Here is a 56,726-nt window from a genome sequence, read left to right as displayed (position 1 = left end):
CGTGAGGCTATTTCTGCCCATTCTTGTGACTTTCCTCGGCCTGAGCTTATTCCCCTTTTTTAGACCTGAATCCTTACTAATTTTTTTACCGGGTAAGTGCAATCATTTTTTAAATTTTTACAATGTATTGAGAGTCGCCAATGAGATTTTTCATAATCTCAAAGTGAATCTATTTTGAATAAAAATTACAAGTGATTTTCCTCCTTATGGAGGAATAGCCACAATTCAAGAGGGCAATTCTGGCAAAGTCCCTCTATATCGGGTGAAATTTGATGTCTATATGTATAAAATGCGCGTAGATATGGCTAATAACTATTTTGATAATTATTTGGGAACCGCCATTCTCTGGCGCTAAATCGGATGCGATAAGAGACGGGAGATGGGAGATGGGAGATTGACTCCGAAGATTAATCCTGGGCTAAAAACATTTATCTCTGGTGGAACGGGCAGGAGGCTTGCCCAAGGAGAACAGTGCCTGATGTCAGTTATAACTGAATCTCAGGCACTGTTCTCAATCAGACCCAATCAACCTGGTAACAGCGATGAAAAATCTCAGATATCAGGTCGATCGCGCAGCAAGAAACCAAGTGGAGGATGCCAAGAGTGTAAGATGTCAGTTATCACGAATACTTTCTGTTGGCGATTGCCCGACGGCACAGAAAATTGAAAATTATGACAGCCAATTGCTGATTCTGGTGGCTTCATGTTATAGTGGTTTTCCAAGAATTAAATTCGGTTGCGTAGTTTGTTGGTGTTTATTTACAAGCGTCTCTCCGAATCTAAGTCTCTGCACCCTAATGATTCTGGAGATTTTATGTCGATTTACGTGGGTAATCTTTCATATGAGGTAACATCAGACGACCTCAACGAAGTATTTGCCGAGTACGGTACTGTAAGCCGCGTCCAAGTGCCAGTGGACCGGGAAACAGGCAGGATGCGGGGTTTTGCTTTTGTGGAAATGGCAAGCGAGGCAGAAGAAGCAGCAGCCATCGCAGCTCTAGACGGTGCTGAATGGATGGGCCGCGACTTGAAAGTCAACAAAGCCAAACCTCGCGAAGACAACAAACGCTCATCGGGTGGCGGCGGCTGGGGCGACAAAGATCGCTCTTCACGCGGACGCTACTAAACTTTGAGACTGAAAATTTGAGTTGTGGTAGTTGACGGCAGGTGCGAATGCTGCTTCTTTTTCTGGTGGTTCGATCGACCCATCACATAAAACTCCCAAACCTCTAAATCAGTTTTGCCCCCTCCTTCGAGGGGGCTTTGTTTTTGGCGAAAAATCCCGCGAGGTACGTCGGCGGTGCAGTTCCCTGTCTCGTTCGTAATTCAGTACCCTCTTAACTGCTTTTTTAAGAGGCTGTCGGGATTTCGCGGCTCGACTCCTGTAAACTATCAAACTAGAATTAAGCAGCAAGAAAAGTTAGAATAACGGCAAAACTGAATATTGCCAAGAACAGCCAAACTATCTTTACCGAAGATTAGTCGAGAAAACCAGCCGAATATCAGCCAATATCTTGATTTTGCCTCAATAAAGATGTCCAAGGTCTACAGCACGGCGGAACTCATTAAAATCCTCGAAGAAGAGCGCCAAGCCTGCTTGCATGGGCGGCGTCTCAATTTGACTGAAACTCCTGCTACAGGCAACCCCGTGATTGACCGCTTTCTCAAATCTGAGGGAGTTCAGAAGTTCACTGCTTATCAAAATTTTAAGGCTGCCGTGCACGAATACCAGCGGGAACATCAAGTTTCTGGGATTGTCTGGCGGGAAATCGCGGTTAAAGGCAATACTCTACGCTATCCGGCAGTGGATGACGAATTAATAGCTCTACCGGTTGATTTGATCACGCTGAAGGCAGCTAAGATTTCTATGTTGGAATTCTGGCAGCAGGTAACTGCCGGGATGGATTTGTATTTAAGCATTAACAGCGGGAAGGATTTTCGATCAATCGAGCCGGTTGATGTAGAGGCTATAGCCCAGCGCACAGAATGGGCCAGTCTCTCGAAGTGGGAAAAGTTGGATTTTCTAGAAATTTTGTTGCAGTTGGGCTGGGGGAAGCCGGAGGAAGCTTATTATAAGCGGGGATGGCCGACCTCGGGCAGCGAGTACATTCACGCCGTAAAACCCGGACAGCGGCCGATTTGTTAATTGGTAATTAGTAATTTGTTTGTAGTCAGGACTTTATTCCTGATTTGACTTGTTAAACGTTAAACCCACAATCCGGCAGGGAATGAATTCCCTGCCTCAAAGCTAAAGTCCTCGCTATGAGGACTGAGATAGGACTTACGCATTAACAACGTAACTAAGTCCTTCTGAGTCCTGAGCATTGCGAAGGAACTGAAGAATCTCAAAGCCTTGCAACACCATCTAGAGTGCGTAATTCCTGTTAAACTCCTTAGTCCTCATAGCGAGGACTTTAGCTATTAGCCTGGGAATTCATTCCCAGGCGGAATTAACAACTGACATCTGACAAAGCATCAAGCCAAACCACTGATTTGGATCTGTCCAAACCTGCACTGGCCTTAAACCACGCTGCGAAAGTTCTTTTTTTACAGTATTGAGATTAAACTTGCGCGATATTTCGCTGCGGATAGTTTCTCCCGCTGCAAATTCAATTGTTAAATTGAGAGAACGCAACTGCACTGTTTGTACTTTTTTACTTTTTAAGTGCATTTCAATTTGACATTCCTCTTGATTGTAAAAAGCCCAATGCTCGAACTGCGCTAAATCAAAATTTCCCTCATATTTTCGATTTAAATGCCGCAGCATATTTAAGTTAAATGCTGCCGTTACTCCTTGACTGTCATCGTAGGCAGGCTCTAAAATATCCTTCGATTTGTCCAAATCAATTCCCAGCAAAAAATACTCTCCCGGCTGCAATGCACCGACAACTTGCGAGAAGAACAAATCGCATTCTTGAGCGTTGAGATTGCCGAGGGTACTGCCGAGAAAGCAAATCATTCGGGTTGGCAACGGTGACGGTGCAATTTTAGCTAAGGCTAATTCGTATGTGCTGACAAGTCCGTGAATCTGGAGCGACGGATAATCTGCCAACAGTTGACAAGCGCTGCTTTCTAGGATAGTAGGACTGATGTCGATCGGCAAATAGTGCAGGGGATATTCCAGTTGACTGTAAGCATCAAGGAGAATCCGAGTTTTGGTGGAACTACCGCTGCCGAGTTCGACGATTTCGCAGGGGCCAGTTAAATTGGCGATCGCCCCCGCGCACCCCTGCAAAATTGCCGTCTCAGTGCGCGTCAAGTAGTATTCCGGCAACTGGCAAATCAACTCGAACAGGTTTGAGCCGCGATCGTCGTAGAAATACTTGGGAGGCAGGGATTTGGGGGTTTGAGTCAACCCGCTAACTACATCGCTGCCAGCATTGATTTCTGCGGGTGTCAGTGCCGCAGCGCTCACCAGTCGCTCTAAGTGCAGTCGGTTTTCTTTCGTTGAGGCTGAGTTTGTCGTGTCGGACAGTCTTGGGGATTTCATAAAGTAATTTTTAGATGCACATATCGGTATAGCACGCAGTCGCGTTGCCAAATATCGCGCTCAAGTCAGATTTTTCATACCGATCTCGGTTCTGTATTTTCTCACCGGATGGCGATCGCATCCACAATTAAAACTTAAAATTTATCCACAAAAATTATTGAATACTTAACCAAACTTGTTTTCTTTGAGCTTGTTACATGGAAAAAAGTTGGGCATTTCGCAAACAAATTTTTTCCCAATTTCCTCTCCAGTCATTTATCTGATGTTCGTCAAATAAGCTTTGTAATGCAATTATTAAGGAATTTGTTCATCGGAAAAGTCGGATGACTAAATTCCTTAATACGAACAAATTTGATAGTAGTTATAATTACCTAGCAAACTACTTAGCGCAGCGAAAACCAGCAATAATTTGCCGCACGCCCGGATAATACCAATTCCGAAATGTCGAGCGCAGTGCCTGCGGAAAAGTCGCCCAACTACCCCCTTTCAAAACCCGGTGTTCTCCATCAAAATAAACTTGAGAATATCCCCTGTAAGGGTAACTTTCAAATCCCGGATAGGCGTCAAAGGTTGAAGCAGTCCACTCCCAAACATTCCCTAACATATCATAGCAGCCGATCGCGCTTGCTCCTTTGGGAAAGGCATCAACTGGCGAGGTATTGGCAATATTATTGCCGTGATTGCACAGGCTGCCATTTGGCGGTTCTTCTCCCCAAGGATAGATGCGATATGTTTGATTTTTGGCATCCCAACTCGCAGCTTTTTCCCATTCTGCTTCCGATGGCAAACGCTTGCCAACAAAGTTGCAGTAAGCTTCGGCTTCGTACCAACTCACGCCGCAGACTGGATGGTTGTTGAAAGCTGGATTTTCTGACCAGTAAAGCGGTTGAAAGACGGCTTCGCCTTGCAGCCATTTCCAGCCGTCCGCTGACCACCAATCAGGGTTTTGATACCCGCCGGATTCCATGAAATCTCGGTATTGACGGCAAGTGACGGGATAGCGATCGATCGAGTATTCTTCTAAATAACACAGGTGGCGCGATCGCTCGTTATCCAAAGCCTCCGCAGCATCGCTTCCCATGTAAAATTCTCCGCCCGGAATTTCAATCGCCGGGGAATCGGTAATTGGTAATTGGTAATCGGCAATTAATCTTTCCCCTTTCTTATTCCTTCTATCCGTTACGTCCCGAAAATCCGTTAAATCCGTTGCCGAACTTCCTTCTTCCTTCTTCCTGTGCATTTGCAACACGAAAGCAACAGTTTCGCAGTGCTGGCTTTCGTGCTGAATAATAAACCGCCAGAGACGTTCTTGCTTGTCGATCGGCGCTACTTCCAAATAATCTAACACCTTTTTTCTCACCGCGTCCAGATATAATTCAACTTCAGGTAACGTCGGCAGAAAAACCCGTTGTTTTTTCGGCAAAATATCAGCAGCAAACAGTTGGTGATACTGAGGCAAGACAGGTTCCAAGCCAGCACATCGCTGCAACAGCCACAAATCTTCAGTATAAGCAATATGACCTAAGTGCCAGCCAACAGGACTGAAATCAGGATGAGCTTGGCGGCAAAAAGTATCGTAGTCGATGTCTGTAAATAGCTTGAAAGTGCCGCGGCGACACTGCTGCAAATCGCGATAAATTGCCTCTCTACAAGATTGGATAGATTTGGATATCACGATCTACTCCGGTACTGATAATGCTCTGGACTGGACACGAGTGCCAATTGCCAGCAAATAAAGGTTCAGAAGCAATGATTACAGAATTTGGGAAATTTAAATCGTCTCGCAGCCAATAGAGGGAAGGAGGGGTTTTTTGGGAAGCAAAGCGAGAGGCAACGAGCTGGTGTCCGTCGCTGATAATTATATTAGCTGAAAATTCTACTTGGTGAAAGTTTGCTAGCTCTGCCAAAGTTTTCAGCGAGTTTCGCAAAGCAGCTTCTAGAGTTAGATTGGCTGCTGTCAATTCATTGACAAACAAGCCGAAGATATGCTCTGAATCTGTAGTACCGTTAATTGATTGATAAATGGTATCGGTGAGCCGATCGCGAATTGGTCTGTAAAGAGTTTGCCGAAAATTCTTCACGAAGCCGTTGTGTACGAACAGCAGGCGATCGTTCTGAAACGGCTGACAGTTGCTCAAATCTACAGCTTGTCCTGAAGTTGCACTGCGAACATATCCGATCGCGCATCCAGATTCAACGTATCGACTGATACTCGGAAGGTTAACGTCGCTCCAAATTGGCTGTACATTTTTATAAGTAAACGGGTCAGTATCTAAGTGCGGGTGATACCAACCAATACCAAAACCGTCAGCATTGAGTAGACCCGAAGTCATTTCGCGGGGATCGTAACTCTGCACAATTAGGGAATGTTCCGGCTTGTACAGAATAGCATCGAGTAAAATCGGCTCCCCGAGGTAGCCAAGCAAACGGCACATAAAATTTTTGCAGCAATGTGATTAGCATTGTAAGTCAATAGCCGAAAAATTGCCCGATCGCCCATCTTCAGCGCTGGAAGGTTTTTTGTAGCCCGCTGCCAGCATCGCAGTACAAACGATACAGTTAAGGTAGAACCCCTGCAACACAAGGAGACTCTTGAATGTTCATCGACGAACTCATCCCAATGGCGAAAGAATTGATCGAACAGCCGATCGCCTTCGCGGGCGGATTTTTATCTGGCCTGCTTCGACTCAACCTTCACGAAGATCCCGTTAAAAGCTGGATCGACGAGCAAGCTGGTTCAACTTCCTACACTACTCCCCCAGCCGAACCCACCAACGGTAAAAGCACGGGGCCTCAGTCAATCTCGATCGACTAAGGAAAAGCAGTAACATCCTCCCAACGCCAAACTGATTACAGTTATGGCGTGGGCTTCCAAACTTCACAGTTTGGCTTTTCGCGTTTTTCCCTCACGGGATTTCCACACTTGGCGAGACTGAATTTCTCAGTGCCCGCTAGAAAGTCTGCACAGACACTTTCGATTCCCGTATAGCCTTTCTCAGATAGATGAAGTACAATAACAGCAGTCTGTCAACCAGTTCCAAATATCTTGCTTAGAAAGTTTACGGAATGCAAACTCTATCGCCTTTCCTAATTATTGATAATTTGTTGTGTCGATCACACTGAAAATATTTTTAAGTTTTGACCATAAATTCTCACGCTTATGATAAATCGGGCGAAGGGGGCGACAAGTATATTACTTTCGCCCTTTTTCTTGATTACTTTCTTTACTTATTTTGCCGATTTTTAGGGACATTCTCCATCACTAACACAGCATTTATCCATATTTTAGGTACGGGAGCATAAAAGCCTCAAATATAATTGTATCATTTTCCTTCTTAAATTAACTTGTATTATAAGTTTGTTGACCGTTATATATAGTTTTTGGGACATTTTTTTACAAATTTGTTCTTTTTTTACTCGCAAGTTAACTGTATGGATATAGTTAAGAAAGAAGTTATTCAATAGCTAAATTATTTTTATTTTCAATCGGCGCTAAAATCATCAGTTCTTCTGCCTTAATTTTGCAGAGTCGCCTAAATTAGCTCGCCGATCAATAGTTGTGGTTTCAGGAGCCTGTTTCAGGGATTTTTTTTGACAAAAGTGAAAACTCCCAAAAAACAGTCAGCTATGGATTTTTATGAGATTGCTTCGGGAATAATCAACCTCCATCATTTCTGGTCTAAAATCAAGATAATAAGCTTTCAGTGCTAATAATGTATGATGTTTTCGATGCTTGGTGAACAAAAGTGATGTCAATGGATGTGGGTTCCCCTCCACTTCTGGTGAGGCTGTGACTCTTGAGCGAATTATAGTTCATTTATCTTATATTGTATATTTTACCGTTATGAATACCTCAGCAATATGATACCTCATCTGTGTGACAAAGCCTATATCTGTGCACTCCGAAATTAATTAAAATCCTACCACTTTTTATAGTTGGCGTGGGCCGGCCTGGTTTGTGTAACGCCAGGTTTTAACCTGTAGAATAAAGGGGTTTATAAAAATGAATTCAGGGTGATGACAACCAAAAAGCTACCGTAACTGCCTCGTCACCCAAAATCGATAGCGACTTTCAGGCTCAGGATTTACTCATAAATTAATTGCTAATTTTAAAAGGTAAAATCTCAAATGTCAAATTTTAATAGGTACTTGAACTACCTGAGAAAAGCTATAATATACAATATCTGTTCATGAGTGCAGCGAGGATAACTGTAGGAGAAGGAAACCGAAATAGTATGTTGAGAAAAATGAATTTACAAACCAGACTTATCAGTGCATTTCTGATGATGGGAGTGTTAGTATTTTGCGTTGCCTGGGTAGGATGGAACTCAACATCTAATCTCAGTCAACACATAGAAACTCTCGGTAAAAATAACTTACCGAGTATTGAAGCATTATTGAAAATTAACGAGGGACAAACCCAAATTGAGTCATCCGAGAGAGCGCTAATTAATCCGGCGCTCAGTCAAGCAGAAAGGCAAGAGGCATTAAATAGAATGGACAAGGCTTGGCAGCAGATTAAAGATGGGTTTAAAGCATACGAAGTCATTCCACGTATCTCAGAGGAAGATGCACTCTATCAACAAATGCTTAAGTATTGGCAGGAGTGGCAGCAGGAAGATCAAGAACTGCTGCGAATCAATCAAGAATTTGAGAAACTGGGAATTTTGAATCCTTTGGGTTTGCAGCTAACCCTAATTAATCAGGGTAAAAGTAAGTCGCCCGAAATGGCAAGAGCCAAGACAGCTAGTAACCTCTTGAATAAACTTAGTCAGCAATCTAAGGTAATTCGCCTTAAATTTATAATTTCAGAAAAAGCCACTTTAGCAGTAGTTGACTCCAATAGAAAGCAAGCAGATAAAGCTTATGACACCGCCCAAAATGATAGTAGGAATACTCAAGTAGCTGTATTTTTGGGGATGACAGTTGGACCGCTAACAGCGATTGGTTTAGGAATAGCTTTAAGCATAGCGATCGCCAAACCTTTAGATAAAGCGCTGAAAGGTATTATTAATATGATTGTCAGTTCTTCTACCGAGATCGCTGCTACAATTGAGCAACAAGAAAGTATTGCTGTACAACAAGCTGCTTCTGTTAATCAAACAACTACCACAATGGATGAATTGGGCGCATCATCGAGGCAATCAGCTATGCAAGCCGAATCAGCCCTTGAAAATGCCAGTAATGTCTTAAATATGGCAGCAGAAGGCAGTAAAGTAGTGCATAAAACCCAGCAGGGAATGTTGAGTTTGACTGAAAAAGTCGGAGCGATCGCCGATCAAGTTTTACATTTGAGCCAGCAAACCAATCAGATTGCTAATATTACCAATTTAGTCAGCGATTTGGCTAATCAAACTAATATGCTGGCAATTAACGCTACAGTGGAAGCAGTACGCAGCGGAGAACAAGGAAAGGGGTTTGGGGTGGTGGCGACGGAAATTCGCCGACTCGCAGATCAAAGCAAAAAATCGTCGGATCAGATTAATGATTTGATAAACAGTATTAAGAATTCCATTAATAAAACAGTGATGGTAACAGATGAGGGCAAAAAAACTTTAGATAATAGCCTAAAATTGACTGAAGGTACGGCGGATAATTTTAACAATGTTGCCAATGCTATTAACAGTGTAGTTGTGAGCAGTCAGCAAATTTATCTGAATACCAAACAGCAGGCGATCGCTATTGAGCAAGTGGTAGATGCGATGAATGTTCTGAATAAAGGAGCAACGGAAACAGCCAGCGGTATTACCCAAAGTCGAATTGGCACTCAAACACTTAACAAAGCTGCTTTAAATCTCACATCCTTAGTTTAAGTGAGAAAAGTAATATCCTAAACCGGGGATTAAAGAGATGGAGAGAAAATTAGTCCCATTCCTCATTTCCAATTTGCAATTCCAAATTTTGCCCAAGGATTGAAGGTGACATCTCCCTGTTTAGGAAAGGGCTGGGGAGAGGTGAAGTAGGTTTCCTCAAAGGGCTGTCTAGATGTGTATAGCCATTCTCAAGTGAATGAGGTACAGATTTAAATTGTAGATTAAAGAATGGAAGAAGTGGGGAATTGGTAATTAACTGCCAACTACCTCACGAAAGTTGAGAACCGGTATATCAACGCTCGCGCTCCAAAGCAACCTAATATATTAGACTTTGTTAGTCGCTTTGTTTCGGAAGATGCTTGGTGATTCGTCGCCCACCCATCAGTGATCTGATTAAAATCAAATATTGTTCAGGGGTAGGAGTCCTCGCCGCCCCAAAACTCATATTCTCACTCATCCGCAGGGCGAGTGAGAATATGAGTTTTGATTAAGCTAACTATTGCAGCCAGTACCAAGGGTTGGTCAGTGCGGCAAACCCTTTTAGTCATAGTCGATCGCCCAGTTGTATGCCAGATAGCACTTGACAGTTAAATTAAAAGGTTATTATGTATAGCACAACAAGTTCAGTTCGATCGACATGACTATCTACATTGGAAATCTGTCTTACCGCGCCACCGAAGAAGACCTGAAAGCAGTATTTGCAGAATACGGCACAGTCAAGCGAGTTGTCTTGCCTACCGACAGGGAAACCGGTCGGATGCGCGGTTTTGCATTTGTTGAGATGATGGAGGATGCCCAAGAAGACGCTGCAATTGCCGAATTAGACGGTGCAGAGTGGATGGGGCGCCCCTTGCGAGTGAACAAAGCTAAACCGAAAGAAGAGGCAAATCGAGGCGCAGGTTTCAAGAGAAACGACGGATATTAGTCGGCGATGCGGCGGTTGACATCCTCTCGAAACCCACCTGATGCACCAGTGCGCCACTAGCGCCGAATTGCTAGCAGCAGTTGATTTTGGGGATGCAATGTCAAATCCGCTGCACAAAAACATCGATTCTTTGTGGGCTGCACTTGATCCATAATTTTTTGAGAAAGACAGAATTTATGCACGCTAATCTAGAAACCCGATTTCTTCCGCGATACCTTGCTGCTAAAAGCAAAATTTATCAGGAGAAACCGGGTTGATGAGCGTTAGTCTTAGAAAGAGTAAACTCGCCCTTTTTCATCAATATAAACTGACCGGTCTTGCCTAGTGCGGGGGTCTGATCTGGTGATGCGAACCGTCACAATGTTTGTCTGCGAGTCAACGTTATAGTCGTATTTCAAAGTTGTGCTTCCTCCTGTGGCATTAATGGGAATATTGGCAATATCGCCGGTGCGATTGCTAATACGAACAATGATGTTTTTGCTGGTTCCGACGGGCAAGGATGACAAGTTGGCACCTGATTGACCGTATTCTAGGTTTAATCCTGTTTCATTTAACAGTCTGAGGGTTATGTTGCGAGTATTGTCAACCTGCGCTTGAGGTTGCCAGAATCCGGGTTTTTTGCCACCGTCAGCTGCAGGTTGAGATAATGCTGGGTGAGGATGCAGAAAGGCCAGGGCGGCAAGTATTGCTGCGGTTGCAATAATTTTTGATTTCACGGTTTGTACCTCCGGGTCAAGAGTTGGTGATATTTCTATCCTAGCTTTAAAATCGGATGTTAGTGGAAGGAAGTTCGGCAACGGATTATTTAACGGATGTAACGGATGTAAAGGATGTAAAGGATAGAAGGAAGAAGGAAGTTCGGCAACGGATTATTTAACGGATGTAACGGAGGTAACGGATGTAAAGGATAGAAGGAAGAAGGAAGAAGCAGTAAAAGCAATAAAAGCAAGAACTTCACCAATTAAAAACGTCCTCACTATCTGGGCGGTTGCTATATAATTAGAAACCGGGTTTCTGTAGTTGTTAATATTCCTGGACGCACGGGTTGTCTAGAAATCCGATTTCTGAGCGGGTGGCTGCTTGCCAAAGCTATGATTTAGAGTAGAAACCGGATTTCTGGGGTCAAGGGAGTCGGGAAGTGGTTAATTGTTAATTATCGATCGAGCGGCTTCTAGCAGGAGGCGCTGTTCGGCGCGGACGATCGCCCTGGAAGTTTGTTCTGCAGCATCGACATTGACCGAAATAGACGAAATTCCCCACCGCACGAAGGATTCAACTGTATCGGGATACAATGCGGGAGCGTCGCCGCAGATTGAGCAAGGAATGCCGGCGGCCCGGGCCTGTTTGATTAATTGTTCGATCGCCCTCATCACTGCTCGATCGCGCCCGTTGAAAGCACCTGCTACCTGGTCGGAGTGGCGGTGAATGCCTAACAGCAATTGGGTTAAATCGTTGGTGCCGATGGAAATTCCTTGAACTCCTGCTTTTACATAATCGGGCAATAAAAATAACACCGAAGGAACTTCCGCCATAATCCACAGTTGAAAGTCGTCTGAGCGGTTTTTCCAAACTGTTTCTAAGCGCTGGCGGCAGTAGATAAACTCGTCAACTGAGCGCACGAAAGGCAAAATTAAATTAACATTTGTATGGCCTGACTCGCAGACTTTTTGAAGTACGCCGAGTTCCCAATCAAATAATTCCGGTTCAAAGGTATAACTGAAACTGCCGTGGGCGCCTGACTCGCGCAAATCGAGAGAACGATAAAATATTGGCCGCGGCGAAACGGCAGCAGCAAATAAGCTGAGGCAATCCGCCATGCGATCGACAAATTCCGATTGGCGGCCGTCTTGTAGCCAAACTTTGGGGTTTTGACAGTCCAAAGCTTCTAATGCCATTAATTCCGATCGCAGCAATCCAATGCCGTCTATTGGCAGATTTTTGAGGCGGTCGATCGAACTTGTTTGGCTGACATTAACTAGCAGTTGAGTCGCCGTTGGTGGGCCCCAAACATATTGAGTAGACTCAGATTGTCGAGATTTAGGCGCCCAATTGGACGATCGATCGGAGGTAGAAGATTGGTGCTTGGCTATTGACATTTTGGCTGCTGTACTGTATATTGCTTGATTTTTTGCTGTGTCCCGAAGTCGGCCGCTGTCTCCTGTCTCGATCGCATCGTGTTGGGCGAGGGCAAAAACTTCTCCGCTATCGCCGTCTACCAAAACCGAATCGCCCGAGGCGATCGCCCGAGTGGCTCCGGCCACTCCCACAACGGCGGGAATCCCCAATTCTCTCGCTAAAATGGCGCCGTGGCCTGTCATACCTCCTTGTTCCGCCACCACCCCAGCAGCAACCTTCAGCCAAGGCAGCCAATTCGGCTCGATTGTCCGGGCTACTAAAATGCCTCCGGCTAAGAATTCCGCGTTTTCTGGGTGGGAATTAGTCATAACTTGGGCAATTGCTTCGGCTTTTCCTGATGCTGCTGCCACACCTCTGAGTATGACAGGAGTTCGGGCTGGGGCGATCGAGTTTGGCTGCGGGAGGGCGATCGAATTTTCCTTTATCGCCGCGACTTTTTCCGCTTTCACAAGACGAACTTGAGTGAAATAAAACTGCTGTTCGCTGCTGTTTGCTGTCTGGCTTAGCGTCCACTCTAAAATTAAATCGGAGTCAAATTCTGCGATCGCTTTTTTACTCAATTCAATGATTTCTTGCAGTTGCGATTCCTCTAAAACATATTCTGTTTGTGCTTCCTCTCCCAGCGCTAAAACTTGCACGCAACAATCAGCAAAATCAGGAATTATAAATGGAGAATCTGAAATTGGGAAAGCAGCAAACTTGCCCAGCAGCAGTTTTTTTTTCGGTTCACCATCGCCGATTTTGAGATTGTAGGCTAATGTTTTGTAACCGATCCGCTGGAATTTAACCGCGCTTGTTTCCGGCTGCACTTGATAGTAATCGGGGATGGTTTCTCCCCTCGCGAGGGACAATCCCAAACCGCTGGTGGCTTGGATTTCCCACTGTGCACCCGCCTTTGTTTTCACCTCGCCTGCGGCGATCGCTTCTTGAAGTGGCTGCACCAAAACTGCGGGATTGATTTGCTGTACCCGCAGGCCGCACCGCTGCCAGTAAAATAGACTTCGGGCTCTGAACATTTCTGCCCAAGCTCGTTTGAGTCCGTCCCCAATGGCTTCGGCTTCTGCCCGTACTGCCTGAGATTCCAGAATGCCGACTGTTTTCGGGTTCCAGGAAGTCAGGGAAGGGCGAAAAATTAAGGCTGTGGAGTTTAAGTTTGACTGTGAGTTGAGTTGACTAACAGCAGACTCTAGGGTGGAGAGCAGTGAATCTGGCAGTTTGCCGGCGAGGATTTGGTGGCGGATGCTGCGGGCGATCGATTGCAGTTGTCTGGGTTCATCGACATTCAAGTGCAGGGAAGAGTGTGGCCAGTCAGCAAACAGCGGTTCTAGGCACTCGATCGACTCTAAAAACTGCCAGAATGTGGTAGCTGGCACGACAAAACCCGGTACAACGGGATGATTTTTCTGGAGCAAACAGCTCAAGTAAAATGCTTTTTCTCCCACTGCATCTCTGTCTGAAGGTTGAATTTTGTCTAACCAGTAGAGGTTTTTCACGCTGCGAGCCTGTCGGTGGAAACTGATTGAAGTTGAAAGTTTTTCCCATTAATCACTTACGACAATTTTAGGATGAACAAGCGACAATGGACGGGATTGGTCAAATCTTTTCTCAATCTATTTCTTAAGTCTAACTGTCCTCTTTGTCAGCGACCGGCCGCCGGAGAGTTTTGTTTGTACTGTCACAAGCAACTTCAGCGATGTCAGTTAAGCGATTCCGGTCGATTTTGGAATTCTGAGCAGCGTGTTTTTGTGTGGGGTGAGTATGGCGGGGCTCTCAAACGCGCGATCGCAGCTTTGAAATATGACGGCAATCCGCAATTAGCCAAACCTCTAGGCGGCTGGCTGGCAGAAGCTTGGCTGAGTTTTCCGGAATTAGCTATAGACAATCTAACAGTTGTACCGATTCCCATGCACAAAGAAAAGGTCAAGGAGCGCGGTTTTAACCAAGCGGAACTGTTGGCTGAAAGTTTTTGCGAGCTGACTGGTTTGCCTTTGCAGCGACACGGTTTGGAGCGGGTGAAAAATACTCAGGCTTTATTCGCTCTGACGCCACAGCAGCGCCAAGCAGAAATGAAAAATGCTTTAAGTTTGGGGAAAGATTTTCGTCGTCGCCTCCCGCGCGATCGAGTGCTGTTAGTTGATGATATTTACACTAGCGGTACTACGGTTAAGTCGGCAATTAAAATATTGGAACAGTCGGGAATTTCTGTTTACGGAACTGTGGCAATTGCAACTCCGAATAAGAGCGATCGGTAGGCTATTTTGTCTTTAATTTTAAACAGGTTTGTAGTGAGGAAATGTTATTTCTCAGGATTTGCTAATAAGATTTTTTTGGGAAAACGAACCGCGAAGACGCGAAGTCCGCGAAGGAAGAGAAAGAAGAGAGAGAGTTTAGGCGGAAAGGGGGAATTGGTTGCTGATGTTCCACCGGCTGCCGTCGTGAAGCAGCAAAGTTAATGCCGAAGCGGTAAACTCAAAGTGGAGCGATCGCCCGGAGAATTCCAACCAAGCCGTTTGAAAATTCTCTTTAGTTAAATCGCGAAAGGCTACTGTCATGTGTGGTACAAATGGGCGAGTCTGAGAAACTCGATCAACTATTCCCAAATTTGCCTCCAAATAACTCATCAAATCTTTGTGAATTTCCAGCAATTCGGGTGATTTGACAACATCAGCGTAAATGACGCGGGGCGCGAAAGCAGCAAAACCGGATAGAGTAACGGGAATGGGCAGCCGATTTGCCGAAAACTCCTTCAAACTTTCCTCTAATTTGGGAACATCCTCCGCTAACGAGTGAAAAGGAGGTTGCAGCGTGATGTGCGGCGGCGACTTCAAAGCACTGCGGCTGTTGTAGTGTTCCGCAAAATACTGTTGAATCTCAGTAATGTGCTGTTCAATATCGGGAGGTGGCACGAGGGCAATAAAAAATCGCTTTTTTGACTGGTTCATCGGATAACATCGCAGTTAAGAAAGGATGGTGCAAAATGGAATATAGAGCATTTGCCCTAGATCCCATTGGTGATCACCCATTCCCAATCTAAAATATAAAATCAAAAATCCCAAATAAAAATGCCTTGGTTTGTCAAAATTGAGCAAGGAATTGTCGAAAAGCCTGTCTTTGACCAATACGTGCCAGCTCACAGAGCTTATGTCCGAGAGTTGATTTCTAAAGGACACCGAGCGAAAACTGGCTACTGGGCGCGGCGCGGCGGCGGTATGTTGATGTTTGAGGCGGGTTCGATGGATGAGGCGAAGGCGATCGTCGCTGAAGACCCGCTGGTGAAGAACGGTTGCGTTATTTATGAAATTTATCACTGGTGTGTGGTTGAAGAATAAATAACTGTGTTATACTCATATATGAACTGGACCCACGCGATTCCAACGCCCAAATCTTGTCAGGACCGGAAGGTAGCAGCAACACGGGATGCTTGTAATAGGCGTGGTCTCCGGTTCACCCAGTTTTATGAGGTGTAGCTCCTATGCCTGGTTTCGGAGATATTTTACAAAAAGCAGTTTACCTTGGTGTCGGGCTAGCTTCTTACGCTGGTGAAAAAGCTGGCAGCAAGTTAACTGAATTACGCACTGAAGCCCAAAAGCTGGCAGACGAATTAGTCAAGCGTGGTGAGATGTCAACGGAAGAAGCTCGCCGCTTTGTTGATGACATGGTGCAACAGGCTCAGCAGCAGCCCCCCGTAGCATCGGCTGGGAACGAAAAACCGGCTGAACCTCGGCGGATTGAAATTATTTCTGAGGAAGAAGATGTCTCGGCAAAAGATGCTAAAGAGACAGGCGGCGTAGACAAGCTCCGCGAACAGGTGCAGAATTTACAAGAGGAATTGCGGCGGCTGAAGCGGGATTAAACTCAAAAAAGCTCGCTCAGCAAAGCATGAAGGGAACTCAGATAATACTCTTGAGTTCCCTTTTTGAATATCTCCCCTGTCAGATGTGGACGGATATCAGGCAATAGGTAATAGAATTGAAAGTAGGTGCAAGCACTTCACTTGAGGCTGGCTGCACTTGTCTGTAAAATATTTTGTAATAGCCAACTGTCAAATTCATGGAAGATTGGTCTAAAGATTTTTTTGGAGCAATGGAAAATGCTGTTTCTGAAGTAGAGCATTTTTTCAGCGAAATGGGCGAAGAGTTTGTCGAAATGCTGGACGTTTTGGCAAAAATGTCGGAAGAGTTTACTGAACAAGTACAAAATAATCTGATTAACGACATTGACGGTTATTTCAATGAATTTGACGGTTTATTGAATGAATTTATCGAACCGATAATTGAAATTTGCCGCGACTTCGACCCGCAATTTGATGAGATAGATTTGTCGATGGTGACTTATGTAGACCCTTCGCCGACGCAGCAGCCGGCTTGTCGCGGTTGTCGCAACTATCACGGTCAAGTTTACGGGGGAAATTTGTTGGTTTGTGCGATGCACCCTACTGGTGTGGAATCGGAGAGTTGTGCTGATTGGGAAACAGACGGCGATGCAGATTTTTAATGGCCCAGTTGAGTTGTTGAGGGGTTAATAGCTTATGGTAACGTCAATTCAGTCTCCGTCAAAGATTTCTCTGGAAGAGTTTCTGCTATTGCCAGAGACTAAGCCGGCTAGCGAGTATGTTGACGGTCAAATTTATCAAAAAGCTATGCCCCAAGGAAAACACAGTACGTTACAATTCGAGTTTCCATCTGTTATTAATCGAGTTGGCAAACCGCAGAAGTTAGCTTATGCGTTTCCAGAATTGCGCTGCACTTTTGGGGGACGTTCTCTTGTTCCAGATATTGCCGTGTTTGAGTGGTCGCGCATTCCTATCAATGCTAATGGAGAAATAGAAAATAGGTTTGAAATTGTGCCGGATTGGACAATTGAGATTTTATCGCCGGATCAAAATCCAACTCGGGTCATTAATAATATTTTGTTTTGCTTAAATCACAATGCTAAACTGGGTTGGTTGATTGACCCGGAAGAAAAATTAGTTCTTGTTTTTAAACCGCAGCAGCAACCAGAGGCGAAGGAGAATCAGGACATTTTACCTGTGCTCGATGTGCTGTCGGGTTTGCAAATGTCGGCGGCGGATTTGTTTGGGCTGTTAAGTTTCGATCGCCCGTGAGTTACAGTTGAGTATAGGGAATTTTGCATCTAACCACATTTAAAGGTGAATCGCTCAACGGCTAATAATTCGCAATTTGGGTTTCCGAAAATGCCGCCATCGCTGCAATTGCGACAGTATCAGCGAGTGGCGGTTGCTAATTGGTTTGCGAATCAGGGACGCGGTACACTGAAGATGGCGACGGGTAGCGGCAAGACGATTACTGCGCTGGCGATCGCCACTGAATTATACAATAAAATTAACCTGCAAGTCCTGCTCGTAATTTGCCCTTACTGCCACCTGGTGAATCAGTGGGCGCGCGAATCCGAGAAATTTGGTTTAAAACCTATTTTGGCTTTTGATAGCGCCCGCAGTTGGCAAAACAAGCTGGCTGCGGGTTTGTATGAAGTGCGATCGGGCGAGCGAGCATTTCTCACCATCATCACTACCAATGCTACCTTAATGGGAGATAGTTTGCGATCGCAACTGCGCTATTTCCCAGAAAAAACCCTGATTATTGGAGACGAAGTTCACAACTTAGGCGCGCCCCGTTTAGGAGAAAGTTTGCCGCGCAATATTGGACTGCGACTCGCCCTTTCCGCCACCCCAGAAAGGCATTTCGACGAACAGGGAACCGAAGCTATTTTAGATTATTTCGGCCCTGTTTTGCAGCCGGAACTCACCTTAGCCGACGCCATCCGCCAAAAAGCATTAGTACATTATTTATACTATCCAATTTTAGTAGAATTGACCGAAGCCGAAACCCGCAAGTATTCCCGCTTAACTCAAAAGATTGGCTGGGCGCTTTGGGGCGATGAAAAAGTAGAAGAAAACGATGCTTTAACGACTTTATTGATGCAGCGAGCCCGGTTGATTGGAGCGGCGGCTAATAAATTAACAGCTTTGCGAGAATTAATGATTCACCGTCTCGACACAGCCCATACTTTATTTTACTGCGGCGACGGTGCGATCGAAGGAAGTGCGCGCCGAAATAACAACCGCCAACTAACAGAAACCGCGAAGTTATTGGGTTCAGAATTAGGCTACCGAGTTAACACTTATACTGCGGCAACTCCTTTAGCAGAAAGAGAACGATTGCGCCAGCAATTTGAGAGTGGAGAATTGCAAGGTTTGGTAGCAATTCGGTGTTTGGATGAAGGCGTGGATATTCCGGCAATTCGCAATGCTGTAATTTTAGCAAGCAGCAGCAATCCGCGCCAGTTTATTCAGCGCCGGGGACGAATTTTGCGGCCGCATCCGGGGAAGGAAAGGGCAACTTTATTTGACATGATAGTTTTGCCTCCTGATTTGGGCAGAGAAACCTTAGAAGTCGAGCGCAATTTGCTGCGAAAAGAGTTGAAGCGGTTCTTGGAATTTGCCGATTTAGCCGACAATGCTGGGGAAGCTAGAGTCAAATTGTTGCAACTTCAGAAGCGTTACGGGCTATTAGACATTTGACATTTATTAAGGTTCGGTTTATGTTTGAGAATAGAGAATTATTTGAGCGCAGTTTGAGTTGCTAGTTTTTAATATTTGAAAAAAAAATGACTGAAAATCTGAATGAAAATCTGATTATGGCATTTAGATATGAAGATAGTGCGATCGCAGCCTTACCGACAAGCATTTTAGCAGAAAAACGTTCTTCTTATCAAACTCATCAGGAATTCAGCGACGTACAGCAACCTATTACTAGCGCGCCGCCGGAAGTCCGACAAATTATTGAGCGGGTATTGGAAATTGAAAAAGATAAGTTGTACATGAGAGCTCCCCGCCACATTAACGATGACATTTTAAAAATCATTAAGGAAGCAATTGTATGAAGTTAATCTCAATTACTCTGTGCAACTTTCGTCAATTTTACGGCAAAAGCCCCGAAATTAGACTAGCTTGGGGCGGGCAAAATATTACAGTAATTCACGGTAATAACGGCGCTGGAAAAACGGCTTTAATGAATGCCTTTACGTGGGTACTTTACGGACAATTTAGCGCGGCTTTTGCGGCAGAAGAACAATTAGTAAACAAGCGCGCTCTGGCCGAGGCGGAAATGGGAAAAGCCGTAGGTTGTTGGGCGGAAATTGTGTTTGAACACGACAGCACGCGCTACCAAGCAAAACGCATCTGTCGTGCTTATAAAAGTGAAAATACTGTAGAACATGGCAAGGCTGAATTGTTTCTGAGTGTAGCCAAAGATAACGGTCTGTGGCTGAAGCCGGATCAGCATCCCGATGATATTATCGGGCGGATTTTGCCGGAAAGTTTACATAAATATTTCTTTTTTGATGGGGAGCGAATCGAGCAGATTGTCCGCTATGACAAGAAGGCAGAAATTGCGGAAGCTACTAAGGAGTTGCTGGGGGTAGAAGTGTTGAATCGCTCGATCCGGCATTTAGGAGAAGCGAAAAAATCTCTAGAGACAGATTTAAATATAATTGGGAATGCTGAAACGAAGAAACTTTTAAAAGACAAGCAAAAGATTGAGCAAGAAGCTGAGCAACTTGCGAGCAGACAAGTAGAAATCGAGCGGGAATTGGCGAACCAAGGGGAGTTAAAAAAAGCAGTTAATGGTAATTTGTTGGAACTTAGCGGTGCGGCCGATTTGCAAAAGTTGCGAGACGAATTGGAAATGCAGAAAAGTTTATTTAAGCAACAAATTGCACAAGCTACAGATGCTCTCAAACGCTCAATTTCTATGCGAGGTTACGGGGTATTTCTGTCAGATGCGGCGGCTGAATTTCAAGTGATTGTCGGGGGTTTACGAGAAAAAGGCGAGTTGCTTTCGGGGATTCAGCGGCCGTTTTTGGAAGAGTTATTAGCGCAGCAGCGGTGTATCTGCGGTGCGGAATTAGTGGAGGGTTCTGAATCTCGCCAACAGGTTAGCGGTTGGATGGATAAGGCGGGTGTTGGGGATGTGGAAGAAACAACTATTCGGATTAGCGATCGAGTAAATGAAATTGATAGACAAGTAACTGATTTTTGGGAGGAAATTGACCGACAGCAAGGCAATATCAGCCGTGACAGAACCGAACTTTCTCGGGTGGAAAATCAGCTAGACGATATTCACAACAAGCTGCGAAATTTTCCTGACGGCGATGTCAGCCGCTTACAAAAGCGCTTGGATGAAATTGAGGCAAAAATTGGCGATTTGCACCGCGAAACAGGCTCTAACCAGCAGCAGATTGAGAGTTTGAAGGCGTCGATCGCGAATCTGGACAAGCAAATCGACAAGCAGCAACTGAATGAGCAAAGGCAAGTATTAGCCCAGCGCCGGATTGCTGCGACTCAGGATGCGATCGATCGCCTAACTGAAGTGCGATCGCGCTTAGAAAAACAGTTTTGTTCTCAGTTGGAAAAGCGAGTGCAAGATATTTTTAGTCAAATTTCTTTTACTCCTTACATCCCCAAGTTGAGCGATAAATACGAACTGACGCTAGTAGAAAACACGTCGGGCAAAGAATCTTTGGTTGCCGCTTCTACGGGAGAAAATCAAATTCTCAGTTTATCGTTTATCGGCGGGATTATTGAGGGCGTGCGGGAGTGGAGTCAAAAGAATACTTTGATGGGCCCGGATAGCAGTACGTTTCCAATTGTGATGGATTCTCCCTTTGGCAGTTTGGACGAGATTTATCGCAAGCAAATTGCAAATAAACTGCCGAAGTTGGCGAATCAATTGGTAGTTTTGGTAACAAAAACTCAGTGGCGCGGAGAAGTTGCTCAAGAGATGGAAAGTTGCATCGGCAGGGAATACGTGCTGGTGTACAATTCTCCGAAAGCTGATTGTGAAGAAGATGCGATCGAACTGGGCGGGACGCGCTATCCTTTAGTTAGGCGCAGTCCAAATGAATTTGAATATACAGAAATTGTAGAGGTGGATTATGGCTTCTAATTCGGCAATTACGCAGGTTTTGGAAACGGATATTTGGGTGAAGGCGACGTGGGAAGAGTTTCTAAATTTTGCTGAGGATTCAGCATGGGAAAAGGGCAAGTTTTATTATTATCAAGGACACATGAGGGTAGAAATGTCACCAGTAGGACCATTGCACGCGCGTCATAATTCAATCATCCCGTATGTAGTTATTCTGTTTGCTACATTGAGAAATATCCGAGTAGTTCAATTTGCTAATGGCAGTTTTAGGAAATCAGGTATTCGCGAGTTTCAACCTGATTTAGCTTACTACATCGGTTCAGATTTGAGAGTTCCTCCTAATGACAGCAATTCACCTGTTGATTTGGATGAATACGATCCGCCTAATTTGGTAATAGAAATTGGTGCATCTTCTTTTAACGATGATTTAGGCAGCAAGCGGTTGCTTTACGAAAATGCAGGAATTAGTGAATATTGGGTTGAACGTGCAAACACGCGGGAGGTTTTTGCGTTTGCGATTAATGGCGGAGGTAGCCGGAGAATTCAAGAGTCGCGGGTTTTACCTGGGCTGGAAATCCGGTTAGTTGAGGAAGCTTTGAATCGGAGTCAAACGCAAGATGATGGGGAAATTAATCGCTGGTTAATTCAAACTTTTAGTCAAGGTTGAAGGGAGTTGGACGTGGAAAAAGAGTATCATAAATTGGTGCGCGATCGCATTCCTGAAATTATTCGCCAAAGTGGGAATGAATGCGAGGTTGTAATTTTGTCTGAGGCAGAATACCGTCAAGCTTTGCTGCAGAAATTGATTGAAGAAGCGGGGGAAGCGGCGGCTGCTGATGAAGAAGATTTGGTGGCGGAATTGGCGGATTTGTATGAGGTGATAGATGCGGTGATGGCGAGTTTCGGCATTTCGGGCGATCGACTTTTGGACGAACAAACGAAGCGGCGGGAAGCAAGAGGAGGTTTTGCCCAAAAAATTATGTTATTGCGGACATTCTGAAAATTATCTGCGTTAATCTGTGTTTATCTGCCTCTAATCTGCGGTTACTCTATCAATCAAATTACTCAGTTAAAAAGTACATATTAATCCCAATGGGTGCTAACAAAATTAGAATTGCTAAAGATAAAGCCGAGTTAGTCAAATCCTTAACTTTATCGGATAACAACTCCGCGCCATTTCAGACTTACGCCGATGTCATCGCGTTTGCCGCAGCGTTGGGAAATCAGCGGAAAAAACGATCGCCTTTGGGGGAAATTTCTAAACGAGAACCGGGTGCGATCGATGTTGATATTTTTGTATCCAGGGGTTACGATATGGCGATTAAATTAATTGCGATCGCCGAAACCAAAAATCCTCAAATTCTCTCCCATCTCGACGAAAAATTGGAAGCAGAACGCTTGCAAATTTTTGAAGAATATGCTAATGGCGGACTGGAAATATTGCGAGAAGAGTTGCGGGGTGCGGCGGATTATACCGATCGCCTTTTGTTGGTTTTGATTTCCGAAAGAGATAACCAACATCGGTCAAATGAAGAATTCGATTTAAGCAAGTTTTTATTTTAATAGGTTTCCAATGAAGCACATCCCAAAAGATATAATCAAGAGATGCTTAAAGAAATCTGCAAAATTTCTTGTTTACATTTACTCAGCATTTATTATCTGTTATTTCATTCTCAAACTAATCTTTTGGGATAGAATAGGAATTATTGCCTTAATTAGCACTTTTAGCCCCTTAATTTTATTCCCAACTTTCCTGCTTCCCATCATCGGATTGTTGATCATCAAAAAAAGATGGTTCACTATTATTTCTGCGATCGCCTGCATTCTTCTAATAAGTTGGCTGCACGTCAAATATTTTTCTCCCGCACCAATAAACATCACAAATTCGCAGCCCAGCATCAAAATTTTATCCCATAACCTCAGTTGGTATAAAACTCAGTCACCTACTTTATCTAAGCTGATTGACCAGCAAAAACCTGATATTATATTTTTACAAGAAATTGTTAGGAAACATACTGAAAGAGCTTTCACCTGGTTAAAAGCAGACTACCCCTATCAAATTGGCACTCCCCCTGTAGGAATTCTCAGTAAATATCCCATTGTATCGAGCGAAATACTGCACTTAGCCGACCATCCAGAAACGCAGCAGCGGGCAATTATTAAATTTAAGGAACAAGAAGTAGTGATTTATAATATGCAAGCTACCGGGCCGTGGTTGAAAATATCTAAAAAATGGCGTTTTCTCAAAATTCCAGTTTACAAATATGACAAACGTTCGCCTGAAATTCAAGACTTAGTGCAGCGAGTTGAGCGAGAAACTCTGCCAGTAATTGTCGCAGGCGATTTTAATATGACAGACGAAACCCAAGACTATGACAGGGTGCAGAAAGTCATGCAAGATTCTTTCCGAAAATCTGGATTTGGGTTTGGTTTTACCTGGCCTCGCGGTTGGGAACTTAAATTCTTGGTAAAAAGGTCCAATTGGAGATTAAATTATCCCGTTTTCCGGATTGATTATATTTGGTATTCCAAGCATTGGGGTGCTAAATCTAGTTCGGTTTTGAAGGCCACGGAGTCCGATCATTTGCCTGTAGGAGCAGAACTTATTTTGTTAAAGGAAGCCAGATTGTGAGAAGTTTTATAGTCAATACCAGTCGGCGATTGCGAGTTCCGAAACTCTAGAAAATTCGTTGACATTGTGGGTGAGGAGAGTCGCTTGGAGGGCTACGGCTGTCCCTGCAATCAAAACATCGATCGGGCCGATGGGAGTACCTTGTTGCTCCAACTGGGCGCGAATTGTAGCAGCCGCAAGAGCAGCATCGCGATCGAAAGGAATAACGTTAACTCTGCTCAAAAATTGCTGAAGTTGTTGGGTGCGTTTTGCCGGCGAATTGGATTTAGCAATGGCGACTTGCAACTCAAAAAGGACGATCGTAGAAACGACTATTTCCTGGGGAGAAACATTAGCAAGGTTTTGAGCAACTTGTCCTTGACCTTTGAAATAGTAGATCAAAGTGTTGGTATCCAAAACGTACATTTACAGACTCTCCCGCAGGATGTCTTGTCCGGATTCAGCACAAATATATTCCAAGGATGGAAAATCTTTTGCCCAAGTTCCAGCAAGGGAAAAAACAAGTTCAGTCCAAGGAATCGGAGAGTCTACGGTGTCTGTTGGTTGGTTGGCGCTCAGGTGCTTGGCACAAACGAATTCAGCGAAAGTGAGAATTTCGCTGGCTTGGTCTTTGGGAAGGGTTTTGACGATTGCGTAAATCTGTTCAGCGATGGTCATAATCTGCTTCTAGGTAAGGTGCAGATTCAATTATACAAAACCAATTTGATCCCTGCTTTATCAGTCTTCGTCGCTGTGGACTTTGCCCAAGAAAAACTTAGCTCAGCACTGGCGGCAATCCTACCTCTTGCGGCTGCACAAACCTGCCATTAAAACTAACAGCTTTATCCTCAAAAGTCCTCGCTTCCGCTACCGCTTGCCGCAAATGAGCTCGCTCCATATCGTCCTGAATTCCCCCCACCAAATATACAATTAACTTCGTCGCTAAATCCTTTCCAGAAACTAGCACTCGCTTTTTGTTCGGATCGTACAATATCCCGTACCAGGCAGACTCAGGATTGTCCATGTGGCTAAATCCTTCATCGACATCGAATCTCCGGAGTTTGTCGAAAATAGATTTCAGGGAAAGTTTTTTCCTAAATACTAGAATTCCCAAAGCATTAGCTAAAGCAATTTGACCGACTGGACGGAACAAAATATTTCCCTCGCCCCCTGGCTTTTCAAAACTAAATCGGCGCAATTCCGCCGTTTCTTCGCCGCTTTCAATTCTTTGATAGCTGGGCAAAGTTGCTAAATGATCGAACAATTTTTTAAACTCTTCAATTCCCTCTTTCAGTTCTTCATCTTCGGGACGCATGGGAATTAAACCTTTTCGTTCCGGCTTCCAATGGGGGAATTTGTATTCTAAATACCGTTCGGACATATCTTGCAGCGCTTGCAATGTGGTTAAGACAGTTGATTTGGCTGCGACTGTGGCGCTGTCCCAATTGACGCGGGGATTTCTGTCATCTTGTTCTTTTAATAACGGATGGGTGACGGCAATTTTTCGGGCTGCGATCGCAAATCCGTTGTCCTCGTTCAATAATGCTAGCTGGCCCTGACTCAGCGTGACCGCCATTAGGTTAACGTGCACAAAGATCGATCGCACGCGCCGTTGTGCTTGCTGTCGCGTTTCGCCCGCTACCGCCGCCGGGATAAACTCAATCCCGATTTTTTCGTGAGCTAATTTATACACTGTTTCGGGGTCGATTTGATACTCTTCTGCTAAATCTTCCAGAGTAATTGCAGCGCCGACAGGTTTTTTATTTTTGTTGTATCTTTGCAGGATTCCGGTTTTAATTAAACTGATTAAACCTTGAACTCCCATCAGCCTATGCTGGCCGTCTAAGGCAAAAATTGAGAGTTCTTTTGAAACATTCAAAAGCCCTAAGTTCTCGTTTTTATCAAAGGATGTAAATTCAGTCGCGGATTTGGTTGCTACGCCATTTTTATCCCATTCCTCGGCTAGAGGATTGTCTACCCACGGGGGACTGACGACTACTAAAACTGCGGGGAATTTGTGCGATTTTCGGGCTGCTAAATATTGAGTTAAGGCGGCTTGGCGCGACCAATCTAAGGGACGCTGGATAATTTCGTCAATGGTTTCGTCGTCGCGGACGATGTTGTTGGTTTGGAGGTCGAATTTTTGGCGGAAAAGCGGCATTTGCGAGGCGAAACGGACGCGAGAGTCTAACCATTCTAGGGTGACTGAACCGATGTATGCTTCGCTGTTTCCCATCTGGGTTTTTTGGACGAAAATGCGATCGTCCTTTCCTAAATAATTATCTAATAAAAGTGCGATTTCCTGTCTGTCGCTATTTTCTTTTTCTAAAATTTTGCTAGCGAGGTCATCCGCTGGGTTATTGTTCATCGGCGGTTTTTAGATAATTAGGCTATTTTTTTTAAAAATATCATATATTAAATTTTCTGTCAACGCTTGTTTTTAAAAAAACATTGTGAAATACTTAAGTTATGCCCGAACAGCCCACCTAAACATCATAAAACTTGCAAAAAGTCAATAGCTATTAATGCCCAATGTCCCATGCCCCATGCCCCATGCCCCATGCCCCATGCCCCATGCCCCATTCCCAATGCCCCATTCTAAAATATGTCTACTCCTTCCTTTGAATACATTTTGCCGGTGATCCGGGGAATTCAAGCGGGCCGCGAATATTACGTGTCGATGTGTCCGGTGCGTTTTTTGCCGAAATTGTTTCCCTTTGAATCTGAAGATTTGCCGCCATCAATGCGGGCGAAACGCGCGCTTAACAAAGCTAGAATTCCCGAAATTGCTGATTATTTTGTTAAGAATCCTACAAATTATACTTGTGGGGCAATAGCTGCTTCGATTGATGCGGATATTACTTTTGAAGCTGTGGGAAATGAGGCAGAAGAACGGAAAATTGGTCGCTTGCGGGTGCCGATGGATGCTAAGTTTACTATTAATGACGGACAGCATCGGCGCGCGGCTTTTGAGATGGCTTTGAGGGAAAATCCGCAGTTGGGATATGAGACGGTGGCGCTGATTTTGTTTCTCGATATTGGGTTGGAAAAATCGCAGCAGATGTTTGCTGATTTGAATAATTTTCAAGTTCCTTTGGAGGCGTCGCTAAGTGTACTTTACAACCACCGGGACGATCGCGCTTTTGTGGTGAAGGCGGTGGTTAAGCAGGTTGAGGTTTTCCGGTGTTTGACTGAGATGGAGAGGGGGAGTTTGAACGGGCGATCGCACAAGTTGTTTGCGCTGAGTGCGATCGATCGTGCTATTATGGCTTTGCTGTCTAATATTCACGGCAGCGAACAGGCAAAACCCTCTGGTTCTCGCACCAAAAAAGAACAGAAAGAGGAAGAACTCGCTCAAAAAATACAACTGGCGGTTAGTTATTGGAATGCAGTTAGCACTTTTATTCCAGATTGGCAATTAGTTCTGCACAAGCAAGTTGCGGCGGGGGAAATGCGCCGGGATTGCGTGCACTGTCACAGTGTTGTGCTTGAGAGTTTGGGGGAAGTTGGGGCAGCTTTGCGATCGGTTTTTCCTGAAAGTTGGGAGGAACGTTTGAGCCTTTTGCAGCAGGTTGATTGGTCGATTTCTAATCCTGATTGGGAGGGAGGGATTTTGTTGAAAGGGGGGATTTCTAAGTCGAGGGCGAGTGTTAGTTGGATGACTGATTATTTGAAAAAGCGGTTGGGTTTGGAAACCGCATAGGCACGCGGACAGTGATATAATTATCTCCTGTTTCGGCTATAAAATTACTTTTTAGTCTGCTGACACTGCTTAAATTGTCTAGTTTCTGCGTTATGGTTGTGCCTTGCGGTGCTTAACTTTTTGTTGAAAAGAGTGTAAAATTTTAGCTCGGATTGTATTTAATCATAGCGGGAGGAGGAAATGACTACAGGAGAAGAGTCCGAAAATAAGAATTTAGCATACTATCGCCAACGTTTTGCAGCTCTTAATGTAAATAACACACGCCAACGTGGTCAAGCTAATCATAAGCCAATATTACTATTGTCAATCATCGATCTAATTGCTCAAGGAATAATTAGGGAAAATCGAATTTATGTTTCGGACGCCTTGGTTAAAACATTTAACAAGTATTGGGAAATTTTAGGTTCTGACTCTCACAATCGTGGTTTGTACTATCCATTTTGGCATTTGGAAGGTGATGGATTCTGGCATAAAACATTGAAATCGGGATTTAACGGTTCAAAGCCTAAAACAACTAACAAGCTAAGAGAAGCTGTAGAATACGGTAGTTGGGATAATGAATTATTCGATTTACTCCAAGACCAAAATTCTAGAGCGGAATTAATAGATACACTGATTGCTAAATGGTTTTCATCAAATAGAGACGATATTGGAGAGATTTTGCAGGTAAATCAAGAGTTTGAAAATGTTAGTCACACAGAAAGAGAAATGTCGGCTACAGCCGAAGTTTCTGACGGAGAACCGAGATTTTATTTAACAAAATCTGCTGTTAGAAATGCTTTTTTCAGGAAAGCAGTAGTACATACCTATGATTACAAGTGTGCATTTTGTCGATTGAAAGTTATCAGAAATCTAACTCAAAATATTGTAGATGGCTCACATATTAAGCCATTTTCAAAGTTCTATGATAATCAAATTAATAATGGGATATCCTTGTGCAAAAATCATCATTGGGCTTTTGACCAGGGTTGGTTTGCTATAGATGATAATTATAGAATTATCGTCGCTAATGACTTAGAAGAGGAATCCCCCAATGCCAGATGTATGAAAGATTTTCATAGTGAAACTATTCTCCTGCCCACTTCCGACCAAGATTTACCAAGACTTGAATCGCTAGAATGGCATCGGCAGAATGTATTTAGAGCTTAATAAAGTAACTGAGGTTGAAGACATGACTGAAACAATGCTACCACTTTTTCCACCCCGTACCGTTAGGGACTTAGTGGAAGAAATAAAAAAATTAAGTCAAGAAATTAGAGATTTATATTGTTTAGATGATCTACCTTGGGTTTTAGGATATTCCGGTGGGAAAGACAGCACTGCGGTAGTGCAGCTTATCTGGTATGCAATAGCAGAATTACCACCTGAAAAAAGGACGAAAAAAATTTATGTAATTACCACAGATACACTGGTAGAGAACCCGATAGTTTCTACTTGGGTACGTCAGTCATTAAAACAGATGAAGTCTGCGGCTATAAAGCAGCAGCTCCCAATAGAGCCTCATATGCTTTATCCAGATGTCAAAGATACTTTCTGGGTCAACTTGATGGGAAAAGGCTACCCAGCCCCGAGACATGGATTTCGCTGGTGTACTGAACGCCTGAAAATCCTTCCTTCTAATCGGTTTGTTCGTGATATGGTGAGAATCAATGGAGAAGTAATTCTGATATTGGGTACTCGCAAAGCTGAAAGCATTAAACGCGCTGTTTCAATGGAGAAACATGAAATAGGTCGCATGAGTGACCGTCTAAATGATAAATCTAGTTCCATTAAATCTCTGCTTTATCAGAGTCCTAGTCTGCCTAATTCCCTAATTTATAGTCCGATAGAAGATTGGCGAACTGATGAAGTCTGGATTTTTCTGAATCAGTGGCCTAATCCTTGGGAAAATAGCAATAAAGATTTATTTACCATGTATCGAGGCGCAACAGCAGACAATGAATGTCCTTTAGTTGTCGATACGTCTACACCTAGCTGCGGCAGTTCTCGCTTTGGCTGCTGGGTTTGCACAATGGTAAGCCAAGACAAATCTATGGAGGCAATGATTCAAAACGATGAGGAAAAAGAATGGATGCAGCCTCTTCTCGATATTCGCAACGAATTAGACATAAAAGACGATCGCCCCAAAAGAGACTTCCGACGCATCTACGGTAGAGTAGAACTGTTTGAACGCAACATGGGCGACGACACAACCTCCGTCGAACCCATCCCAGGGCCCTACACCAAATTCTGGCGAGAACACTGGCTGAGACGAGTCTTGGAAGCACAAACCCAAATCCGCAAAACCGCCCCCCTAGAAATGCGCGACATCACCTTAATTACCCCAGAAGAACTTAGCGAAATCCGCCGCATTTGGCTGGAAGAAAAGCACGAATTCGACGATTCTTTGCCCCGGATTTACGAAGAAGTCACGGGCGAACCTTTTGAAGATTCCCGTCCCGCCGCCGAAAGAAAACTCCTCGGTAGCGATGAATGGACTGCGATCGAAGAGATTTGCAGCGACGACAAAATGCACCTCGAATTGATGGCAAAACTCCTGGATACAGAACGCCAATACTACACAAAACCCCGCCGTACAGGCATTTACGCCGATTTGGACAAATGCTTTGAAACCAGTTCGCGATCGAAGGAAGAAGCGATTGGCAATGCCCACTATCAACGCAATTTAAAAAAAGCGGTGGAAGATATTAAAGCAAATCCGACGGAAAACATTCAGCAATTCAAAGATGCGATCGCCCAAACCAACAGTTCCGCCAAAAACGATACCGTTGATATTGCCAAACTTAAAGAAGAACTCGAAAGCAACAGCAATCAAAGCAGACAGTTGTCTTGGGCGGATATTAAATTTTCACCGCCAAATTTAGGAGGGGAAAAACCTAGCGATTAGCACGCGCTAGCCTGCGGTTAAACCCAAACTTGTTGACAGCCACCCCGCCGAGCGATCGGATACAATAGGCTGTCAACTAACCTCATTATTGCCCAAGCCTCATCGTTGAAATTACAAAATTTTTACGACCATGATTAATCCTAATATTCCCCATCAGGATATTACATACAGCATCATCGGCTGTGCAATGAGAGTACACCGGAGGACGCAAAAAGGTTTAAGAGAAAAACATTACCAAAGAGCCTTTGATGCAGAAATGATAGAAGCCGGTTTAACAACAGAAATGGAGTATCCCAGACAAATTTACGACGGTGAAGTTTGGATGGGAATCCTCTATCTAGACCATTGGGTGAATCAAGGTATTGTAGTAGAGGATAAAGCCGTAAGTTATCCAATGACCGATAAAGATAAAGCTCAAATAATAGCTTACGTAGCAGCTACAGGAGCGCAAGTAGGTTTATTTATAAACTTTGGACGCAGCAAATTAGAATATCACCGCATCCTCCCACCAAAATCTGTACAAGGTTGGCAAAAACACATTCAACCATACTTGTGGACGCCGAAAACAAGTGGCAGGGGTTGGACAAGAGGAAGTTCAGGAACCTATGAAGAAACAGATGCGGAACTCCCCTTACCGCCCAGCATTACACCCCAGAACCAGGAGGAAGATTCAACCGATGTGATTGATTGGTAGCAAGGGGGGGGGACGGTTAGCAACGGATTTTGTAACGGATGTAACGGATGATTAGTGGGTGATTACCAAATCCGCTGCTAATCGCCCCCCACCAACCAGCCATCCGTTAAATCCGCTACCAAATCCGTTGCTAACCGCCCCCCCCACCAACCACCCATCCGTTAAATCCGTTGCTAATCGCCTCCCACCAACCAGCCATCCGTTAAATCCGCTACCAAATCCGTTGCTAACCGCCCCCCCCACCAACCAACAACATCTACATCTACAATGCAATTTCTCGAACTCGTCCTCAAAAACTTCGGCCCCTATGCAGGCACCCAAACCATCAATCTCCGCCCCGAAAAAGACGGAAATCCCTGCCCAGTTATCCTATTTGGCGGCATGAATGGCGGCGGCAAAACCACCCTCATGGACGCCATTCGCCTCGCCCTCTACGGTGGCCGCGCCCAATGTTCCACCAGAGGGAATTTAAGCTACAGCGACTTTCTCAATCAATGCGTCAACCGCCACACTCCCCCATTAGAAGATACCCGCGTCGAACTAACATTTGAACAAGTCCAAGACGACAAATTAGCTCAATTCAAAATAGTTAGATACTGGAAAAAATTAGATATCAAAGATAACTTAAGCATTCTTATCTACAGCGAGATTGTCAGCGATTGGTGGTCGGACAAAGCAATTACTAACACCTGGGACGAATACATCGAAACCCTTTTGCCCGTCGGAATATCCAACCTATTTCTGTTTGACGGCGAACAAGTAAAAGAACTCGCCGAACTCGAAACACCGCCGGAGTTTGTCGTCGGGGCGATTAAATCTCTTTTAGGTTTAGAATTAGCAGAACGCCTCGCCGTCGATTTAGAAATATTAGCCGGCCGCAAGCGGAAAGAAATTGCTGGCAAAAAAGACTTGGCTGCTTTAGAGAAAATCGAAGAAACTTTTAAGAAAATTAGTGAGGAAATAGACTTAGCTAAGCAAGAACAAGCCAGCTTTAAAAACGAGTTAGATAAAGCTCAAAAGAATCAGCAAAAAGCATCAGAAAAGTTTATTTATGAAGGCGGAAAAATTGCCGCCGATCGCAGTCAACTAGACAGACAGCTAAACGACTACAGAAATCAGGCAGAAAAAACCCGTCAAGCCATGATGGAATTGGCATCAAATACGCTACCGCTAGCCCTGATTTCGCCTTTGCTAAGTGAAGCAAAAATTCAAGCAGAAACAGAAGCCAACCAGCAGCAAGCAAAGATTGCCCAAAATGTTATCAAACAAAGAAGCGATCGCCTTCTCAACTATATCGCGGAAATCTCGTTAAATCCCCAACAGCTAGATAAAATTCAAGACTTCATCCGCCAAGAAAACCAAGAACTCGAACAGCAAGCGGGAACAGACTCCCCGCCCTGGATGAACGCCGACAACAACAGCATCCAGCAACTAGAAAACCTTCTTAGCTACCAAATCAAAGCCCAGCAAATTTTAGCCCGCGACCAAATAGAAGAAATCAAAAGCATCGAAGCAGAAATCGACTTCACAGACAGACAACTGGCAGCCGCAGCTTCCCCCGAAGCCTACGAAAAACTAGAAGAAGAAGTCAGGAAAGCCCAAAAAGCAGTCGCTATCGCAGCCGCCGCTTGTGAATCAGCCAACCGCCGCGTCGATGAATTAGAGAAAGAATTAGCCAAAAACCAAAAAGAACTAGAAAGCTACAGCAGCGAATTCATCACCATCAGAAACAGCCAACACGTCATCGCCTCCATCGCTAAAGCCCAAGCCACCCTGAAACTCTTTAAAGAAAAACTCACCCTCAAAAAACTCAACAAACTCGAAATAGAAATTACCGACTGTTTCCGCTACCTGTTGCACAAAACCGACCTCGTGCACAGAGTTGCGATCGACACTCAAACATTTAGCCTCTCCATTTACGATCCAGAAGGCAAACCGGTACCCAAACACCGACTTTCTGCCGGGGAAAAACAATTGCTGGCGATCGCTTTTTTGTGGGGATTGGCGAGAGTATCCGGGAGACAATTGCCAGTGGCGATCGACACTCCCTTGGGCCGCCTCGACTCCTCCCACAGAAACAACCTAGTCGAACGCTATTTCCCCTCGGCCAGCCACCAAGTCATCCTGCTTTCTACCGACACGGAAATTGGAAAAGTAGAATACGAAAAACTCCAAGAGTTAGAGGCGATCGCCCACAGCTACCTCCTCAAATACGACTCCGCCAAACACCAAACCACCGTGGAAAAAGGTTACTTCTGGGAATGAACCGCAGATGAGGGCAGATGAACACGGATGAACGCAGATTGGATTGGATGGCATGGGAATTTTTGGTATAGTTTTGGATGTGGGATGTTTTTAACCGCAGATGAGGGCAGATGAACACGGATGAACGCAGATTGGAATTGAATGGGATTACGGAAAAAATTATTGGTTGTGCTTTTAAGGTAGGAAATACTTTAGGTTGTGGATTTTTGGAGCAAGTTTATCAGAATTCTTTGGTTTATGAACTTCGCAAAACAGGAATGCTGGTTGAACCTCAGTTTGTCATTTATGTCCATTATGAAGATATAATCGTTGGGAAATTCGTACCAGATGTGTTGGTGGAAAGATCCGTGCTTGTAGAACTCAAAGCTATCAAATCACTGGGGGAAAGAGAAATGGCACAGTGTCTAAATGTCATAAAAGCTACAAAACTAACCGTCTGCTTGCTCATCAACTTCGGCAACCCTAAAGTTGAAATTCAACGAATAGTCAATAATTTCTAAACCGCAGATACAATCTCATGCTATTATCTGCGTTCATCCGTGTTCATCTGCCCTCATCGGCGGTAACAAAATTATCAACATATGGAACCACCAGTCGATCGCATCCGCCTCTCCCAAACAGGCAAAGACCAACTATCAAAACTGAAACGATCGACCAAAATCGATCAGTGGAATATTCTATGCAGGTGGGGATTTTGCCGATCGCTCGCCGAACCCAGCATCCCATCCCCAGTACCAATTCCCAGCGACAGCAACGTCGAATTAAGCTGGGATGTCTTCGGCGGCGACATGGCCGATATCTTGATAATGGCCCTCAAGCAGCGCTGTCACCAAGATAATTTAGGCACAGAAAAAGAAACTCTAGCCAAACAGTTTCGCCTGCACTTGCACCGAGGGATTGGTTATTTGGCCGGCGATCCGAATATTAAGAAAATCGAAGACTTGGTGGCGATCGCTCTATCGCCTGAGAAATTAAGAAATTAAACGAACCGCGAAGACGCAAAGGACGCGAAGGAAGAAGGGAAGAGAAGGGATGAGTTCACAATTTACTTTAGTAAAAGCGGGAAAAAATGACCTACTGGCCCTTGACCTTCCCCAATATCCAAAGCATATTTGAGAGCAGTAGTCACATAATCCTTAGCCAATGTCACCGCTGTAAATAAATCTTTACCTAATGCTAAATTAGCGGCGATCGCAGCGCTCAAAGTACAACCAGTCCCGTGAGTATTCCCAGTGTCAACATTTTCAGTCTTCAACACATCCAACCGCGTACCGTCAAACCAAACATCAATTCCCCGCAAATCTCCCGCCATCCCGCCGCCTTTCACCAAAACAGCTTTCGCACCCAAACGGTAAATCTGCTGCGCCGCCGATCGCATATCATCAACAGAATTAATCTGCAAACCGCTCAAAATCTGAGCCTCAAACCGATTCGGAGTCACGACAACAGCCATTGGAATCAAAACATCCCGCAAAAATGCGATCGCCCCCTCATCAATCAATCGATCGCCCGATCGTGAAACCATCACCGGATCGACAACCAAATTCCCTATTCCCAAAACCTCCACCTGTGAAGCCACCGCCGCCATAATTTCCCGATTCAGCAGCATCCCAGTCTTCACAGCATCCACCCCAATATCCCCCACTACCGCCTCAATTTGAGCCGCCACAGCCTCAGCAGACAAAGCATCCACCCGCGTCACCCCCAAAGTATTTTGAGCCGTCACACAAGTCAAAGCACTCGTACCATGCACGCAGTGAAACGCAAAAGTCCGCAAATCCGCCTGAATCCCGGCCCCACCGCCACTATCAGATCCAGCCACAGTCAAAGCCACAGGAATCCTCGATTTAATCATCTTCTTTCAACCGCAGATAAACGCCAACTTTCCCCAGACACATCCCATCTTATCCGCGTTCATCAGCGCTCATCCGCCCTCATCTGCGGTTAAAATTGCCAAACAAAATTAGCTATGATTAAACCAAATGTAAAGAATTATTGCAAACAACTGTGAAAATCACCCGAATCGACCTCAACTCTTGGATCTTCCACATCTCCGGCCAAACCATCCTCGTCGATCCCTGGCTGGTCGATCCCCTGGTATTTTACGGTCAACCCTGGCTGTTCACCGCCTACCACAACACCCCCGTCGCCTTCACTCCCAGCACCTTACCGCCGATCGACCTCATCCTAATTTCCCAAGGATTAGACGACCACTGTCACAGACCAACACTCGAAAAGCTCGATCGCGCAATTCCCGCGATCGCCTCACCCACCGCCGCCAAAGTCCTCAGCAGTTTAGGCTACACCAGTATCACATCTTTAGCAAATTGGCAAGAATTTAATTATCTAGAAAAGTTACAAATTACTGCGGTACCCGGAGCCGAAATCCAGCCGGGACAGGAAGAAAACGGCTACTTGCTCAAAGATTTAAGCAGCGGCGAGACACTTTATTACGAACCGCACTTACCGCCATTAGACAAAGTTAAACAAAAAATAGACACAGTAGACGTAGCCATCGCCCCAGTCATCGGTCAAATCTTCCCATTCCTCGGACAAGTCATCATCGGCCCTTCGGAAGCCCTCAGCCTCGCCCAAACACTCAAACCTCGGTTTTTCCTGCCTACAGCGGCGGGAGACATCCGAGCCACAGGCATTTTACCAATGTTAGTGCGATCGGTTGGCAGCATCCCCGAATTTCGCGATTTGCTAGCAAAATCGGGACTTTCCACCCAACTCCTCGAACCCGAACCAGGCCAAACCCTAGAAATTTGAGATTTTAGATTTGAGATTTTAGATTTAATCCGCCATCCAAAATCCCAAATCCAAATTTATCTAGGCGGGCGACGGTTACGCAAAAACTCAGGAATATCCAATCCCAAATCCTGCGGCGGTTTCGCTTTCGGATCGGGCGTCTGTTGAGCAGGAGTCGTCGGCACAGTTGCAGCCCGCCAAGGAGCATTAACATTTTGCGTCCGCCCCGGAGTCGGAGGCGGGGAAACTTCTCCCGAAAAACCAGTAGCGATCACAGTAATCTTAATTTCGCCCTGAAGCCGCTCGTCAATCACCGCTCCAAAAATAATATTGGCATTCGGATCGACAACCTCGTAAATCGTCTCAGCCGCCGCATTCACCTCGTGCAGCGTCATGTCAGTACCGCCAGTGATGTTAAACACCACACCTCTAGCGCCCTCAATAGACGAAGCTTCCAGCAGAGGCGAAGAAATAGCCTGCATCGCAGCCTCCCTAGCCCGTGACTTGCCAGAACCCACGCCGATCCCCATCAAAGCCGAACCCGCATCAGCCATTACTGCCCGCACGTCAGCAAAGTCAACATTCACCAAACCGGGAATAGTAATAATGTCAGAAATACCCTGAACCCCTTGGCGCAGGATATCGTCAGCAACTCGAAAAGCCTCTTGCACGGGCATTTGTTCGGAAATCACAGACAGCAGCTTGTCGTTAGGAATTACGATCAGCGTATCCACCCGGGTTTGCAAAGCCGCAATCCCTTCCTCAGCTTGGCTGGTGCGCCGCCGTCCTTCAAACGTAAAAGGCCGCGTCACTATGCCCACAGTCAAAGCGCCCATTTCCTTAGCGACCTCAGCCACGATCGGAGCCGCGCCCGTGCCCGTACCGCCGCCCATGCCGGCCGTGATAAACACCAAATCCGCATGATTCAGAGCATTAGCAACTTCATCGCGGGATTCCTCCGCAGCCTTTTGACCGATCGCCGGATTGCCCCCCGCGCCCAAACCGCGCGTCAACTTCTGTCCGACTTGCAAGCGTTTCGGAGCATTTGAGAGAACCAGAGCTTGGGAATCTGTATTCACGCACCAAAACTCGACACCAGAAACCTCGCTGGCAATCATCCGGTTAACGGCGTTGCCCCCACCGCCGCCGACGCCAATTACTTTGATTTTGGCAGCACTGCTGGGCATTATGTCTTTGGGATTGACCATAGGATCGATATCAATACTATCTACATTTACATAACCAGACTTGCGTCTAAAGGGATTGGCGGAATCTGCAGCCACCGGAAAATTTTTTACTTCTTCCGAAGGGGGACTGTCTTGGTCAGACCCCTGTCTATTATTAAGCTTCATTAGAGTCGGGGATAGTAGATTACAGCTTTTTAACTAAACGCCAATTCACAATCAACTATAGGCTAAGTTGCGCGAAAAACTAACACTGGTCGATGCTTAATGTTAGCAATCTCGGATTTGGCCGACCTCGCTAGCCTAGACCTCGCTTGACCCCATCCAGGTACTTGACCGGATTAAGGCAGTTGTAAGCAAGGCAGAAGGAAAAAAAATGGATACTAGCCTCAGAGTCATCGGGATGGAAAGAAAAATCAGATTTTTTTTCCCGACTCGATATCAAAAAACAGTCCTTATTTCCAGCGCTGCGTATTGATCCTGATGGCTAAAAATTCTGCCGTCCGATCGATACCTTCTACCTTTTGTTGACAGAGGATCAATTTCGGGCGCGAGTGGGTGCCGGAGTTGAACTCTCCAAACTGCCGGGTAGTTCTGGCAAATGGACGATCGGCGAAGCAGGATTTTTCAAGTCAATGTAGGCTATTTTGCTTGAATCTATCTGTTTTGGCAATTGTCGCATTCGGTCTAAAACCTTAAGTTGCTCCGCAGTCTTGGAACTGTACGGCCCTAAGTGTACGGTACCGATCTCTGTTTTCAAGATCAAGTTGTTCGGGTTTTGCCAATTAATCTCAAACACTTTCACCGTCAAGCCGCTGAGTCCTTGGTAAAACTTCGGCCAATAGGCGCGATACTGTTCCAAAGGCCCGATGACTTTTAAAGTGGGCAAAGAACGCTGAGGCTGCGTTCCCGGAATGCTGCCGGGCCCGATCGAACTATTCTGCGATCGTACAGCAGTATAACTATCCGACGGCATCCAACCTCCGCGAGCGTCCAGCCACCCCACTTTTTCCTTGTCACTGTTCGATTTCAACACCGCAGTCGGCTGCGCCACCGCCACCGGCAGGCTTTCTGCCACTTCTACAGTCAAACTCGGCGGAAACAAGTTGCGAGTCACCTTCGCTTTGGCGATCGGCCCCGTGGACTCCAGCTTTTCGGCCAGGGCCTGCGGTTGAATCCCCCACAGCGACTGCGGGTAAGACAGCGGCACCAAAGACCGCACCGCCTTATCCGACAGCCACTGATTGCCCTCCACCTTCACTTGTTCCGATCGGGCTATCAACCAAGCCGGCTGAGCAATCCACCACAGCAAACCTCCAGCCATTGCGCTCGCTGCCAGCATTTGCCACACAACAGCCGCCAATCGAGCGCGCCTCTGCTGCCGCAACTTTTGGCGCCTGCGCCCTAACTCTGTTTGAGAAACCGCTCCAAAACTAGCCATCTACGTCTTGACAATATAGTAATTAAGGATTAGCACAAATTCAAAACTGTTTAATCTCTCTCTTGAACCCTGTTTTCCCCTACCATTTAACCAGATTCCCGCAAATTTACCCAGACTCCTGCCAATATCAGTAATATCACTGAGTCCCATAAGTAATAAAAAATTATTAATTAAAAATTACCCAATTCCAGCGCCGGGAAAACCCCTTACCAGATCAAGGTTCTTTGGGTATTTAGGGCATTACCCCACAGTGCAAAAGGTTACAAATCAAACTAAACTCAACTAAAGAAAGTTTAGACTTTCGATTAACTTTTTTAACTTTTATTCGGCTTCCATTGTGATCGCACTCGAATTAGACAGATTCTATAAAGCCTGCAACCCGAGCAAGACCCTTGTTGCGGGAGACCCAGGAGATTATCAATACTACATTGATTTTGGTTCCGTGCGTGGGGGCAAAATCATTGAATCTTTACAGCGAACCATTACCCGCATCTCCCCCAACGAGCCAACGTGTCAGCTATTTACAGGACATATTGGGTGTGGCAAATCTACGGAATTGTTTCGACTAAAAGCTGAGTTAGAGCAAGAGGGTTTTTGCGTCGTCTACTTCGAGTCTTCCCAAGACTTAGACATGGGTGATGTAGACATCAGCGATATTTTGCTGAGCATTGCGCGCCAAGTCAGCGAAACTATGGAATCCGCTAAAATCAAACTCAGACCGAGCTATTTTACCAATCTGTTTGCAGAAGTGGCAGAATTTTTGCAGACTCCCATAGATTTGTCAGCGGAAGCCGAGTTATCTGTAGGCATTGCGAGAGTTACTGCTAAAACTAAAGACTCTCCCAAACTGCGATCGCAACTCAGGCAATATCTCGAACCCCGCACCAACAGCATCTTGCAGTCCATCAACGAAGAACTCCTCAACAGAGCTAACGCCGAACTCAAGCAGCAAGGGAAAAAAGGACTCGCAGTCATCGTTGACAACCTCGATCGCCTCGACGCCTCCCTCAAACCCAGCGGACGCACCCAGCCAGAATATCTGTTTTTAGACCGCGGCGAACAGTTGAAAAAACTTAATTGCCATGTTGTCTACACGATTCCCCTGACTTTGATTTTTTCCAACGACTTCGGCCGCCTCGCCAGTCGATTTGGAGTCAAGCCCAAGGTGATGCCGATGGTACCGGTGCAAATGCGATCGGGCGAAGACCACATTGAAGGAATGGCACTCCTCCGGCAGCTAGTATTAGCTAGAGCTTTCCCGAAAGTTGCTCCCGATCAACGCATTGATTTGATTTCCCAGGTGTTTGACTCTCCCGAAACTTTAGATCGGCTTTGTCGGATTAGTGGCGGTCACGTTCGCAATCTACTGATGCTTTTATATAGCTGTTTGCAGCACGAAGACCCTCCCTTTTCTCGCGAATGCCTCGAAAGCGTCATTCAAGAATATCGCGATGACCTTTTGGGAGCCATCAATGACCTGGAATGGGAATTGCTGTTTCAAGTTGTCAAGCGACAAAGTGTAACCGGCGAAGAAGAATCTCAAATCTTGTTGCGAAGTATGTTTGTCTTTGAATACCGCGATCAAGAAGGTCGTTGGTTTGGGATTAATCCAGCCCTAGCAGAAACCAGAAAATATAAGGAGTGGCTGCAGCGCACTGAAGCAAAATAGTTGGGATTTTTGAGATGGCTTCGTGACTCCAAAAACCCTTAACCACGAGGGAATTAGAAAGTATTTAACTGAAAATTCATCGCTCACAACTCCGAAATCTTACAATCCAATACAGAAATCAGTCAGCGGTTTTTGCCACTGGCTGATTTCTGTTGAATGCTTGCTATAGGTGGTGAATGTTATTATCGTGTAAAACTTTGCCGCCACTAAGGACTTTACCCACTCTCAACTCTCATATCTGCAATGTCAGACCCCCTATGTCTGTTTTTATCTGTTGCTCTTAATTTAAACTAATTCCATCCCGGAAGACATTTTTTTGACTGTTGTGCTAAATGCCTGCTACAGATATATCGGAGTTGTTTCCTAATAGCTAGTCGTCGGTATGATCGTGAACTTAGCATTTGGCTATTTATGATCGGTAGTCCTTTATATATAGCTGAATCAAAAAATCTAAGATAACATTAAAATTTTATTGGGAAGTCTAGCATTCTCTAAGATTCAGAGGTATGATATCTTTACATTGGATCTAATAACTATGTAAGTATTGATAGGACAAGTACGGAAAACTACGTATTTATACAGAGATAAAGCGTCAGACAGAGACGGGGATGTCTAAGTAGAGACGCTTTCAGTCACGATTGGCGAGCGTTAGGTAATTGATTAATGAAAAAGAGGTGCACGCATGACCGATCTAATTAAGGTACAAGAAACTGCCAACTACAACGAGCGATCGCTCAAAACTCTGGTCAGGTCAATCACAATGTCTCAACACCAATTCTCGCTAATTTTGGTGCGCTGCAACTACGAGCAGTTGCGGCAACAAATAGCGCAGCGGCTGCGAGAAGTGTCCCCAGTTCCAATTCAAGATATCGTCCTGCCACCTTCAGTCAAAACCCTTTACACTACTCTGCAGGCAAGCACTTTCCAGGAGGGGTACTCGCCTGTCGGTGCCGCCTCGGCTTTGATGGTATTCGGTTTAGAAACAGTAGTAGCGATCGACGAAGTGATGGCTTCTACCAATCAAGTGCGAGACGAATTTCGCAAAAATTTTTCCTGCCCAGTGATTTTGTGGGTAACAGATGACATCGTGACCAAAATGATTCGTCTGGCCCCGGATTTCAAAAGTTGGGCCGCCGCCACAATTAAATTTGAAATGGGCGTTGACGAATTAATTAATTTCCTCGCTAGGCGGGCCAATACTATATTTAAAATAGGCGAACTCAATCAAGAACTCACCAGCAGCAACGTCAGCACCATCGCTAATTGTGAGACCTGCGAAACCCAGTGCGAAAAACCCGGTCTGGAGCGCGAAATGAGCCCAGGAGAACGCTTTCTAACTTTTAACTCAGGGCCCCAAAACAGACGACCATCAGAAGTCCACTCGTATTCGCCATTGAGTCCGGGCAATACCTTCGATTTGGCGATCGGCTCTTTGCCACGCCGAGAACTAGAATTAGCTTTAAGAGATTTACAAAATCGCGGTGAAGAATTAGAACCCGCCCTCAAAGCCAGCCTGCAATTCGTTCTCGGTCGAGATTACTATGTTAGCGACCAAACCGAAACTGCCTTAATTCACTACCAAGAAAGTTTAGTATTTTGGCAGCAGAAAACGGGCAACTGGGAACTGGCAAACTTGGAACATTCCGAAAACCCAGAAACCTTCTCCTCCTTGTCGAATCCTGTCCCCAAAATTTTATTTTTAGAGAGAGAAGGCATAGTGCTGTTTCACATAGCCCTGTGTCACCGGTTGCAAGCAGCCAGAAACCCGGTAGCCAACCGCCACCACTGGGAACAAGCTTGGATTAGCCTGGAACAATCTAGAAACGCTTTCTCCCTTGCTTCACGCCCGGAATTGGTCGCTGAGGTGACAGCACACCTCGGAGAAGTGCTGCAGCGCCTGAAAGCTTGGGGAGAGTTGCAAGCATTAGCGGAAAATTCTTTGCAGTTGCACTTCACTTACGGTACTCCCAGCCAACTAGCTCAAGATTACGGCTTTTTGGCTGAAGTTGCCCTGCAAGAGTCGAGGTGGAGTCAAGCCCGCCAGCTAGCGGAGTTGGCTTTGGCGATTTTGGATCAAACGCCTAATGATTTGAGATTGCTGATTGAAGATTTGAGATTGGGGTTTGAGGGAAATTATCCAGAAATTGTGGGTTCTAACGAGTTAAGTAACGAACCCAAATCTAAAATCCAACATCCTAAATCCGACAGGAGTTCGTATCTTTTACTTTTAGCCCGAAGTTTGCGGCAGCTAGGCCAGTGGGAAGCGGCGGTTCATTCTTTGGAGTTGGCTCAATCTCAAAGCGAGCCGAAGTACGACCCCCGACTTTACATCGATATTTTGACGGAATTGCAAGCGGTTTATTTCGAGCAGGGAGAGTACCTTAAAGCGTTTCGGATTAAAAAAACCCAGCGGTCGATCGAATATCAATACGGATTTAGAGCTTTTATCGGAGCCAGCCAATTGCAGCAGCAGCGCCAAGCGGTCAATCCTTCAGGTCCCTCAGCTCAAAACCAAGCTGCCATCGCAGCGTCCATGACAGCTTACTCGCGCCAAACAGATATCAATAGCTTGCTAGAAAGAATTAGCAGGGACGACCATAAATTAACTATTATTCACGGGCCCAGCGGAGTCGGGAAAAGTTCTCTAGTCAATGCCGGCTTAGTACCAGCTTTGAAAAATATTACTCCGGGTGCGCGGGATACATTGCCCGTAGTAGTCAAAGTTTACACCGACTGGCTGGTGGAGTTAGAAAATGCTTTGAACAGCGCACTGTACGACAAACAAGCCGAAGAGGAAAGTAAATTAATCTCGAAAGGACTACAGGAAATCAACAAAAGAAGTTGCTCGGTTATTCCTGCTCGCAGCTCGGAAGTCTCTTCTTTTATTATAGATAAGTTGCGCGAAAATGCCACAAATAATTTATTGACAGTGCTGATTTTCGATCAATTTGAAGAGTTTTTCTTTGTTTCGACTTCAGTGGCACAAAGACAACTTTTTTATAATTTTTTACGCTTGTTTTTGAATTTGCCTTATGTCAAGATAATTCTGTGCTTGCGCGAAGATTATTTGCACTACTTACTAGATTGCGATCGCTTCCCAAATCTTGACGCTATTAACAATAATATTCTCGACAAAAGTATCCGCTACCAACTGCGGAGTTTTTCTATCAAAGACGCGCGGGCTGTCATCGGACACTTAACAGAACGGGCGGAATTTTATTTAGAGCCGGCACTGATCGATGCCTTCGTTGAAGATTTAGCAGACGAACTGCAAGAAGTGCGACCAATCGAATTGCAGGTAGTAGGAGCGCAACTGCAAGAAGAAGGTATTACAAGTCTAGCACAATACCAGCAATTGGGGGACAATCCCAAAGCGGAATTAGTGAAAAGATCGCTCGAAGGAGTCATCTCTGACTGTGGTCTGGTTAACGAAGATGCAGCGTGGAAAATCTTGTTTTCCCTGACAGATGAAAGAGGCGTTCGCCTGATAAAAACCAAACACGAACTCTCGTTAGTGACAGGCCAACAGCCAGCAGATGCCCGCGAAACCGAATTATCGGCGATCGGCAGAAACCGAATTTCCCTACCGCGACAGTTCGCAAAAGACCCAGAAATCCGACCAAACAAAACCGACAACCTAGACTTAATTTTAGACATTTTAGTTGGTCACGGTTTGCTATTTCTGCTACGGGAAGCGCCAGAAGACCGCTATCAATTGGTACACGACTATTTAGTGCGACCAATCCGCCAAAGATTCGGCTTAGAAGCCCGACTGCACAAAGCAGAAGCAGATAAAAAAATGAGTCAAGCACAGCTCTATCGAGCCAATACTTTTCTCAAACAACTGCTGGGAGTAGCAGTAATCGGCGTTATGCTGCTAACCAGTTCCACCATCGCCGCCGTAAACTTTTGGTGGCGGGCTGTGGGTCAAAAACAGCTAGCTGTCGCTCAAACTCAGCGAGCCGAAATCAGTACCCTGACAGCAGCTTCTGAAGCACTTTATTTCTCAAACAACAAATTTGACGCCATGATGGAAAGTTTGAGAGCTGGTAAAAAGTGGAAACAGATCGAACACTCCCAACAAATGTATACTCTTAAAGACACCGAAATTCTGATTTCTGCTGCCCTCCAGCAGGCAGTTTATGGAGTCAAAGAACGCAACCGCTTGGAAGGACACGGCGATGTAGTTTGGGGTCTTAGCTTCAGTCCAGACGGGGAAACAATAGCTTCTTCCAGTGTAGATAAAACAGTCAAACTTTGGCGGCGCGACGGCAGTTTGCTGGCCACTTTCAAAGACCACACTAACAGTGTCTCCTGTGTCGCATTCAGTCCCGACAACAAAACTATAGCCTCGGCAAGTTTAGATAAAACTGTCAAAATTTGGCAAACTGACGGCAGTTTGCTGGCCACTTTCAAAGGGCATACTAATAGCGTTACCAGCGTTGCTTTTAGTTCAGACGGTCAAACGATCGCCAGCGGATCTACAGATAAAACTATCAAACTTTGGAAAACCGACGGCACGCTGCTGAGAACGATCGAACAATTTGCTCCCGTAAATTGGCTAAGCTTCAGCCGCGACGGCAAAATAATCGCTGTGGCTAGCGATGACGGTAGTGTGAAACTGTGGAGTTCTGACGGCAGGTTAATCGCTAATTTATGGCACAGCGAAAACAGACAACCCTCGAAAATTTACACCGTCAGTTTCTCCCCCGATGGTGAAACGATCGCCAGTGCAGGTGAAGATAAAACGGTGAAAATCTGGAGCATCGCTGCACTCAAACACCCACCAACAGAAAATTCAACACAAGCAAAAAAAGGTGAACTGCTAACAACTTTGCGCGGACACAGCAAGTGGGTATTTGGTGTCAGTTTCTCCCCCGACGGTCAAACACTTGCTTCTGGAAGTGCAGACGGGACTGTCAAACTCTGGAGTCTTGCTGGTGTTGGCGACAAGCGCCCAACTGATGCTAGCAACATTAAACCAGAGAGTCGCTTACTGAGAACTTTTGAGGGACACGCCGATCGAGTTACTCAGGTGAGTTTTAGCCCGGAAGGCAAAACCTTGGCTTCGGCGAGTTTTGACAAAACTGTCAGGCTGTGGCGACTCGATGACGTGCCGCTCAAAACCCTCGACGGACACCAAAACCGGGTGCAAAGCGTTACTTTCAGCCCCAACGGCCAAAGGCTGGCTTCTGCTTCTACGGACAACACTATCAAACTCTGGAGCCGCACGGGAGTTTTGCTGGAAACCTTGGAAGGACACACTCAGAGAGTCGCCAGCGTCAGTTTCAGCCCCGACGGTCAGCTACTTGCTTCTGGGAGTTACGACAAAACGGTGAAAGTCTGGAGTTTGACAGAAGATGGCATGAATAATATTCTCCCTTGTCCTTCGGCTCCGCTATTCCCGTGTTCGCCTTCTGTGCTGTTCACTCTCGACGGCCACGCCGACAGCGTGATGAGCGTGAGTTTTAGCCCCGATAGCGAGGTTCTGGCTTCGGCGAGCAAGGATAAGACTGTGAAACTCTGGACTAGAAACGGCAGGCTGATTAAAACTTTAACAGGACACACAGGCTGGGTGACTGGGGTGACTTTCAGTCCCGACGGCTCGATGCTGGCTTCTGCCAGCGATGATGGTACTCTCAAACTCTGGAATCGGGACGGTCGTTTGCTGAGAACTTTTGAAGGAGCTCACAACAGTTTTGTGTTGGGGGTTGCTTTTAGCCCTGATGGCAAAATGCTGGCTTCGGCTGGTTACGACAATTCGGTGAAATTGTGGAAGGTAGACGGGACTTTGGTGGCGACGCTGCTGAAGGGTTCTAGCGACAGCGTGACTAGCGTGGGTTTTAGCCCGGATGGTTTGTTGGTTGCTTCGGGCAGTTATGACCATAAGGTGAAGCTTTGGAGTCGCAGCGGGACTTTGCTGAAAACTTTGACGGGTCACAAGGATAGCGTGATGAGCGTGAGTTTTAGCCCGGATGGGAAGGTTCTGGCTTCTGCGGGCCGGGATAATCGGGTGATTTTGTGGAATTTGGATCTTGACGATTTGCTGGTGAGGGGCTGTGACTGGGTGGGAGATTATCTGAGAACTAATCCTAATGTGAGCGATCGCGATCGGCGTCTCTGTGAGGGGGTTGGGGCAAAATCTCAATTTTAGTCATTTGACGGTTGACGGTTGACGGTTGACGGTTGACTGTTCAAAACTTTCCTTGCCCGAAATCTTCCCCTTGCTCTCGGCTTCCTGTAAAGTAAATAATTGTAAAGAAATATGAGTTTTCTCTTATCCTCTGGTTAAGACCGCCAGCTAGCATTCACAATTAAGACCCGGATTATAAGTTCCTATGTCACAGCTTTTCCCGCGAAAATTTCTAGCCTCTGTTGCCGCATTTTTTCTGGCTTTGTCCGTGTGGACGATCGCACCTGCGGCCCACGCTTTCAATAATCCCGATTTGTTGCCGTCAACTCAGACGCCGATCATTGACTTAGCTAAAGCCCTTACGGATATTGAAGAACAAAATTTGGCAAAAAATTTAAAGGCTTTTGAAGCTGAAACCGGCTGGAAACTGCGAGTGCTGACTCAGTACGATCGCACGCCCGGTTTGGCGGTCAAAAGTTATTGGGGGCTAGATAACAAGAGTGTGTTGTTAGTTGCTGACCCCCGAGGAGGCAATTTGCTCAATTTTAATGTGGGCGACTCGCTGTATCCGCTGCTGCCGCGCACTTTTTGGGTGGAACTGCAAACCCGTTACGGTAATCAATTTTTTGTGCGGGACAATGGGGAAGATCGAGCGATTATTGAATCTTTGGAGTCGATAGAAGGCTGTTTGCGTCAGGGCGGATGCCGCGTGGTTCCCGGTTTGCCGAGGGAACAGTGGGTTCTGACGTTAATTACTTCGGTGCTTGGTGGCGTCATCTGTGGGTTTGCTGCTCAGCCTCGGAAGCCTGGACAGGTTGTGGCTTGGCAGTGGGCGCTGATTTTTTCGCCGCTGTGGGGCATTCTGTTTTTTGCTTTCGGACTTGGGCCGGTGGTGACTCGGACTTCTGACTGGTTGCCTGTGGTTCGGAATGTGGCCGGTTTTGCGATCGGAGCTTTGGTGGCATTCCTGACTCCGGTGTTGGGCAAATCTTCTTCGTCGTCGGAAACTTAGTTGTCAGTTGGCAGTTGGCAGATTTTACTCAACAGTCAACGAATGACTAAAAGCTGGTAAGCTGATACCTGACAACTCACAGGCGACAGCTATCCAACAAATGGAATGGCACGTAAGCGATGCCCAGAGTCTGGGATTAATCGATAACGAAATTGGCGACCACGGTTTTTCAGCGGCGGAGTACGAAATAGTCCGCCGCGTGATTTATGCGACTGCTGATTTTGAGTACAAGTCTTTAATTAGTTTTTCCGATCAGGCTTTGCAGGCTGGGGCGGCAGCTTTGGCTGCTCGGACTACGATCGTGGTAGATGTGCCGATGGTGCAGGTGGGCATTACGCCTCTGATCCAAAGTACCTTTGCGAATCCGGTTTACTGTTCGATGGAGGCTTTGACACGCCCCCAAAAGGAAAGGACGCGGGCGGCTTGGGGGATTGAAACTTTGGCAAGACGCTATCCTGAAGGGATTTTTGTGGTGGGCCAGGCTCAAACTGCTTTGTCGGCGATCGTAGATTTGATTGAATCTGAGGAAATTCGGCCGGCTTTAGTGATTGGGACGCCTTCTGGGTTTGTAGGGGTGGACGTGGCTAAGTCGCGGCTGCACGATTCGATGATTCCTCACATTCGGATTGAGGGCCGCAAGGGTTCTGCGGTGGTGGCTGTGGCTATTGTTAACGGGCTGGTGGATTTGGCTTGGCAAGCTTACGGCCAAGAGGGGAACAGTTGAGCGATAAGTCAGCAGTCATTAGTCATTAGTTATTAGTCGTTCTGGATTATTTGGAGCAGTGTTGCGGTTAATTAACCAACTTTCAAACGATCGTTGACTTTCACTGCTGCGTCGGCCCGCTAGCAAACCTTCAACTCCAATATGTTCGTCTAAATCAACCCATTCAATGGCATAACCATCTCCAAGTAGCTGCCAATTATGTCTTTCCTCCGGGGAACCGTGCAACAAACGGGGATACCAAGCTAAGGGAACACTCAAACTGCGACCATCAACTAAGTCCACAATTACTTTTTCATCTGTCACCGTGACTTTAATTACGAGGGGTTCTGTTTCAAGTACCAAAGTAGTCATGCCAAGCCTCCAACAATATTTGTTCATATTCCTCTACAAGACGAGCAATCTGGTTTAATTCATGCTCTTTGAAGCCTCGATTTTTTTCTAGAGATACAGGATTCATCCAAAATTTGGCAAGTTGCCGATCGCGCTTAACATGAATTTGGGCGGGTTCGCCTCGATCGGAACTAAAAAAGATTAAACTGTAGGGGCTAACCTGAAAAACAGTAGGCATTAGCCGCTATCTTGTGAATTTTGTCCTAAGTTTAACTTGCGATCGCTCTTAAATTTGTCGCTACTATCAATATTAATAATCAGCGGGCGATCGCCTTTTTACATCTCTGCTTTGATTAGTGCGATCGCGGTCTTTTTTTCTGCCTTTTTTAATCTGTTGGCTCACCTCGACAAACAAATCTCTGCGTAAATAAGGATAGTCGCTCACCCACACGTCACGGCTGGGAATATAAATATCTGAAACTTTGGCAATTCTGCCTAAATCTTCTTGATTTGACATAATTAACATTAAAGCAGCTTGCCCGGGGGCAATTCCTTGGTGATCTTTCCGCAATGGAGCTCGAAGTGTAGTAGTAAATCCGGTTTTGTCCCCGACTTCTAAATTAATTCGCGGTTCTAGGTTGTCAACTATTACGAGTTGTCCTTTTTGATTGACTGTTTCTTCTTGACTGGTGACTTCATCTGTAATATATATATCCAAAACTCGTCCTTGCCAAAAACCGCAGTATTGATATTTGCGGCATTCTGCATTCCGCAAACTCGCCCACAAAATCGGCCCCCACAGCCAGTACAAACCAGCTATCAATCCGGTGATTAAAACTAGCGGCCCGACATCGGAACCGGCGAAGTTGTAAACTATCAGGAGGAAAACTACGGTGACGGCAGAGATTAACATTCGCCTCAAAAAATCGGGCGGTTTTCCCCAGATATATTTGTATTGCGCTCCCGTGGCGACGGCGGGAATTAGTTCTTGAAAGGTTTCGCGGGTTAAGGGAATTAGCATAGGAAGTTCGGCAACGAGCAATGTACGGGATGCAACGGCTGTCTGTTCGGAAGCGGATTATATTAAGGGATTTAACAGATTTAACGGATTGATGTTGAAGTCACAAATCAGAAGTTAGAAGTCAAAAGTTATAAGTTAGATTAATTCCACATTACTAATGACTAATGACTAATGACTAATGATTCATGGCTACAAGATTTTTTCCAGGCCGTAAACGAGCGATCGCAATTCAAGGACTTTGCGTATAGACAGCAAGACTCCTGGCATATAACAAGCGCGATCGCTCGTATCGTGTCGTAAAGTATAAACTTGACCGGCGCCGCCAAAAATTACCTCTTGGTGGGCAATTAAACCGGGTAAACGGATGCTGTGAATGCGAATCCCTTCATCAGCCAGTGAACCTCGAGCTCCGGCTAATTTTTCGGTTTCCTCAACTTCTGGCGGATTGAAAGTTTTTCCCATTTCTGCTAACATTTGGGCAGTTTGAATTGCCGTACCGCTGGGGGCGTCGGCTTTTTGATTGTGGTGCAGCTCAATAATTTCTACGTGTTCAAAATACTGAGATGCCGTGACGGCAGCTTGTTGGAGCAAAACCATGCCGATCGAGAAATTGGGTACGATCAAACAGCCAGTGCTGGCTTTATCAGCGAATTCAGCTAAGTTTTCAATTTGCTTGCTGCTCAATCCGGTAGTGCCGACTACTGGGCGAACCCCGTAAGCTATGGCCGATCGCACGTTTTCATAAACAGACGAAGGGTGCGTAAAATCTACCATCACTGCTAACTGCTTTTCCTGAGATGCTAATACCAGCATTCCTTGCAAGTCGTCAGTGATGGGAACTTCTAACGGGCCGCATCCGGCTAATTCCCCGGCATCGGCGTTGAGGCACTCAGGAGAGCGGTCTACAGCCCCAAATAAGGTCATGTCACTAGCATGGGCGATCGCCTTAATTACTTCGCGGCCCATTTTGCCTGCAGCACCGTTAACAATCACCGGAATCGGAAGTTGATTCGCCATCATCTCAAAAATATCCTGAAAGTTTGATCGACTAAATTTTAACGCTTGTGCGAATTTGGGGAAACAAGGAATGAAAGACAGGATTTGTCGGCAAATCTTCAAAAACCCGGTTCCCATTCGAGAAATACTTTGCCAAATCGAGTAATTAGCTTAAAGAAACTCGGTTGCGGCACAAGTTCTGAAAAAATTACATTCAATCTCATATTAAGCTCAATTCTGTAAGAACAGACTTGTGCAAAGCTAATTTGCACCGACATATTTTTTCTGTGACTGCCAAATTCTCTCGAAATCTTCGATATGTCATGTCTGTCGCAACTGGTCTCAACCTGAGTTCTCAAAACCGACGGGTCAGGATTTTGCCTGCAATGCTTGCGGGCGTGACTGTAACGCTGCTGAATATGGGAGTTCGGCAGTTGGGAGGCTTGCAAAGCTTGGAATTGGGGAGTTTTGACTCGTTAGTGCGCTTGCAGCCAGATTCGGACCCCGATCCGCGACTGCTGGTAGTGGGAATTTCTGAGGCCGATATTCAAGCTTTGGGGAGATTTCCGATTTCCGACGGTGCGATCGCTCAAACCTTGGCAAAACTGCAAAAGTATCAGCCAAAAGTTATCGGTTTGGATTTGTACCGGGATTTGCCTCAAGCGCCGGGACACGAAGAATTGCTGGCCGGGCTGAAAGCACCGAATGTGGTGGCGATCTATAAATTGAGCGATTCCGAAAGTCAGGGAGTGCCTGCACCTCCGGGGATACCGCCCGCTCGGCTCGGTTTTAACGACTTCGTACTCGATCCTGATGGCGTTGTACGCCGCAATTTGCTCTCAGTTTCGCAACCAGACAAAAAGATTGCTTTATCGTTTTCTGTGCAAGTGGCTTTGCTGTATCTCAAAGACAGAGTAAAGCAGAAAAATAGCCCTGTTCATCCCCACCAAATCAACTGGGGAAAGGCAGAATTTGTGCCTTTAACTTCTAACAGTGGCGGCTATGCAAATCTCGACGCCAAAGGCTATCAAATTTTGCTCAAATACCGTTCTGGTAAGGAGGTGGCGCGACAAGTCAGTATCAGGCAGGTATTGAAGGGAGAAATTGACCCAAGCTGGGTTAAGGACAAGATTGTGTTAATCGGGACGACGGCACCGAGTACCAGAGATTTGTTTTTGACGCCTTACAGCCCGGTTAAAAAGCAAAGTCCGAAAATGCCTGGGGTGTTGCTGCACGCGCAAATGCTCAGCCAAATATTGAGTGCGGTTTTGGATGGGCGATCGCTGTTTTGGGTGTGGCCGGAATGGGCGGAAATTTTGTGGAACGGTGCTTGGGCAATGGTTGGCGGGGTTTTGGCTTGGCGGATTCAGCACCCTGCGAGGGCTGGATTGGCTGGGGGTGCTGCATTGATGGGTTTGTTGGGGATTACTTATGGGATTTTTAGTGGGGGTGGGTGGCTACCGTTAGTGTCGCCGACTTTGGGTTTGGTGGTGACTGGTGTGGGTGTCAGTGCTTACAGGAAGCTTTACGATGCTTTTCACGATTCTCTAACGGGTTTGCCCAACCGGGATTTGTTCGTGGATTGCCTGGGGCGGGCGATCGCCAATACTAGGGGCCGGCGCAGCTATGTGTTTGCGGTGCTGTTTCTGGATTTAGACAGGTTTAAGGTGATTAATGATTCTTTGGGTCATTTGGTGGGGGATGAACTGCTGATGGCGGTGGTGCTGCGGTTGAGGGCGATTATTGGCTCCGGGGATACTGTGGCGCGGGTGGGGGGTGATGATTTTGCGATTTTGGTGAGGAATGTTGATGTTGCTAGTGCGGTGGATTTGGCCACTCGAATTCACGAAGCTTTAATTGTGCCTTTTGAGTTGAAGGGGCAGGAGGTGTTTGTGACTGCGAGCATTGGGATTGCCCTGGGGGGGGAACCTGCTGCTACTGTCAGGGAACAGCCGGAACACTTGCTACGGGACGCGCACACGGCGATGTACCGGGCGAAGGCTTTGGGAACGGGAAGGTATCAGGTGTTTAATGCTTCGATGCACGCTTTGGCGGTGGAGAGGTTGCAGTTGGAAACTGATTTGCGGATGGCCCTCAAGCGTCAGGAGTTTTTGCTGCATTACCAGCCGTTTGTATCTTTGGCAAGCGGGAGGATTATTGGGTTTGAGGCTTTGGTACGCTGGCAACACCCGCTGCGGGGTTTGATTCCGCCGATGAAGTTTATTCCGGTGGCTGAGGAAACGGGTGCAATTGTGCCGCTGGGTGAGTGGGTGCTGGAGGAGGCTTGCCGGCAGTTGCGGCTGTGGGAGGAAATGTTTGGTTTCGATCAAGCTTTGATTATGAGTGTAAATTTATCTGGGAAGCAGTTTGCTCAGCCGGATTTGGTTGATCGCATTCAGGTGATTTTGGAAACAACGGGTTTGAGTGCCGAGAGTTTGAAGTTGGAGATTACTGAGAGTGTGGTGATGGAGGATGTGGAGTCGGCGATCGCGGTTTTGAAGCAGATGAAAGCGTTAAATGTCAAGTTGGGAATTGATGATTTTGGTACGGGTTATTCGTCGTTGAGTTATTTGAGTCGGTTTCCTACGGATACTTTGAAGGTTGATAAGTCGTTTGTGGGGCGGATGGAGATCGAAAGCGAGGGGGAGAATGTGGCGATCGTGCGGACGATTGTGGCGCTGGCTCACGCTTTGGGTATGGATGTGATTGCTGAGGGTGTGGAGACGGCGGCACAATTAGCTAGGTTGAGGTCGATCGGCTGCGAATATGGTCAGGGTTATTTTTTTGCTAAGCCGTTACCGAGCGAGGCTGCGACTGCTTTGATGGCTTCTGGGCCGCAGTGGTAGTGATGAGTTATTGGTCATTCTTCTTCGTGGTTATATACAATAATCTTCATATCGTCGTTTAAAAAAGCTTTATACCAGAAGTTGCACGATTTTACGCAATAATCATCAAAATTTTCTTTGGGGATCACCCACCTCCTCATTTTCACGCAGTTTACGGTGAGTACAATGCTTTGATCGGCATTGAATCTTTAGAGATTATTGAAGGAGATTTACCAAATAGGGTCCAAAAGTTGGTAATAGAATGGGCTACGTTGTACCAGAAAGAACTGCTGGATATGTGGAATAGCCAAGAATTTAGTAAACTTCCGTCCTTAAAATAACTGTGATTTTTTTTTATGAAACCTGAGCGCATTGTTTATGCTAAAGCTATTGACGATCGCACCTTGATGGTCAAGTTTACCAATCTTGAAATCAAGAAATACGACATCTCTAAGTTATTAGACAATCCGATGTTTGCGACGTTACGCAATCCTGGATTTTTCAGAAATTTTAAAATTGAACCTGGTGGTTATGCAGTGGTTTGGAATGAAGATATCGATATCAGTGAATATGAACTTTGGCAGAATGGAATTAGTTGCACGAATGAGGAAAATGAGCGATACATTGAATCTCTTCATCATTCGTTAGGAGGTAAGCACGATCGTGCCAGAATTATTTGATGTAGTCGAATTGTTTGTAACAGTGCCTGAGTCTAATCTACACCTAGGTGTTAGAGGGGCTATTGTAGCTTGTTATGATGATGGAAATTACGAAATAGAATTTAGCGATCGCTCTGGCGAAACGATAGCTTTGTGTACTCTGTCTACCGAGCAGTTTTTAGTTGTTTGGAAGTCGAAAGAAAGGCGTTGGTTGTCTGTATCTGAGCTATTAGCTGCGATGGTTGGACGTTTGTCAGACGAACGTCAGCAACAAGTTTTAGAGTGGGCGCGTTCTATGTCTCAGAAAGAGTCTGTTTTTGGCGGCGTTTTGAGAGGAATCACACAAACTCTGCACTTGGATTTCAATGCGGCAGATCGACTGTTGTCCGCTTGTATGTCACAATAAACAAGCAATTATTATATTTTGAGTTATCCTGTGAGTCCTACTGCCGAAGTCAGCAATACCCTAAATGCGGGCGCTCTACCAACCGTTACCGCTACTCCAGCCCGCCGCGCTGTTTTTCCCTTCACTGCGATTGTTGGCCAGGAGGAGATGAAACTGGCGCTGCTGTTGAATGTCATCGATCCCAAAATTGGCGGGGTGATGATTATGGGCGATCGAGGTACTGGTAAATCTACCACAATCCGCGCCCTCACTGATTTGCTGCCGGAAATTGAGGTGGTGGCTGACGATCCTTTTAACAGTCATCCCAGCGATCCAGATTTGATGAGCGATGAGGTGCGCGATCGCACTTTATCTCAAACTGACATTAAAATCGCCCGCAAAAAAGTTCAAATGGTAGACTTGCCTCTGGGCGCTACCGAAGACCGAGTTTGCGGTACGATCGACATCGAGAAAGCTTTGTCGGAAGGTGTTAAAGCTTTTGAACCAGGCCTTTTAGCTAAAGCTAACCGCGGCATTCTGTACGTTGATGAAGTCAATTTGCTCGACGATCATTTAGTCGATGTTTTGCTCGACTCTGCCGCGAGCGGTTGGAATACTGTTGAAAGAGAAGGCATTTCGATCCGCCACCCGGCTAAGTTTATTCTCATTGGTTCCGGCAACCCAGAAGAAGGAGAATTGCGGCCGCAGTTGCTCGACAGATTCGGGATGCACGCAGAAATTCGGACTGTGAAAGACCCGAATTTAAGAGTAGAAATTGTCGAACAGCGATCGAGCTTTGACCAAAATCCAGCGGAGTTTCTCGCGAAATACCAGCGCGAACAAGATGAGATGCAGCAGAAGTTGGTGGAAGCTCAGGAAAGGTTGAAATCGGTAACTATCGATCGAGAGTTGCGGGTAAAAATCTCCCAAGTCTGCGCTGAATTGGACGTAGACGGGCTGCGGGGCGATTTGGTGACAAATCGGGCTGCGAAAGCTTTCACGGCTTTGGAGTGCCGCACAGAGGTGACTGTGGACGATATTCGCCGGGTGATGACTCTGTGTTTGCGGCACCGGTTGCGGAAAGACCCGCTAGAATCAATAGATTCGGGGTATAAAGTGACTAAAGTGTTCGATCGGGTATTCGGTCTAGAAACAACTGAGGGGTAATTAATAATTGGTAATTGGTAATTGGTGGTGAGGAAACATTTCCCAAATTTTTAATGCCTCCTTCCCCATTTCCAATTACTAATTCGGGCAATGGAAAAACGAATTTTAGGATTAGATCCCGGCTTAGCAAATCTCGGCTACGGGGCAATTTGCTGTCAAATTGTCCCCGGTAAACAAGATGAAAACTTTGTTTCCATGATTGATTGCGGCGTCATACAAACAACGCCCAAACAGGAAATGGGACAGCGGTTGAAAACAATTTACGACGATTTACACGCGGTAATTGAAGAGATTAAACCTGATGTAGCAATTGCCGAAAAATTGTTTTTTTACAAGATGGGAAATACCATACTTGTAGCGCAAGCGCGCGGCGTTTTGACACTGGTATTAGCGCAGTGTGGAGTGCCACTTTTCGAGTTTACGCCGGCTCAAATTAAGCAAGCTTTGACAGGGCGCGGTAATGCGGATAAATCTGAAGTGCAAGAGGCAGTGGCGCGGGAGTTAGAGTTGGGTTATATTCCGAAACCCGACGATGCAGCGGATGCTTTGGCGGTGGCTTTGACTGGTTGGTACGATGATGATATTTGTCCGAAGAAAATACAGTTGGAAACAGGAAAAATTTGATACAAGATCAAATCATGGGCAAATTAAGCACAAATCCGGGCAAGACATCTTCTCCCGATAAACTTACAGGAAATTGCACAATCTCTACTTCGCCAGAAGGGCGATAAATTTCTACTTGTTCGTCTTGAGGATTAATTAGCCAACCCAAGCGCAAGCCGCTGTTTAGATATTCCTGCATTTTCTCCTGAAGCTGCCGCAGCGGGTCTGTGCGCGATTCCCTACGGGATAGCTTCGCTTCACGCAATTCTATGACAAAATCCTGGGGGGGTGACAAAGAGGCCTAGGAGATAGACCGCATCAGGGTTGCAGCCCGCATACCTTGTTGATAAAAGCGAC

General features: G+C 45.7%; 53 protein-coding genes, 1 other RNA gene and 1 pseudogene. 36 read left to right on the top strand and 19 right to left on the bottom strand.

The window, feature by feature from the left end:
* Window positions 1-552: 552 nt before the first annotated feature.
* Window positions 553-705 (bottom strand): hypothetical protein, encoded by a 153-nt coding sequence (locus tag QUA25_RS19785; RefSeq protein ID WP_333040727.1) that lies wholly within the window; start codon window positions 703-705, stop codon window positions 553-555.
* A gap of 109 nt (window positions 706-814) precedes the next feature.
* On the opposite strand from QUA25_RS19785, the gene QUA25_RS19780 reads away from it, so the two are divergent.
* Entirely contained in the window at window positions 815-1,126 is a 312-nt protein-coding gene (locus tag QUA25_RS19780) for an RNA-binding protein (RefSeq protein ID WP_333040726.1), read from the top strand.
* 408 nt (window positions 1,127-1,534) lie between these two features.
* Entirely contained in the window at window positions 1,535-2,146 is a 612-nt protein-coding gene (locus tag QUA25_RS19775; protein WP_333040725.1) for a hypothetical protein, read from the top strand.
* Between the two features lie 288 nt (window positions 2,147-2,434).
* Here the strand turns inward: QUA25_RS19775 and egtD are convergent, their stop codons facing one another.
* The 3 genes from egtD to egtC form a co-directional block, all read right to left on the bottom strand.
* Entirely contained in the window at window positions 2,435-3,490 is a 1,056-nt protein-coding gene (gene egtD, locus QUA25_RS19770) for an L-histidine N(alpha)-methyltransferase (protein ID WP_333040724.1), read from the bottom strand.
* Between the two features lie 379 nt (window positions 3,491-3,869).
* Window positions 3,870-5,165 carry an ergothioneine biosynthesis protein EgtB gene (locus QUA25_RS19765; protein WP_333040723.1) on the bottom strand — a complete coding sequence of 432 codons (1,296 nt, stop codon included), beginning with the start codon at window positions 5,163-5,165 and terminating at the stop codon, window positions 3,870-3,872.
* Window positions 5,137-5,925, bottom strand: a complete 789-nt coding sequence (egtC, locus tag QUA25_RS19760; RefSeq protein ID WP_333040722.1) for an ergothioneine biosynthesis protein EgtC — start codon at window positions 5,923-5,925, stop codon at window positions 5,137-5,139. The genes QUA25_RS19765 and egtC overlap by 29 nt, the downstream gene beginning before the upstream one ends.
* Window positions 5,926-6,086: 161 nt before the next feature.
* Here egtC and QUA25_RS19755 point away from each other — a divergent pair, with 161 nt between their 5' ends.
* The 3 genes from QUA25_RS19755 to QUA25_RS19745 all read left to right on the top strand — a co-directional run bounded on the left by QUA25_RS19755 (window position 6,087) and on the right by QUA25_RS19745 (window position 10,228).
* Window positions 6,087-6,305 carry a hypothetical protein gene (locus QUA25_RS19755; protein ID WP_333040721.1) on the top strand — a complete coding sequence of 73 codons (219 nt, stop codon included), beginning with the start codon at window positions 6,087-6,089 and terminating at the stop codon, window positions 6,303-6,305.
* Between the two features lie 1,432 nt (window positions 6,306-7,737).
* Window positions 7,738-9,303, top strand: coding sequence for a methyl-accepting chemotaxis protein (locus QUA25_RS19750; RefSeq protein ID WP_333040720.1), 1,566 nt, complete (start codon window positions 7,738-7,740; stop codon window positions 9,301-9,303).
* Window positions 9,304-9,940: 637 nt separating this feature from the next.
* The gene (locus QUA25_RS19745; protein ID WP_333040719.1) at window positions 9,941-10,228 is read left to right on the top strand and encodes an RNA-binding protein; all 288 of its coding nucleotides are present in this window, start codon (window positions 9,941-9,943) and stop codon (window positions 10,226-10,228) included.
* Window positions 10,229-10,497: 269 nt separating this feature from the next.
* Here the strand turns inward: QUA25_RS19745 and QUA25_RS19740 are convergent, their stop codons facing one another.
* Window positions 10,498-10,944 (bottom strand): hypothetical protein, encoded by a 447-nt coding sequence (locus QUA25_RS19740; protein WP_333040718.1) that lies wholly within the window; start codon window positions 10,942-10,944, stop codon window positions 10,498-10,500.
* Between the two features lie 426 nt (window positions 10,945-11,370).
* Window positions 11,371-13,857 carry a putative PEP-binding protein gene (locus QUA25_RS19735; RefSeq protein ID WP_333040717.1) on the bottom strand — a complete coding sequence of 829 codons (2,487 nt, stop codon included), beginning with the start codon at window positions 13,855-13,857 and terminating at the stop codon, window positions 11,371-11,373.
* Between the two features lie 72 nt (window positions 13,858-13,929).
* Here QUA25_RS19735 and QUA25_RS19730 point away from each other — a divergent pair, with 72 nt between their 5' ends.
* On the top strand, window positions 13,930-14,616 hold the full coding sequence (locus QUA25_RS19730; RefSeq protein ID WP_333040715.1) for a ComF family protein: 687 nt from the start codon (window positions 13,930-13,932) through the stop codon (window positions 14,614-14,616).
* 135 nt (window positions 14,617-14,751) lie between these two features.
* On the opposite strand, the gene QUA25_RS19725 is transcribed toward QUA25_RS19730, so the two are convergent.
* Window positions 14,752-15,306, bottom strand: a complete 555-nt coding sequence (locus QUA25_RS19725; RefSeq protein WP_333040713.1) for a 2'-5' RNA ligase family protein — start codon at window positions 15,304-15,306, stop codon at window positions 14,752-14,754.
* Window positions 15,307-15,426: 120 nt separating this feature from the next.
* Between QUA25_RS19725 and QUA25_RS19720 the strand changes: the two genes are divergently transcribed.
* The 12 genes from QUA25_RS19720 to QUA25_RS19665 all read left to right on the top strand — a co-directional run bounded on the left by QUA25_RS19720 (window position 15,427) and on the right by QUA25_RS19665 (window position 23,941).
* Window positions 15,427-15,693: a YciI family protein gene (locus QUA25_RS19720; protein WP_265234333.1), complete on the top strand. Its 267-nt coding sequence runs from the start codon at window positions 15,427-15,429 to the stop codon at window positions 15,691-15,693.
* A 23-nt stretch (window positions 15,694-15,716) separates the two neighbouring features.
* Window positions 15,717-15,813, top strand: an RNA gene (ffs, locus tag QUA25_RS19715) — signal recognition particle sRNA small type.
* A gap of 23 nt (window positions 15,814-15,836) precedes the next feature.
* Entirely contained in the window at window positions 15,837-16,217 is a 381-nt protein-coding gene (locus QUA25_RS19710; protein WP_333040711.1) for a phasin-related domain-containing protein, read from the top strand.
* A 197-nt stretch (window positions 16,218-16,414) separates the two neighbouring features.
* Window positions 16,415-16,858, top strand: a complete 444-nt coding sequence (locus tag QUA25_RS19705; protein WP_333040709.1) for a hypothetical protein — start codon at window positions 16,415-16,417, stop codon at window positions 16,856-16,858.
* A gap of 34 nt (window positions 16,859-16,892) precedes the next feature.
* A complete protein-coding gene (locus QUA25_RS19700; protein WP_333040707.1) occupies window positions 16,893-17,468 on the top strand; it encodes a Uma2 family endonuclease in 576 nt (191 codons plus the stop codon).
* 90 nt (window positions 17,469-17,558) lie between these two features.
* Window positions 17,559-18,905, top strand: coding sequence for a DNA phosphorothioation system restriction enzyme (locus QUA25_RS19695; protein WP_333040731.1), 1,347 nt, complete (start codon window positions 17,559-17,561; stop codon window positions 18,903-18,905).
* An 86-nt stretch (window positions 18,906-18,991) separates the two neighbouring features.
* Window positions 18,992-19,267, top strand: a complete 276-nt coding sequence (locus tag QUA25_RS19690; RefSeq protein WP_333040705.1) for a hypothetical protein — start codon at window positions 18,992-18,994, stop codon at window positions 19,265-19,267.
* Window positions 19,264-21,330, top strand: coding sequence for an AAA family ATPase (locus QUA25_RS19685; protein ID WP_333040704.1), 2,067 nt, complete (start codon window positions 19,264-19,266; stop codon window positions 21,328-21,330). The genes QUA25_RS19690 and QUA25_RS19685 overlap by 4 nt, the downstream gene beginning before the upstream one ends.
* Window positions 21,320-21,976, top strand: a complete 657-nt coding sequence (locus tag QUA25_RS19680; protein WP_333040702.1) for a Uma2 family endonuclease — start codon at window positions 21,320-21,322, stop codon at window positions 21,974-21,976. Before QUA25_RS19685 ends, QUA25_RS19680 begins: the two co-directional genes overlap by 11 nt.
* Window positions 21,977-21,988: 12 nt before the next feature.
* Window positions 21,989-22,309, top strand: a complete 321-nt coding sequence (locus QUA25_RS19675; protein WP_333040700.1) for a nucleoside triphosphate pyrophosphohydrolase — start codon at window positions 21,989-21,991, stop codon at window positions 22,307-22,309.
* Between the two features lie 92 nt (window positions 22,310-22,401).
* Window positions 22,402-22,872 carry a DNA phosphorothioation-associated protein 4 gene (locus QUA25_RS19670; protein WP_333040698.1) on the top strand — a complete coding sequence of 157 codons (471 nt, stop codon included), beginning with the start codon at window positions 22,402-22,404 and terminating at the stop codon, window positions 22,870-22,872.
* 10 nt (window positions 22,873-22,882) lie between these two features.
* The gene (locus QUA25_RS19665) at window positions 22,883-23,941 is read left to right on the top strand and encodes an endonuclease/exonuclease/phosphatase family protein (protein ID WP_333040697.1); all 1,059 of its coding nucleotides are present in this window, start codon (window positions 22,883-22,885) and stop codon (window positions 23,939-23,941) included.
* A gap of 12 nt (window positions 23,942-23,953) precedes the next feature.
* Here the strand turns inward: QUA25_RS19665 and QUA25_RS19660 are convergent, their stop codons facing one another.
* The 3 genes from QUA25_RS19660 to QUA25_RS19650 all read right to left on the bottom strand — a co-directional run bounded on the left by QUA25_RS19660 (window position 23,954) and on the right by QUA25_RS19650 (window position 26,288).
* Window positions 23,954-24,346, bottom strand: coding sequence for a type II toxin-antitoxin system VapC family toxin (locus QUA25_RS19660; protein ID WP_333040695.1), 393 nt, complete (start codon window positions 24,344-24,346; stop codon window positions 23,954-23,956).
* Window positions 24,347-24,598: a DUF2281 domain-containing protein gene (locus QUA25_RS19655; RefSeq protein ID WP_333040693.1), complete on the bottom strand. Its 252-nt coding sequence runs from the start codon at window positions 24,596-24,598 to the stop codon at window positions 24,347-24,349.
* Between the two features lie 97 nt (window positions 24,599-24,695).
* A complete protein-coding gene (locus QUA25_RS19650) occupies window positions 24,696-26,288 on the bottom strand; it encodes a DGQHR domain-containing protein (protein WP_333040691.1) in 1,593 nt (530 codons plus the stop codon).
* A 237-nt stretch (window positions 26,289-26,525) separates the two neighbouring features.
* Between QUA25_RS19650 and dndB the strand changes: the two genes are divergently transcribed.
* The 4 genes from dndB (at window position 26,526) to QUA25_RS19630 (ending at window position 31,204) form a co-directional block, all read left to right on the top strand.
* On the top strand, window positions 26,526-27,623 hold the full coding sequence (gene dndB / locus QUA25_RS19645; protein ID WP_333040689.1) for a DNA sulfur modification protein DndB: 1,098 nt from the start codon (window positions 26,526-26,528) through the stop codon (window positions 27,621-27,623).
* Window positions 27,624-27,803: 180 nt separating this feature from the next.
* Window positions 27,804-28,772 (top strand): HNH endonuclease, encoded by a 969-nt coding sequence (locus tag QUA25_RS19640; RefSeq protein ID WP_333040687.1) that lies wholly within the window; start codon window positions 27,804-27,806, stop codon window positions 28,770-28,772.
* Between the two features lie 22 nt (window positions 28,773-28,794).
* A complete protein-coding gene (gene dndC, locus QUA25_RS19635) occupies window positions 28,795-30,510 on the top strand; it encodes a DNA phosphorothioation system sulfurtransferase DndC (RefSeq protein ID WP_333040685.1) in 1,716 nt (571 codons plus the stop codon).
* Window positions 30,511-30,640: 130 nt separating this feature from the next.
* The gene (locus QUA25_RS19630; protein ID WP_333040683.1) at window positions 30,641-31,204 is read left to right on the top strand and encodes a GxxExxY protein; all 564 of its coding nucleotides are present in this window, start codon (window positions 30,641-30,643) and stop codon (window positions 31,202-31,204) included.
* 51 nt (window positions 31,205-31,255) lie between these two features.
* On the opposite strand, the gene QUA25_RS19625 is transcribed toward QUA25_RS19630, so the two are convergent.
* Complete coding sequence (locus QUA25_RS19625; RefSeq protein ID WP_333040681.1) at window positions 31,256-31,447, bottom strand: hypothetical protein; 192 nt, start codon at window positions 31,445-31,447, stop codon at window positions 31,256-31,258.
* Between the two features lie 24 nt (window positions 31,448-31,471).
* Between QUA25_RS19625 and dndD the strand changes: the two genes are divergently transcribed.
* The 3 genes from dndD to dndE all read left to right on the top strand — a co-directional run bounded on the left by dndD (window position 31,472) and on the right by dndE (window position 34,452).
* The gene (gene dndD / locus QUA25_RS19620; RefSeq protein ID WP_333040679.1) at window positions 31,472-33,469 is read left to right on the top strand and encodes a DNA sulfur modification protein DndD; all 1,998 of its coding nucleotides are present in this window, start codon (window positions 31,472-31,474) and stop codon (window positions 33,467-33,469) included.
* Between the two features lie 110 nt (window positions 33,470-33,579).
* Window positions 33,580-33,969, top strand: a complete 390-nt coding sequence (locus QUA25_RS19615) for a GxxExxY protein (RefSeq protein ID WP_333040677.1) — start codon at window positions 33,580-33,582, stop codon at window positions 33,967-33,969.
* Window positions 33,970-34,050: 81 nt separating this feature from the next.
* Window positions 34,051-34,452, top strand: a complete 402-nt coding sequence (dndE, locus tag QUA25_RS19610; protein WP_015179042.1) for a DNA sulfur modification protein DndE — start codon at window positions 34,051-34,053, stop codon at window positions 34,450-34,452.
* Between the two features lie 62 nt (window positions 34,453-34,514).
* Here the strand turns inward: dndE and thiD are convergent, their stop codons facing one another.
* On the bottom strand, window positions 34,515-35,324 hold the full coding sequence (gene thiD, locus QUA25_RS19605; RefSeq protein ID WP_333040676.1) for a bifunctional hydroxymethylpyrimidine kinase/phosphomethylpyrimidine kinase: 810 nt from the start codon (window positions 35,322-35,324) through the stop codon (window positions 34,515-34,517).
* Window positions 35,325-35,476: 152 nt separating this feature from the next.
* Between thiD and QUA25_RS19600 the strand changes: the two genes are divergently transcribed.
* The gene (locus tag QUA25_RS19600) at window positions 35,477-36,241 is read left to right on the top strand and encodes an MBL fold metallo-hydrolase (protein ID WP_333040674.1); all 765 of its coding nucleotides are present in this window, start codon (window positions 35,477-35,479) and stop codon (window positions 36,239-36,241) included.
* 56 nt (window positions 36,242-36,297) lie between these two features.
* Here the strand turns inward: QUA25_RS19600 and ftsZ are convergent, their stop codons facing one another.
* Both ftsZ and QUA25_RS19590 read right to left on the bottom strand, forming a co-directional pair.
* Window positions 36,298-37,572 carry a cell division protein FtsZ gene (ftsZ, locus tag QUA25_RS19595; RefSeq protein WP_333040673.1) on the bottom strand — a complete coding sequence of 425 codons (1,275 nt, stop codon included), beginning with the start codon at window positions 37,570-37,572 and terminating at the stop codon, window positions 36,298-36,300.
* A gap of 370 nt (window positions 37,573-37,942) precedes the next feature.
* Window positions 37,943-38,845: an FtsQ-type POTRA domain-containing protein gene (locus tag QUA25_RS19590; RefSeq protein ID WP_333040671.1), complete on the bottom strand. Its 903-nt coding sequence runs from the start codon at window positions 38,843-38,845 to the stop codon at window positions 37,943-37,945.
* 337 nt (window positions 38,846-39,182) lie between these two features.
* Here QUA25_RS19590 and QUA25_RS19585 point away from each other — a divergent pair, with 337 nt between their 5' ends.
* The 4 genes from QUA25_RS19585 (at window position 39,183) to QUA25_RS19570 (ending at window position 48,383) form a co-directional block, all read left to right on the top strand.
* Entirely contained in the window at window positions 39,183-40,514 is a 1,332-nt protein-coding gene (locus QUA25_RS19585) for an ATP-binding protein (protein ID WP_333040669.1), read from the top strand.
* Between the two features lie 682 nt (window positions 40,515-41,196).
* On the top strand, window positions 41,197-46,668 hold the full coding sequence (locus tag QUA25_RS19580) for a WD40 domain-containing protein (protein ID WP_333040667.1): 5,472 nt from the start codon (window positions 41,197-41,199) through the stop codon (window positions 46,666-46,668).
* A 184-nt stretch (window positions 46,669-46,852) separates the two neighbouring features.
* Entirely contained in the window at window positions 46,853-47,659 is an 807-nt protein-coding gene (locus QUA25_RS19575) for a TPM domain-containing protein (protein WP_333040666.1), read from the top strand.
* 100 nt (window positions 47,660-47,759) lie between these two features.
* On the top strand, window positions 47,760-48,383 hold the full coding sequence (locus tag QUA25_RS19570) for a precorrin-8X methylmutase (RefSeq protein ID WP_015179019.1): 624 nt from the start codon (window positions 47,760-47,762) through the stop codon (window positions 48,381-48,383).
* An 18-nt stretch (window positions 48,384-48,401) separates the two neighbouring features.
* Here QUA25_RS19570 and QUA25_RS19565 read toward each other — a convergent pair whose 3' ends face one another.
* The 4 genes from QUA25_RS19565 to dapB all read right to left on the bottom strand — a co-directional run bounded on the left by QUA25_RS19565 (window position 48,402) and on the right by dapB (window position 50,751).
* Window positions 48,402-48,734 (bottom strand): DUF2442 domain-containing protein, encoded by a 333-nt coding sequence (locus QUA25_RS19565; protein ID WP_333040665.1) that lies wholly within the window; start codon window positions 48,732-48,734, stop codon window positions 48,402-48,404.
* A complete protein-coding gene (locus QUA25_RS19560) occupies window positions 48,715-48,951 on the bottom strand; it encodes a DUF4160 domain-containing protein (RefSeq protein ID WP_333040663.1) in 237 nt (78 codons plus the stop codon). The genes QUA25_RS19565 and QUA25_RS19560 overlap by 20 nt, the downstream gene beginning before the upstream one ends.
* A 72-nt stretch (window positions 48,952-49,023) precedes the next feature.
* Window positions 49,024-49,734, bottom strand: a complete 711-nt coding sequence (locus tag QUA25_RS19555; protein ID WP_333040661.1) for a phosphate ABC transporter permease — start codon at window positions 49,732-49,734, stop codon at window positions 49,024-49,026.
* 189 nt (window positions 49,735-49,923) lie between these two features.
* Complete coding sequence (gene dapB, locus QUA25_RS19550; RefSeq protein ID WP_333040729.1) at window positions 49,924-50,751, bottom strand: 4-hydroxy-tetrahydrodipicolinate reductase; 828 nt, start codon at window positions 50,749-50,751, stop codon at window positions 49,924-49,926.
* Window positions 50,752-51,053: 302 nt separating this feature from the next.
* On the opposite strand from dapB, the gene QUA25_RS19545 reads away from it, so the two are divergent.
* From QUA25_RS19545 to ruvC, 6 genes are all read left to right on the top strand, one after another.
* Window positions 51,054-53,576 (top strand): EAL domain-containing protein, encoded by a 2,523-nt coding sequence (locus QUA25_RS19545; RefSeq protein ID WP_333040659.1) that lies wholly within the window; start codon window positions 51,054-51,056, stop codon window positions 53,574-53,576.
* Between the two features lie 71 nt (window positions 53,577-53,647).
* On the top strand, window positions 53,648-53,896 hold the full coding sequence (locus QUA25_RS19540) for a DUF4160 domain-containing protein (protein WP_333040728.1): 249 nt from the start codon (window positions 53,648-53,650) through the stop codon (window positions 53,894-53,896).
* 15 nt (window positions 53,897-53,911) lie between these two features.
* Window positions 53,912-54,235 carry a DUF2442 domain-containing protein gene (locus QUA25_RS19535; protein WP_333040658.1) on the top strand — a complete coding sequence of 108 codons (324 nt, stop codon included), beginning with the start codon at window positions 53,912-53,914 and terminating at the stop codon, window positions 54,233-54,235.
* On the top strand, window positions 54,219-54,620 hold the full coding sequence (locus QUA25_RS19530) for a DUF4926 domain-containing protein (protein ID WP_333040657.1): 402 nt from the start codon (window positions 54,219-54,221) through the stop codon (window positions 54,618-54,620). Before QUA25_RS19535 ends, QUA25_RS19530 begins: the two co-directional genes overlap by 17 nt.
* A 30-nt stretch (window positions 54,621-54,650) precedes the next feature.
* Entirely contained in the window at window positions 54,651-55,766 is a 1,116-nt protein-coding gene (gene bchI / locus QUA25_RS19525; protein WP_333040655.1) for a magnesium chelatase ATPase subunit I, read from the top strand.
* Between the two features lie 90 nt (window positions 55,767-55,856).
* Entirely contained in the window at window positions 55,857-56,390 is a 534-nt protein-coding gene (ruvC, locus tag QUA25_RS19520; RefSeq protein WP_333040653.1) for a crossover junction endodeoxyribonuclease RuvC, read from the top strand.
* Window positions 56,391-56,397: 7 nt separating this feature from the next.
* Here ruvC and QUA25_RS19515 read toward each other — a convergent pair.
* Window positions 56,398-56,649: pseudogene (locus tag QUA25_RS19515) on the bottom strand (Uma2 family endonuclease); the annotation flags it as partial.
* Window positions 56,650-56,726 lie beyond the last annotated feature (77 nt).

Origin of the sequence: Microcoleus sp. Pol17C6 (assembly GCF_036701145.1) — a bacterium.
Taxonomy (GTDB): Bacteria; Cyanobacteriota; Cyanobacteriia; order Cyanobacteriales; family Microcoleaceae; genus Microcoleus.
The sequence above is the reverse complement of the archived record's forward strand: the minus strand, read 5'-3'. Positions and strand labels throughout refer to the sequence as shown.

Coding starts and splice junctions, on each gene's coding strand:
- QUA25_RS19785 (WP_333040727.1), bottom strand. CDS start 705: ATGAAGCCACCAGAATCAGCAATTGGCTGTCATAATTTTCAATTTTCT.
- QUA25_RS19780 (WP_333040726.1), top strand. CDS start 815: ATGTCGATTTACGTGGGTAATCTTTCATATGAGGTAACATCAGACGAC.
- QUA25_RS19775 (WP_333040725.1), top strand. CDS start 1,535: ATGTCCAAGGTCTACAGCACGGCGGAACTCATTAAAATCCTCGAAGAA.
- egtD (WP_333040724.1), bottom strand. CDS start 3,490: ATGAAATCCCCAAGACTGTCCGACACGACAAACTCAGCCTCAACGAAA.
- egtC (WP_333040722.1), bottom strand. CDS start 5,925: ATGTGCCGTTTGCTTGGCTACCTCGGGGAGCCGATTTTACTCGATGCT.
- QUA25_RS19755 (WP_333040721.1), top strand. CDS start 6,087: ATGTTCATCGACGAACTCATCCCAATGGCGAAAGAATTGATCGAACAG.
- QUA25_RS19750 (WP_333040720.1), top strand. CDS start 7,738: ATGAATTTACAAACCAGACTTATCAGTGCATTTCTGATGATGGGAGTG.
- QUA25_RS19745 (WP_333040719.1), top strand. CDS start 9,941: ATGACTATCTACATTGGAAATCTGTCTTACCGCGCCACCGAAGAAGAC.
- QUA25_RS19730 (WP_333040715.1), top strand. CDS start 13,930: ATGAACAAGCGACAATGGACGGGATTGGTCAAATCTTTTCTCAATCTA.
- QUA25_RS19725 (WP_333040713.1), bottom strand. CDS start 15,306: ATGAACCAGTCAAAAAAGCGATTTTTTATTGCCCTCGTGCCACCTCCC.
- QUA25_RS19720 (WP_265234333.1), top strand. CDS start 15,427: ATGCCTTGGTTTGTCAAAATTGAGCAAGGAATTGTCGAAAAGCCTGTC.
- QUA25_RS19710 (WP_333040711.1), top strand. CDS start 15,837: ATGCCTGGTTTCGGAGATATTTTACAAAAAGCAGTTTACCTTGGTGTC.
- QUA25_RS19705 (WP_333040709.1), top strand. CDS start 16,415: ATGGAAGATTGGTCTAAAGATTTTTTTGGAGCAATGGAAAATGCTGTT.
- QUA25_RS19700 (WP_333040707.1), top strand. CDS start 16,893: ATGGTAACGTCAATTCAGTCTCCGTCAAAGATTTCTCTGGAAGAGTTT.
- QUA25_RS19695 (WP_333040731.1), top strand. CDS start 17,559: ATGCCGCCATCGCTGCAATTGCGACAGTATCAGCGAGTGGCGGTTGCT.
- QUA25_RS19690 (WP_333040705.1), top strand. CDS start 18,992: ATGACTGAAAATCTGAATGAAAATCTGATTATGGCATTTAGATATGAA.
- QUA25_RS19685 (WP_333040704.1), top strand. CDS start 19,264: ATGAAGTTAATCTCAATTACTCTGTGCAACTTTCGTCAATTTTACGGC.
- QUA25_RS19680 (WP_333040702.1), top strand. CDS start 21,320: ATGGCTTCTAATTCGGCAATTACGCAGGTTTTGGAAACGGATATTTGG.
- QUA25_RS19670 (WP_333040698.1), top strand. CDS start 22,402: ATGGGTGCTAACAAAATTAGAATTGCTAAAGATAAAGCCGAGTTAGTC.
- QUA25_RS19665 (WP_333040697.1), top strand. CDS start 22,883: ATGAAGCACATCCCAAAAGATATAATCAAGAGATGCTTAAAGAAATCT.
- QUA25_RS19660 (WP_333040695.1), bottom strand. CDS start 24,346: ATGTACGTTTTGGATACCAACACTTTGATCTACTATTTCAAAGGTCAA.
- QUA25_RS19655 (WP_333040693.1), bottom strand. CDS start 24,598: ATGACCATCGCTGAACAGATTTACGCAATCGTCAAAACCCTTCCCAAA.
- QUA25_RS19650 (WP_333040691.1), bottom strand. CDS start 26,288: ATGAACAATAACCCAGCGGATGACCTCGCTAGCAAAATTTTAGAAAAA.
- dndB (WP_333040689.1), top strand. CDS start 26,526: ATGTCTACTCCTTCCTTTGAATACATTTTGCCGGTGATCCGGGGAATT.
- QUA25_RS19640 (WP_333040687.1), top strand. CDS start 27,804: ATGACTACAGGAGAAGAGTCCGAAAATAAGAATTTAGCATACTATCGC.
- dndC (WP_333040685.1), top strand. CDS start 28,795: ATGACTGAAACAATGCTACCACTTTTTCCACCCCGTACCGTTAGGGAC.
- QUA25_RS19630 (WP_333040683.1), top strand. CDS start 30,641: ATGATTAATCCTAATATTCCCCATCAGGATATTACATACAGCATCATC.
- dndD (WP_333040679.1), top strand. CDS start 31,472: ATGCAATTTCTCGAACTCGTCCTCAAAAACTTCGGCCCCTATGCAGGC.
- QUA25_RS19615 (WP_333040677.1), top strand. CDS start 33,580: ATGAACACGGATGAACGCAGATTGGAATTGAATGGGATTACGGAAAAA.
- dndE (WP_015179042.1), top strand. CDS start 34,051: ATGGAACCACCAGTCGATCGCATCCGCCTCTCCCAAACAGGCAAAGAC.
- thiD (WP_333040676.1), bottom strand. CDS start 35,324: ATGATTAAATCGAGGATTCCTGTGGCTTTGACTGTGGCTGGATCTGAT.
- ftsZ (WP_333040673.1), bottom strand. CDS start 37,572: ATGAAGCTTAATAATAGACAGGGGTCTGACCAAGACAGTCCCCCTTCG.
- QUA25_RS19590 (WP_333040671.1), bottom strand. CDS start 38,845: ATGGCTAGTTTTGGAGCGGTTTCTCAAACAGAGTTAGGGCGCAGGCGC.
- QUA25_RS19580 (WP_333040667.1), top strand. CDS start 41,197: ATGACCGATCTAATTAAGGTACAAGAAACTGCCAACTACAACGAGCGA.
- QUA25_RS19575 (WP_333040666.1), top strand. CDS start 46,853: ATGTCACAGCTTTTCCCGCGAAAATTTCTAGCCTCTGTTGCCGCATTT.
- QUA25_RS19570 (WP_015179019.1), top strand. CDS start 47,760: ATGGAATGGCACGTAAGCGATGCCCAGAGTCTGGGATTAATCGATAAC.
- QUA25_RS19565 (WP_333040665.1), bottom strand. CDS start 48,734: ATGACTACTTTGGTACTTGAAACAGAACCCCTCGTAATTAAAGTCACG.
- QUA25_RS19560 (WP_333040663.1), bottom strand. CDS start 48,951: ATGCCTACTGTTTTTCAGGTTAGCCCCTACAGTTTAATCTTTTTTAGT.
- QUA25_RS19555 (WP_333040661.1), bottom strand. CDS start 49,734: ATGCTAATTCCCTTAACCCGCGAAACCTTTCAAGAACTAATTCCCGCC.
- dapB (WP_333040729.1), bottom strand. CDS start 50,751: ATGGCGAATCAACTTCCGATTCCGGTGATTGTTAACGGTGCTGCAGGC.
- QUA25_RS19545 (WP_333040659.1), top strand. CDS start 51,054: ATGTCTGTCGCAACTGGTCTCAACCTGAGTTCTCAAAACCGACGGGTC.
- QUA25_RS19535 (WP_333040658.1), top strand. CDS start 53,912: ATGAAACCTGAGCGCATTGTTTATGCTAAAGCTATTGACGATCGCACC.
- ruvC (WP_333040653.1), top strand. CDS start 55,857: ATGGAAAAACGAATTTTAGGATTAGATCCCGGCTTAGCAAATCTCGGC.